Below are 57,455 nucleotides of genomic sequence, written 5' to 3' on the forward strand. Positions count from 1 at the left end.
CGGAGGGTGCGATCGGGGGACTCGCCGGGGCGGGGTAGCGCGACGCCCACGCTGATCGTGCGTCCGGTGCGACGGGCCGCCTCGGCCAGCCGTTCGGCGATCCGGACCGCCTCCTCCGGGCGGTTCACCTCGATCACCGCGACGAACTCGTCACCGCCGATCCGGTACAGCTCGTCCCCGTGCCGCAGCGCTCCCTCCAGCGCCCGGGCCAGCCCGACCAGCACCTGGTCGCCGGCCTGGTGGCCGTACGTGTCGTTAATCGTCTTGAAGCCGTCCACGTCGATCGCCAGCAGCGCCGTACGCCCCGGGGTGGCCGCCGCTATCCGCTGCCCGAACGGGCCGGTGTGCCCCAGCCCTGTCAGCGGGTCCGAGCTGGCCTGCTCCCGCAGCCGGGCCAGTGTGCGCAGTCGGTCCAGGCTGGTCCACACCTGCCCGGCGAGCAACTCCATCAGGCTGACCGTGGTCGGGTCCGGACGCAGTGCCCGCTCGTCGGCGACGAGGAGCGCCCCGCCCGCGTCCGACGGCCCGACCGGAACGGCGATCAGCGAGCGCACCCCGGCCCGGGTCAGCGGCCGGTAGTCCTCCGTCGGCGGGTGCCCCACCTCGCCCAGCGTGTACCCGGCCCCGTACCGGTGCGCTCGGTCCACCATCCGACCGAGCGCCTCCGGCCCCGCCACGGCCAACTCGGCACGGATGCGGATCTCCAGGTCCCCCGGGGCCAGCGGCGACGGCCCGAGCCGGGCACCACCCGGCCCGCCGATCAGCAACACCGCCGTGGAGAGGGTGGAGACCTCCCGGGCGGCGCAGGTCGCCGCGCTCATCACGTCCCCCTCGGTCGCGGCGGACGAGAGCGCGGCGGCGTGCCGGAGAAGCTTCTCGCTGCGGCTCTCCGCCGGAGGGCCGCCGAGCGCGGCGATCCGAGCGCCGAGCCGAGCCGCCACCCGCTGAGCGGTGTCCCGCCACGGCTCCAGGTCGACCGGCCCGCTCCACTGCACGTCAAGGACGCCGATCGCCCGGCCTGCCGGGTCCAGCACCGGCACGCACAGCTCTGCGGTCACGTCGGGGCGTACCGGCAGGTAGTCGGGGTCGACTGTGACATCCGGGACCACGGCCGCGGTGCCGGTGGCGAACACCCGGCCGACGATCCCGGTGCGTGCCGGCACCGTGGCGAAGACCTGCCAGGCGCCGGTCGCTGCCACGCAGCGCAGCCGGTCATGGACATCGAGAAGCACGGAGATGGTTGCCGAGGTGTGCTGGGACAGGGCGCTTACCGTCCACCGACAGGCCTCCGGCACGCTCGACGCCATCGTCAGGCGGGCGGTGACGTCACGGATGACTCGCTGATGATCCACTCGCACGTCGTTCCAGGTAGGGGAGGGGTCGGCCGGGTGCCGAGCCGCGCGATCAAGCGTACTCACGGCTGACCGGGCACCGATTTGCTTCGTACACATGTGCCATCCACAGGCTGTGGACGCAGCCTGTGGGTTCAGGCGGCGGCCGGCACTAGCGTGGGGACCCCCGGCGCCGAGGAGGCCAGCCCATGCCCGGTGACCCGCGTCCGACCGCCGCCGTGACCCGCGGCTCCGTCGGGGTCGCCGCCGAGGAACAACTCGTCTGGTACGTCGCGTACGGCTCGAACATGCACGCCGCCCGGCTGGCCTGGTACATCGGTGGCGGCTGCCCGCCCGGCGGCCGGCGGACGTACCCGGGCTGCCGGAACCCCCGCCCTCCGAGCCGGTCGATGCCGGTGTCGCTGCCCGGCGGGATCTACTTCGCTGGCGAGTCCGGTGCCTGGACCGGTGGGATGGCGTTCTACGACCCGCACCTGCCCGGGCTGGCCGCGGCTCGGGCCTACCTGGTCACCATCGAGCAGTTCACCGACATCGCCGCCCAGGAGATGTACCGCCCAGCGGGCGACAGCGCCGGCCTGCTCCCGACGACCGTCGAGGCGATCGACACCGCCGTCGCCGACGGACGCGCCACGCTCGGCCCCGGACGCTACGAGACGCTGGTCTGCCCGGGCCGCCGCGCCGGAGTCCCGATGCTCACCTTCACCGCTCCCGAGCCGGCATCCGCCGTCCGGTGCCGGCCACCCGCGCCGCTCTACCTCGGCATGATCGCCCGAGGGCTGCGCGAGTCGCACGGCTGGCCGGCCGAGCGGATCGCCGGCTACCTCGCGCAGCGTCCCGGTGTCGCGGACGGCTGGTCACCCGATGCTGTCACTGCCCTGGTCATCGATGCGCTCGCCGTCGACTGACCGCGCCGAACACACGGCTCGACCGGTCGGCGTTCGGATGAGAGGCTGTCCGAGGGCGGCGACCCCCAACCGCCGCCATCCACGATCGACACTTCCGACGGCGTCGGTCGGCGGCCCGGTCGACCCACAGTCCGGACGCCGCACACGCCGATTCTCACGAGGAGTCTCATGTCCATACCCGGGATGCGTCGGGCCGCTGTCGGCCTGACCGCGCTCGCGGTGGCAGCGCTCGGCGCCGTCGCCACCACCCCCGAGCAGGCGGATGCCCGACCGAAGCCGGTCGACGTCACCCTGCTGGCCCTCAACGACTTCCACGGCAACCTCGAACCGCCGAGCGGGTCCAGCGGCACCATCGCCGGGCAGACCGCTGGCGGCGTCGAATACCTCGCGACCCACCTGGCCGAGCTGCGTGCCGCCGCCAAGAAGAAGAACACCATCACCGTCGCCGCCGGTGACCTGATCGGTGCGTCCCCGCTGCTCTCCGCCGCGTTCCACGACGAGCCGACCATCGAGGCGCTGAGCATGGCCGGGCTGGACTACGCCAGCGTCGGCAACCACGAGTTCGACGAGGGCGCCGCCGAGCTGCTGCGGATCCAGAACGGCGGCTGCCACCCGGTGGACGGCTGCGGCGACGGCACCCCGTACCGGGGCGCCGGCTTCAAGTACCTGTCCGCCAACGCCTTCAAGACCGCCACCGGCAAGCCGCTGATGGCGCCGTACGCGATCCACAAGGTGCAGGGCGTCAAGGTCGGCTTCATCGGGATGACCCTGGAGGGCACCCCGGAGATCGTGAGCCAGCAGGGCGTCGCCGGCCTCACCTTCACCGACGAGGCCGACACCGCCAACCGGTACGCCCGCGAGCTGCGGCGCAAGGGCGTGGAAGCGATCGTCGTGCTGCTGCACGAGGGCGGCACCCAGGCCGCCACCGGTGGCATCAACGACTGCGTCGGCATGACCGGGCCCATCGTGGACATCGCCAACCGGATGGACCCGTCGATCGACGTGGTGGTCAGTGGCCACACCCACCAGGCGTACAACTGCGACATCAACGGCAAGCTGGTCACCAGTGCCAGCTCGTTCGGTCGCCTGGTCACCAACATCGACCTGAAGATCGATCGTCACTCCGGTGACATCATCTCCGCGGCCGCCGAGAACGTGGTGGTCAGCCGGGACGTCGCCAAGGACCCGAAGCAGACCGCGCTGATCAACCGCTACAAGACGGTGCTCGGCCCGGTCGCCGGCCGCCAGGTCGGCGAGACCACCCAGGCCATCACCCGGAGCCAGGAAACCCTCTTCGGTACGGCCATGGGCGAGTCCCCGCTGGGCAACCTGATCGCCGACGCGCAACTCGCCGCCACCGACGACGAACAGAATGCCGTCGCCGCCTTCATGAACCCGGGCGGCGTCCGGGCCGACCTCGACGCCGGCCCGGTCACCTACGAGGAGGCGTTCACGGTGCAGCCGTTCGCCAACAACCTGGTGACACTGGACCTGACCGGAGCACAGCTCTACTGCGTCCTGGAGCAGCAGTTCGTCACCGGCCGGACGCTGTACCCGTCGTCGACCGTCGGCTACGTGGTCGACCCGGCCGGCACCACCGGCACCGCCACCGACCCGTGCGCCGGCACCCGCGTCGTCCGGGGCAGCCTCACCCTCGGCGGCACCGCCGTCGACACCGCCGCCACCTACCGGGTGACGGTGAACAACTTCCTCGCCGGCGGCGGCGACGGGTTCAGCGCCCTCACCGGCGGCACGAACCTGGTCACCGGCCAGATCGACCTGGACGCGTTCGTGGCGTACCTGACCGCGCAGTCGCCGGTCTCCGCCCCGACGCTGGACCGTATCCGCACCACCGCCGAGGTCCCCGCCGCCTGACGGCCGACCCCGCGACGACCGGGCCCCGGAGCATCCGCTCCGGGGCCTTGCCGTTGCGCGGGCCTTGCCGTTGCGCGGGCCTTGCCGTTGCGCGGGCCTTGCCGCCTGTCGCGGGCCTTGCCGTTGCGTAGGCCTTGCGGCGTGCGCGGGTCTTGCCGCCTGTCCCGCGCAAGATCGTGCTCGAACATGGAAGTAGTGGCCTCCGGCGGGGAGGAAGGCCACTACAACCAGGATCGAGCACGATCTTGCGAGCGTCGAGGCGTCGAGGCGTCGAGGCGATGCGGTGTGGGGCGGGGCGGTGCGATGCGTCGCGGGGGGTGCGCGGCGGGGCTGGGTTGCGCAGCGTCAGGCGGAGGCCAGGGCTGGGTCGGGGGTGGTCGGGGTCGTCGTTGCGCGGCCGTCCTGATCGGCGGTGAGCAACCGGCGCAGGGAGAGCGCGATGACCGAGGCGACCAGGCAGCCGCCGACCACCACCGCCACCCAGACCATGCCGTTCGCCAGTTCGATGAGTGGGCCGGCGGTCACCGGGCCGATCACCCCACTGATGCCGAAGATCATCGAGCTCATGGCGTTGTACCGGCCGCGTAGCTCGTCGGTGGCCAGCGCGTTGGTCAGCGCCGGCATCACCGGCGACAGCATCGTCTCGCCGAAGCCGAAGATCGCCGAGCAGGCCACCACGCACAGGGCTGCCACCAGGGCATTGCCGGTGCTGACCACGCCGGCGACGCCGAGGACCAACCAGGCGGTGGCGAACACCGCGCCCACCAGGGCAAGTGCGCCGGTACGGCTGCGCCCCTCGATCCGGCGGATCACCAGGAGTTGGGCGAGCACGATCATCACGGTGTTGGCCGCGAGCGCCCAGGCCACCACCCGCGGGCTCACCTCGGCGACCCGTACGGCGAATGCGGCGAAGCCCACCTCGACCTGGGCGTACCCGCAGGTGGTCAGGACCAGGCCGAAGATCACGAGCCGGCGGAACGGGCGGTCGCGGAGCACGGTGAGGTAGCCGCCGCCCGACGACGGCCCCTCGCCGGTCGAACGGTGGACGAGTCGGTGGCCAACGCCCGGCAGGGTCAACAGGATCACTGCCGGCATCAGGTAGCTCACCGCGTCCAGCAGGTAGAGCGTCTGGAAGGTGACCGGTCGCGCCGTGTCGACGATCGCGCCGGAGGTCATGCCGCCGATGCCGATGCCGAGGTTGAGCAGGGCGAAGTTCAACCCGAAGACGCGTTGCCGCTCGTCGTCTTCGGTCAGCGAGGCGAGGATCGTGTTCTGCCCGGACCAGATCGCCGAGCTGCCGACGGCGATCACCGTCATCACCAGCAGGGCCGAGCCGGTCGAGTGGACCAGCGCGAGCGAGCCGGTGCCGACCGCCTCGATCAGCAGGCAGGGAATCACCACCCGGCGGGCGCCGAACCGGTCGATCAGCGTTCCGCCCAGCGGAGACAGGGCCAGGGTGACGACGCCGTACCAGCCGATCACCAGACCGGCGCGGGTGTCGGTGAGTCCGCGTACGTCGGTCAGGTAGATGAACAGGAACGGCAGGGTCATGCCCCGCCCGATCGCCGACAGCAGAGTGCCGATGAGGAGTCGGCGGGCTTCCGGACGGCGGGGCAGGGAGCGGCGCAGCATGTCCGGCATTCTGTGCGCTGGGTACGACGGAGTGCGAACCGTTTAACCGGCCTGCGTGGCCGAGCCCCCAGCGCCGGCACTGTCGTGCACAGGTCAGCGTCCTCCGTGGCCGGGGCGCGCGGCGGCTGTCGGTGTGCTCTGCCATGCTGGCCCGGTGAGCGTGACCTGGCGGCATCTGCCCGCATCGGCCCGTGAGATCGCCAACGCGGCCGGGGAGGCCGTCGCAGCCGTGCAGCAGCGCGACCCCACGGCGTACGAGGCGGCGGTTGCGCGGCTCACCGGCGCCGACCGGTCCGGCCTGGTGCTCGGCGTCGCGGTCCGGTTGCTGCTGGAGGAGACCCACCCGGACGGGCTGGACGGTGACGACGTCCGCCAGGTGCTGGAACGCTGCGTTCGTTCGGCCGCCGAATGGTGTTCCGACGTCGACCCGCATGTGGTGCTGGTGCTTCTCGCCGGGGCGCTCGGCGTGTACGACCCGGGCGACGACGACCATCCGCCCAGCCCGGCGGCGGTTGCCCGACACGCTCCGCTGCTCATCGCCGACCTGGTGTCGGCTGCGGGTCGGCCGCTCGACGACCATCTGGCTGCCGCGTTCGCCGAGATCGAGCGTACCGAACGGCACGACTGACCGGCCCGTGCCCCACAATGGCTCGGCGCATAGGGAACACTGGCCGGCATGGCTGACCTGGGCGATGCGAAAACCGCGTTACACGACTACCTCCAGGGGACTCGCGAAGACCTGATCTGGAAGCTTGACGGGCTGAGCGAACGCGAAGCCAGACTGCCCCGCACCGCGACCGGCAACAATCTGCTGGGCGTGATCAAGCACTGCCTCAATGTCGAAGCCGGGTACTTCGGGCCCACCTTCGGGCGCGAATTCCCCACGCCCGAGGAACTGGTTCCCGAGCAGGCGTTCGACGAGGACCCGCAGGCAGACTGGTACGCGCGGGAGGACGAGACGAAGGACGGGCTGATCGACCTGTATCGCCGTGTCGGGGCGTTCGCGGATCAGACGATCCGAGAGCTACCGCTCGACGCGCCGGGGCAGGTGACGTGGTGGCGGCCAGGTGCGCAGGCCGTGACGCTGCACAGGATCATCATGCACGTGACGTGCGATCTCGCCCGTCACGCCGGTCACGCCGACATCATGCGCGAGCAGCACGACACGGTGATCGGCCTGCGGCGGGAGAACACCAACATCCCCGACGGCTATGACTGGACGGCGTACGTCGCCAGGCTGACGAAGCTCGCCGACCGGTTCGAATAACCCTCTGAGCCCGAGGTGTTGGTCACTCGAGAGGCACACGAGGGCGCATCCATGAATCGGGTGTGCCCTCGTACCTCTGGTCGGGGTGGCCGGATTCGATCTGTTGGCTGAGCTGCGGAAAGGTCCACAAGCGCCACGGTCGTCCGGCGGTGTGTATCGGTCGTCAGCCGGTTAGCCACTGAGCCCGGGCCCTGCTTCTGGGAGGTAGACCGTGTCCTTCAAATCCATCCTTGCGGCGCTGGTGCCTATTGCGGGGTTGGCTGCAATAATCTGGGTCGCCAACTGGCCCTTCAACACCCCGTGGGAGAGCAAGCTCAGTCCCAAAGAACGTCGGATTAACGCCGAGCACAACCGGCGTCATCACCGCCGTGCGGCGCGCATGGTATTGCCCATCTTTGCCATCGGGTCAGGAATTGCATCGGTGGGTCTCTTGTCAGGCCCGAAAAGTGATCCGTTCGCGGCGGTGGTCATGGGCGTCTGCTCGGTTGTGTGCGCCGGCGTGTTCGGTGCTCTGATCAAGAGGGGGCGCGGGCGGCGGCCTACTCCTCATCGAAACCACCCGCACCATCAAGCAGATGGCCCGGTTCAAGGCCCGTAAGCCCGAGCCGCCACGCCGCTCGTCGCTCCCACCGAAGCAGGTCTGCGACCATCCCCGAATGGTCAACGTGGTGATCGACGACAACCGTGAGGACCCTGCTGTCGTGATGGTGATGCTGCAGGGGCCACCGTCATGGGAGTTCCACTTCTGGATCCACCTCAGTGAGCTCGCTCGCCTACGGTCTCTCCGCAAGGCCGACTGGAACGCACGGCGCTCGGTGCAGCTCGGCGAAGACGGTGCTGGCACGCCGGTGCACTGGTCAATCATCGACGACACCCTCACAGCTCTGATCGGCCCAGACGACGAAACCTGGCACCTCGCCATCTCCATGCCCCTCGACACGCTCGACCGCCTCACGACCGAAGCTACGAACCTCCTGCCCCCGCCAGAACCACCCACGCCGTGCCCTGGCCAACTAGAGATCTTCTAGCCGGACGGTGCCAGCCAAGTCCCCAGACCGGTCTGTCACGCACGGCCCGGCGGACCAGCGGTGCCAGTTGCCGGCCGAGGGTGGTGATTCCGCCGGTAGTGCGGTGACTCGGCGGGCGAGGCCCGCCAAGGCGGCGGCGGTGGCGTGTTCCGGTTGTGCAGCTGGGTCGGGTCGATGGTGAGGGCTTGCAGCGGTTGACCAGGACAGCCGCGCTGGGCTTGGTCAACTGCGCCCGCAACCTTTCGGGGGCGGCCGGTGCTGCTTTAGGGCGCGGCGGTCATGTTCGCGCCGGCTGCCGAGGCATAGTCATCCAGGAAGCACTAGAGGGCACATCCATGGATCGGATGTGCCCTCTGACCTGGTCGGGGTGGCCGGATTCGAACCGACGACCTCTTCGTCCCGAACGAAGCGCGCTACCAAGCTGCGCCACACCCCGAGGCGTGCCGACAAATAGTAGCCCACCCGCTCCGATGGTCAAACTCGGTACCCCCGCCGCCTGGAGCAGCCAAGATCCGCGCAACTTCAGGGATCTAGTGCCCGTGCTCAGCTGGTGGAAGCAATCTGGCTGGTCAGCAGCTCGGCGAAGACTTCTTTGGGTTTCTTGTAGGCGAGGATACGGCGGGGTCGGTTGTTGAGTCGGTCGGCGATGGCGTTGAGGTGCTGGTGGTCGTTGGGGATGACGGTGCCGCGGGGGAGGTATTCGCGGATCCAGCGGTTGGTGCTCTCGTTGGTGCCGCGTTCCCAGGGGCTGTGGGGGTGGGCGAAGTAGACGTCGATGTCAGCGGCGACGCTCAGGGCGGCGTGTTCGGCCATCTCGGTGCCGCAGTCCCAGGTCAGGGTGCGGCGCAGGGCGTCGGGTAAGCCGGCGATGCCGGTGGCCACGGCGCTGGTGACGGTGGGGCTGTCTCGGCCGGACAGCGGGATCAGGATCAAGAAGCGGGAGGTGCGCTCCACCAGCGTGGCGGTGGCACTGGCGCCGTTCTTGCCGATGATCAGGTCGCCTTCCCAGTGCCCGGGTATCCGCCGGTCCTCGGCCTGGGCGGGCCGCTGATCGATGAACGTCGGGTTGGGAATCTTCGGCGCCCGCGACGCGGCCGAACGCGCCGGACGACGGTTTCTGCGGCCACTGCGTAACCGCAGGTGCTGCCGGGCCAACTCCCCGACCGGCAACGCGTACATCCACGTGTAAATCGCCTCGTGTGACACCCGCATCGCCTCGTCGTCGGGATAGTCCAACCGCAACCGCCCAGCAACCTGATCCGGCGACCAGCCCTCACCCAACAACGCCACCACCACCTCCCGCAGCCGCGCGTCCAACTCCAGCTTGCACGGCTTCGGCCGACGCCGCGCCCGCTGCGCCTGCCGCTGCGAACGCCACGCCCGATAGAACCCCCGCCCACCACCCCGGCTGATCTCCCGCGACACCACACTCGGATCCCGACCGATCACCACCGCGATCTGCTGACCCGACAACCCCTCAGCGATACCCCGCGTGATCTCTTCCCGATCCGCCACCGTCAACGGTCTACGACCCGCCACGTGCCCACCGATCTCTCAGCGATTCGCCCCGCCAAGAGGACAACGAACGACAAGATCGATTGCTACGACCAGCTGAGCACGGGGTGGCCTCGCGGCGCCCGGAGGGCACTACATCCCGGAGCTTGTCTCATCCTGTTTGGGCTGGTCGGGTGGTGTTGACAGGATGGGTGATGGAGTCGGGACCCTGGTCAGGGCGTGGTGATCTTCGTCGGTGATCAGCTGCCCTCGTGGATGTTTGACCGTGTCCGGCGTTGCGCGTGGTTCATAGCGGGGCCCTCGGTGAGGGTTGCAGGTCGTGACACACGACAACACGCCCACCGAGGGCCACGCTCTGGTCTACCAGGTCCATCTGCCCTTGTCGACGAAGTCGCTGGCCTTGATCACCCAAGCGATCCATCAGTATCGCCGCGGTGTGGGCTCACGGTGGCGCAAGCTGCCCGATGAGCAGGTCGCCCTCATCGTGCTGGCCGTACTCCGCCATGATCAACGTCCCGCCGACCTCGCCGCCGCCTACGGGGTATCGCATCACAGCGTGCGTCGCTGGGTTCGGCAGAGCATCACCACCCTCGCCGCGATGGCCCCCCGCCTCGACCGGGTCCTCACCCGCGCCGCCCACACCAACGATGAGGACCCACTGCTGTTCGACGGCACCTGCCTACCCGTGCACCGACCGGCCGGTCACGCCGAACGACGCCTGTGGTGCGGCAAACACAAAGCCCACCACCTACGCGTACTCACCCTCACCAACCACCACGGCCGGCTGCTCTGGATCTCCGCCGCCACCGGCGCCCGCACCCACGAAGCCACCCAAGCCAAACGCCTGCGCCTACCCGCCCGACTCCGCCATCACGACCTCGCCATCATCTGCGACCGCATCCACACCCGCCTCGACGACCAACCCGACAACCCCACCGTCATCACCGGACACCGCGGCAACCGCCACCACCCACTCACCCCCGCCCAACACACCGTGAACACCCTGCTCAGCCGCGAACGCGCACCCAACGAACACGCCCACGCCCACCTCAAAAACTGGCGCATCCTCACCCGACTACGCCACGGCTGGCGCCACCACGCCACCACCCTGCTACGCGCCCTACTCGTCCTCACCAACGCCGAAATCAACCGCTAACCCAACAAATGATCACCACTAAAGATCCACACCTGCCCACCAGCACCCCAACCACACCACCAAACCTGTCAACCACCCCCCACCAGCCCAAACAGGATGAGACAAGCTCCCGGAAGTTGTGCGGATCTTGAAAGGCAGACGGACGAGAAGCCAGGGTCAGCGGGGGATCAGGGTGAGGATGCTCGCCTCCGGGGGGCAGGCGAAGCGGATCGGGGCGGTCGGGTGGGTGCCGAGGCCGGCGGAGACGTGCAGCCAGGAGTCCGAGCCGGGCCACCGGTGCAGCCCGCGCGCCATCGAGCGGGGCAGGCCGCAGTTGGTCACAAGCGCCCCGTACCCGGGCACGCAGACCTGTCCGCCGTGGGTATGCCCGGCCAGCAGGAGCCCGAAGCGGTCCGCGGCCATCTGGTCGAGCACCCGCGGCTCGGGGGAGTGCGTCAGCGCGATCGACAGGTCGGCCGAGGACGAGACCGCGCCGGCCACCGACGGGTAGTCGTCCCGGCCGATGTGGGGATCGTCCACGCCGACCAGGTCGAGCTGCCGACCGCCGGCCTTGAGGGTGGTCCGGGCGTTGTTGAGGTCCGCCCAGCCGGCGCCGGTGAACACCTGGCGCAGCTCCTCGTAGGGCAGCTCGACGCCCTCGGTGTACTCCCGGTCGGGCAGGAAGTAGCTGAACGGGTTCTTCAACACCGGGCCGGTGTAGTCGTTGGAGCCGAACACGAACGCGCCCGGATAATCCAGCAGCGGCTGCAGGGCCCGCAGCACACCCGGCACCGCCCCCGGGTGCGCCATGTTGTCGCCGGTCACCACCACCAGGTCGGGGTCGAGGGCGGCCAGTGACGCCACCCAGCGCTGTTTGCGTGCCTGGTCGGGCATCATGTGCAGGTCCGACAGGTGCAGCACGCGTAGCGGCTCCGCGTCGGCCGGCAGCACCGGCACGTCGTACCGTCGCAGGGTGAACATGTTGCGCTCGATGAGCGACGCGTAGGCGAGCGTGGCCGCGCCGAGCGTGGCGGTTCCGGCGGCGAGACGGAATAGTGTGCGCTTTCGCATGGCGTTCAGGGTAGTTTGACCGTCCATGAGCACGCTGAAGGACCGCCTCACCGCTGACATGCGTTCCGCGCTCAAGGCGCGCGACGAACTGACCACCTCCACGCTGCGGATGGCCCTGGCCGCCGTGGGCACCGCCGAGGTCGCCGGCAAGGCCAAGCGCGAGCTCACCGACGACGAGGTGCTCGCTGTTCTCACCAAGGAGGCCAAGAAGCGCCGGGAGGCGGCCACCGCCTTCGCCGACGCGGGCCGCGCCGAGCAGGCCGCGAAGGAGACCGCCGAGGGCGAGGTGCTGGACCGCTACCTGCCCAGGCAGCTCTCGGAGGCCGAGCTGACCGAGTTGGTGTCGGGGGCGCTCGCCGCGGGCGGCTTCACCGGCAAGGCCCAGATGGGCCCGGCGATGAAGGCGGCCCAGGCCGCGGTGGCGGGCCAGGCCGAGGGTGGTCGGGTTGCCGCCGAGGTACGTCGCCAGCTCGGCCTCTGACCGACCGGCGAATCGGGCCAGCGCGAGCCCGCCAGCTCGGCCTCAGACAGACCGGCGAATATTGCAGCGTGGCCGGGCGCGTCGGCGCGCAGCGATAGTCGAGAACAGGCGAACGGGCGGGCACCCTCCAGGGGTGTCCGCCCGTTTCGCGTGCTTTACCTAGCGACTCAGCCGCCCGGTCGGCCGCCGCCGGGTCGACCAGGCCCGTTGCCCGGCCCGTTACCGGGTTGCCCCGGCGTGGTGGTGCCGGGTGTGGTGCCGCCACCGTTGCTGACGTCGATGGAGACCACGCCGCCCTTGATCTGGCGGTTGTTCGGGCTGGTGCCGGCGGCGGTGCCCGCCGGGCAGGTCGAGGTCACCCGCCCGTCGGAGACGATCGGCACGAAGCCAGCGCCCTTGAGCCGGGACTTGGCGGTCTCGATCGACTGGCACTTCACATCGGGGATGCTGCGCTGGTCACCCTCGGAGATCTTCTGGCCCGGAGGCTCGAAGTTGATCCGAGGCTTGCCCTTCATGGCGTCCCGCAGCGTCTCGTACACCGGCGGGTTGATGCCGTCCCGCTCCTTGTGCTTCATCTTGACGTTGGTCTGCGGCCAGTCCGGGTCGGCCATGATGCCGGCCACCGCGTACTGCTTGGTCATCGCGACCAGGGCAGCGGTCTTCTCCGAGTCGGTGGTGCCCGACTTGCCGGCCACCGGCGCGTCGACGATGCCCTTCACCACGCCGGCGGTGCGGCTGCCGCCGCACTTGCTGGTCCTGGAGTTGTCGCCGACCGGGCAGCGGGCGGCGTCGACGGCGGCCCGGGCCACGTCGGTGCTGAACCGCTTCTCGCAGCGCGGGTTGGCGATGTCCAGCTTGTTGCCCTCCGGGTCGCGGATCTCCTGCACCGGGATCGGCTCGCAGTACTTGCCGTCCGCCGCGAGGGTCGCGTACGCGTTGGCCAGGTCCAGCGGAGTGGTCTGCGAGACACCAAGGGTGAAGGCGCCCCACTGGTGCGCGGCCTCCTTCGTGCCGCTGAGTCGGAGGTCTTCCGAGGTGCGGAACTGGATGCCGGCCCGCTTGGCGGCGTCGATCACGTTCTCCGCGCCGACCTGCTGCTGGAGCGGGACGAAGTAGGTGTTGACCGACTGCGCGAAGGCGCTCCACATGTTCTGGATGCCGCCGGCCTTCATGCCGGAGTTGGTCGGGCAGTACAGGTTGGTGCCGGGGCAGGCGGCCGGGCCGGGCTGAATCTTGTACTCCGACTTGAACTGCTGCGGCGCGTTGATCGGGTAGCTGAGCGGGACACCCTTCTCCAGCGCGGCCAGGATGGTGAAGATCTTGAAGGTCGAGCCGGCCTGGTAGCCGGTGATGCCGTCGCCGCCGGTGAGCAGCGGGTTGACGGTCGCCGGGTAGTTGCCCCGGATCTTCTTCTTGCTCTTCGCGGGATCGCTGGAGATCTTGTTCTTCGGGTTCTTCGGGTCGTCGAGCTTGAACTGCCGGTTGACCGCGAGCGCCCGGACCCGGCCGGTGCCGGGCTCGACCACCGCGACCATGGCGGCTTCCTTACTGTTCTCGCTCTTGGCCTTGCGGACCGCCTTGTCCGCGCCCTTCTGCGCCTGGACGTCGATCGACGTGATGATGGTGTAGCCGCCGCTCTTCAACCGGCGCTCACGGTCGTATGACGTCGAGCCGAACGTCTCCTGCTGCATCCACCAGCGGTAGAAGTAGTCGCAGAAGAAACCCCAGCTGTTGACGTTGGCGGCGACGCAGCCGTTCGGGGTGCGCCGGTCCTTTACGACCAGCTTGGTCGCCTTGGCCGCGTCGGCCTCCTGCTGCGTGATGGCGTTGGTCTTGACCATGTTGTCGATGACGTAGTTGCGCCGGTCCAACGCGAGCGGGTAGCCGCTCTTGGTGGTCGGGTCGTTCGTCGTCGGAGCCTTGACCATGCCGGCCAGCAGCGCCGCTTCCTCGATCTTGAGCTTGCTCGGCGGCTTACCGAAGTAGACCTGGCTGGCGGCGTAGATGCCGTACGCGCCGTTGCCGAACGAGGCGAGGTTGAGGTAGCGGGTCAGGATCTCGTCCTTGGAGAACTCCTTGTCGACCTGCAGGGCCAGTCGCATCTCGCGGAGCTTGCGGGCGCTGGTGTCCTCGGTCGCGGCGACCACGTCGGCCGGGTGGGTGGCCGAGTAGGCGATGGCCAGCCGGACGTACTGCATGGTCAGCGTCGAGGCGCCCTGGCGCCCGGCGCTCTCGTTCTGGTTGTTGACGAACGCGCGGGCGACACCGTTGATGTCGACGCCGTTGTGCTTGTAGAAGTCGTGGTCCTCGGCCGCGATGATGGCCTTCTGCATGGGCTCGGAGATGTCGGCGAGCTTCACGTCGCGCCGGTTCTCGTCGTACATCGTCGCGAGCGGCGTCTTGCCGTCCGAGGCCAGCAGGTAGCTGATCTGCGGCGCGCGGGCCACCGTCAGCTCCGTGGGCAAATTACCGAAGGTCTCGGCACCGGCCTTGGCGGCCAAGCCGGACATCGCCACCGCGGGGAAGGCCGCCGCAGCGACCACCACGCCAGCCAACAGGCCACAGATGAGCAGCGATGCGGCGTTGGTCAGCACATTGTGGTCACGTTTCCGCATCCAGGTCACCTCGACAGGGTACGCGAGTAGGGAACGAGGGGCGCTGGGGCGTTCTTTCCCCATTTCCTGCGTGCGCTGCCCTCGTTGTGCTAAACGCATGACCCCCCGTACGAGGTTGCGTGTGACCTGGCGTGAGTCTCCTCCGATCGGAGGGAACGGCGCAGCGTTTTCACGGACCTCGGCGGGGTAACCGGCGGTCGAAAGCCCGGGAAGCCGGGAGTGTCCGGAATGATGGATTTCGTCGACAACGTTGCGTAATCGGTCGACTACAGAGCATGATGATGGCGGCGACAGCGCCACATGTCGTTCGTGCCGCCTTGGGGAAGGCAGGCCGAACGATCGGGGGGAATTGCCGGCTGCCGTGCAACGAGGTCGGTAGGTACTGCAAGGGGGGACGTGTACACATGGGCATGATCACTGACTGGCCGTCGCTGGCGGCGTGTCAGAACGGGGACCCGGACGCGTTGTTCGTACAGGGCGCCGAACAGAATGTGGCGAAGCGGATCTGCCGGAGTTGCCCAGTTCGGTACGAGTGCCTGGCCGACGCGCTGGACAACCGGATCGAGTTCGGTGTGTGGGGCGGCATGACCGAACGCGAACGCCGAGCGTTGCTGCGTCGTCACCCGCAGGTGACGAGCTGGCGCAAGATGTTCGAGGCGGCGATGAAGAAGAACAGCAAGGACAAGGCCGGCAAGGACAAAATCCTCGTCAGCGCGGCCAACTGACGCCCGTCACGGCCGGCTGATCGCCGCGCCGATCGTCCGTAGCCCGTCGACGTCGTGCACGTCGGCGGGCTGCGCCGTCACCGACACCGCCGGCACGCCCGGGAACGCCTCGGTGAACCGCGCGGCGACCTGCTGCTCGCGTACCGCCTGACGAGCCAGCGCGGCGTGCGCGCGAAGCACCTCGGCGGTGGCCTCGTGCCCACCCAGCTCGGTCAGCCGCTCCGCGGCGGCCCGGCTCTGCTCCGCGTCCAACTCCGGAACCGCCGGTCGGTGCACCCGGTTGAGCACCAGGCCGGCCAGCGGCATCTTCTCGTCCCGCAGCCGACCGGCGAAGTACGCGGCCTCCCGGACCGCGTCCGGCTCCGGTGCCGCGACCAGCACGAAGGCCGTCTCCCGTGCCTGGAGGATGCGGTACGTCTGCTCGGCCCGCTGCCGGAAGCCCCCGAACATCGAGTCCAGTGCGGCCACGAAGCCGGACAGGTCGGTGAGCAGTTGCGCGCCGAGAACCTTCTGCACCACCTTCGAGAACATCCCGAAGGAGGCCGTGACCAGGCTGAACATGCTCCGCCCACCGCTGCGCGCCGGTGCCAGCAGCAGTCGCAGCATCCGGCCGTCGAGGAAGCGGGAGAGCCGTGCCGGCGCGTCCAGGAAATCCAACGCCGAGCGGGACGGCGGAGTGTCCACCACGATCAGGTCCCACTCGCCCCGGGCGTGCAGCTGGCCCAGCTTCTCCATCGCCATGTATTCCTGTGTGCCGGCGAACGTCGAGCTCATGGCCTGGTAGAACGGGTTCGCGAAGATCTCCGCGGCCCTGGTCGGATCGGTGTGTTGCAGCACCACGTCGTCGAAGGTGCGCTTCATGTCCAGCATCATGGCGTGCAGCTCACCGCCGCTGGCCTCGACGTCGATCCCCTTGACCTGACGGGGTGTGTTGTCCAGCTCGGTCAGGCCCAGCGACTGGGCCAGCCGGCGGGCCGGGTCGATGGTGAGCACCACCGTCCGCCGCCCGTGGTGCTCGGCGGCCCGCAGCGCCAGCGCCGCGGCCGTGGTCGTCTTTCCCACCCCGCCGGCACCGCAGCACACGATGATCCGCACGCCCGGGTCGGCGAGGATCTGGTCGACGTCCAGCTGCGGCGCCGCGTCTTCGGAAGGCACCAATCGAGCGTATCGGGCCGGCTGGTTCCGTGCGCCTGTGCCGACATCAGGTGTGAGTCAATCGGCCCGCACGAGGGCCCGTGCCAGGGTGGTGAGTCCGGCCCGGTCGACCCCCTCGGGCAACAGCGGCAACTCGACCATCGGCAGCCCCAGCTCCACCAGTTCGGCCCGCAGCGAATCCTCCAGCTCGCGCCGGATGACCTGGTCACGTGCCTCGCCGTGCAGGCCGGCGACGATCTCCCGGTCGGCCGGCAGCCCGGCGGCGACCAGCCCACGCCTCAGCTCCGCCGGGCTGACCGCCTGGCCGGCAGGCAGCGGCGGGCGGGTGGCGTTGACGATCACCTTGCCGACCCCGAAGCCGAGGGAGGTCAGGTCGGCGATGGCGTCCACCGTCTCCTGCACCGGCATCTCCTCCAGCAGCGTGACCACGTGCACCGCGGTGATCGGGGAGCGCAGCAGCGCGGAGACCCCCTCGCTCTGGGTCTTGATCGGGCCGACCTTGGCCAGCCGGGCCGTCTCAGCCGTGACGTTGAGGAAGCGACCGATCCGCCCGGTCGGCGGTGCGTCAAGCACCACCGCGTCGTACACGCGTCGCTGCCCCGACGTGCGGGTGGTGGCCTCCTTCACCTTGCCGGTGAGCAGCACGTCCCGCAGACCCGGGGCGATCGTGGTGGCGAAGTCGATGGCGCCGAGCTTGCGCAGGGCCCGTCCCGCCGCACCCAGCTTGTAGAACATGTCGAGGTATTCGAGCAGGGCCTCCTCGGCGTCCACCGCGAGCGCCCGCACCTCACCGCCGCCCGGGGCGTCGGTGAGGTGCCGCTCCTCGTACGGCAGCGGGTCGATGCCGAAGAGTTGGGCGATGCCCTGCCGCCCCTCGACCTCCACCAGCAGGGTGCGCCGGCCGCCGGCGGCCAGCGCCATGGCAAGCGCCGCCGCCACGCTGGTCTTGCCGGTGCCACCCTTGCCGGTCACGACGTGGAGGCGGGCCGACCATCCGGTACCGGCCGGGTCGGACGGCCGCTCAGCTGCTCGCACCCGTCGAGCCTATCCAGGGTCGCGGGTCACGCGACCTCGCAGACCCACCAACCCGTCTTCTGCACCACCGTGAAGCGCAGGTCCTGGTCGGCCACCTTCTCGTCGGCGGTGGTCATGGTGACGCGGGTGGAGACCGTCGCCCGGTCCCCGGTCTGGTTGTCGACCTTGGGGGTGGTCCACTTGAAGCGCGGGTTCTGGTACTCGGCCGCGTACTTCTGCACCTCAGCCACCTTCGCGGCGATCTTGTCGTCGTCGCGGGAGGCGGCACAGACGTGGCTGGCCGCCTTGTCGGCGTTGCGATCCTTGTAGACCGCGGTGAGGAACTCGTCGACGGCGACCGCCGGCTCCTTGGCGCCCTCACCGGACTCGGCGTTGCGCAGGGTCAGGAACGCCACCACGCCGCCACCCACGCAGAGCACCATGATCACGACGAGCGCGATGGCCGCGATCAGCAGGCCACGCTTCTTCTTCGGCTCGGCGGTGCCCTGGTACGGCGGGTAGCCGGGCGGGGCTGGCGGGATCGCACCCGGCTCGGAGGTGGCCGGAGCCGGGGTCGTGCCGGCCCCGAGTGCCTGGGCCGCCGGGTCGCTCGCCGGAGCCCCGGAGTATGGGTCGCCGGCCGGAACTCCGGAGTATGGGTCGCTCGCCGGAGCCCCGGGGTGCGGGTGCGGGGCGTCGCCGGGTGCGCCGGGCTGGGTGGGAGGACCCGCCTGCGCGGGGAGCGTGGGCGGGGTGGGCTGGGCCGGAAGAGCGAGCGGGCCGGGCTGCGCGGCCGTCCCCGACTGCGCGGCGATGGCCGGCTGACCGGGAACGGCCGGTGCGTCGGGCTGCGGGGGGACGGTGGGATCGCCGGGTTGACCGGCGGGATCCGGGTGGGCCGCCGGGAGGGCGCGCGGGCCGGTCTGGTCGCCGCTGGGCGGTTGGGTCATCTCGTTCCCCCGAGGGTGCGATGCCCGGCCGCCATCCCGGGCGCCGAGCGTGATCGAGCGGGCGGCCGGGCGCTGCTCGCGACCGTCCGACGGGAAGGGTAGCGGTCGATCGCCCGGTTGGTATGGCCCATATCGCGCCGCGCGGGTCACGGATCCGGTCGACGGGACTGCCGCTTCGGACACCGCTGGCTCCCCGCATGCGATCTGTCGCATATGTGACTTTAGGGCGTTGATGTGCGCGTCCTGTTGGCGGGACTGCCCCCGCAGACCTACCTTCGTCCCGGTGCGGGGGCCGGACGCTGGATGGCCCGGCCGGAGGCGTGACCCGAGAGGTTCGACCGGAGGAAGTGCATGCGCGACGCGGACAACATCCCTCGCACCCAGTTTCCGACAAACGACCGGCTGCGCCGGCCCGGGTCGGTGGGCGAGGCAGCCGGTGGGTCGCTCGGCAACCTGCCGATCAACGAGCGGTCGTACCGCCGGGTTCCGGAGCCGCCGGAGGTGGTCCGCGAGCCGAGTCGATCCGTCGAGCGGCGGGACGACGACGAGCCGGGCTTCGTCATCCACCTGCCGATCCGAGTCCCCGACCTGGCGGCGGCGACCGCGCTGGCCGGTCGGGTCGCGGTGTCCCTGGGGTTCCTGCCGGAGCTGGACGCCGGCGAGACCACCGTGTCGGACGCCGACGACCAGAACAACCGGTACCGGGTCTTCTGCGACCTGCTGCTGCCCGACCGGTCGCGCTGCCCCCAGGGGTACGGACACGAGGGGCCCTGTGGGGAGCTGCCAGCCACGCCGGAGCAGCGTCCCGCGCCTCGCTCGGCAAGCGGACCGTAGGCTGTGCCTCGACGAAGTCCGTACCGAGAGGGAGCCTTCCAGCGATGCAGAAGTGGGAATACTCCACGGTCCCGCTGCTGGTCCACGCGACCAAGCAGATCCTCGACAACTGGGGTGAGGACGGGTGGGAGCTCGTCGCCGTGGTCCCCGGCCCGAACCCGGACCAGCTGGTGGCGTACCTGAAGCGGCCCAAGGCGTGAGCGTGAGGAGTGCAGCGCAGCGGAGCCCCGCAGTCGCGAGCAAAGGGGTGACGGCATGAGCAACGGTCCGCACGCGAAGCTCGCCGAGCTGGGCCTCGAACTGCCCGAGGTGGTGCCGCCGGTGGCCAGCTACGTGCCGGCCGTGCAGTCCGGGCAGCACGTGTACGTCTCCGGCCAGCTGCCGATCGCCGACGGCAAGCTGCTGGCGACCGGCAAGGTCGGTGCCGGGGTCTCGGCCGAGCAGGCAAAGGACCTGGCCCAGCGATGCGCGCTCAACGCGCTGGCCGCGATCGACTCGCTGGTCGGCCTGGAGAACGTGGTCAAGGTGGTCAAGGTGACCGGTTTCGTGGCCTCCGCGCCCGGCTTCACCGGCCAGCCCGGCGTGATCAACGGCGCCTCTGACCTCTTCGGCACCGTCTTCGGCGAGGCCGGCCGCCACGCCCGCAGCGCCGTAGGGGTGGCTGAGCTCCCCCTCGACGCCCCGGTAGAGGTCGAACTGATCGTCGAGGTCGCCTGACACGACCCCAGCACCCCGCGATCTTGCACTTTGCGCCCGGATCAAAGCCCTGAACAGGGACGAATCAGGGGCCGAAAGCGCAAGATCGCGGGGGGTGGCGGGCGGGGTCGTACGATCGCAGCCATGAGTGGTCACGTGACGGCGCCGGCGGCGACACTCGCCGCTGAGCTGCCAGGCTGGGTGACGCTGCTGCGTGCGCCGAATCCAGGCCCGATGACCCTCGACGGCACCAACACCTGGGTGCTGCGCGCGGCCCCGGGCGAGCCGGCAGTGGTGATCGACCCCGGGCCGGCCGACGAGGGGCACCTGGCGGCGATCGCCGCGCACGGGCCGATCGGGCTCGTGCTGATCACCCACGGCCACCCGGACCACACCGACGGCTCGGCCCGGCTCAGCGAACTGCTCGGTGGGGCACACGTCCTGGCCGCCGACCCGAGGCACACCATCGGTGGTGAGCCCCTCACCGAGCCGGCCGAGCACCTCGGCGGCTTCGGCCTCGACATTCGCCTGCTGAGCACCCCCGGGCACACCGCCGACTCGATCTGTTTCCTGGTGGAGCACGCCGACGAGCGGGTGGTGCTCACCGGCGACACCATCCTCGGCCGGGGCACCACCGTGGTGGCGCACCCGGACGGGCACCTCGGCGACTACCTGGGCAGCCTGGAGTTGCTGTCGACGTACCAGGGGATCACGGCGCTGCCCGGGCACGGCCCGGCGCTGGCCGACTGCGGCGCCGCGGCCGACTTCTACCTCGCCCACCGGCGTGCCCGGCTCGACCAGGTCCGGGCGGCGGTCGCCGCCGGCGCCCGCACGCCCGACGCCGTGGTCGCCGTGGTCTACGCGGACGTGGACCGCTCGCTCTGGTGGGCAGCCGGTTGGTCGGTCCGCGCCCAACTGGAGTACCTGGGTGTCGACACCGGGGAATCCGCACCCGGGGTCAGTGGGTTGGAGCACATGTGACCTGCCCCGTGTGCGGAACCGTCGCCGTGCCCGGCGCGCGGTTCTGCCACAACTGCGGTGCCGCGCTGCCGGCCGCCGCCACGTTGCCGGCGGCCGAGCGCCGGGTGGTCACCGTGCTCTTCGGCGACCTGTCCGAATTCACCTCCTGGTCGGAGGATCTCGACCCGGAACGCGTCGGAGCGGTCACCGACCGGGTGCTCGCCTCCCTCGCGGGAGCGGTGAAGACCTTCGGCGGGCACGTCGACAAGTTGACCGGCGACGGGATCATGGCGGTCTTCGGGGCTCCGGTGGCGCATGAGGACGACGCCGAGCGGGCCGTCCGGGCCGCACTGTCCATGCAGCGGGCCGTCCGCCGGGTGCTCGACGACGAGCGGGGTGGCGGCGCGCCGCTCGGGCTGCGGGTCGGGCTGAACACCGGCGACGTCATCGCGGGCATCCAGGCCGCCATCGAGTACACGGTCATCGGCGACACGGTGAACACCGCCGCCCGACTGGCCGACGCCGCCGCGGTCGGCGCCGTCTACGCCGGTGGTCGCACCGCCGCCGCCACCCGGCACGTCGCCTCCTGGCGGGCGCTGCGCCCGCTGCGGCTCAAGGGCAAGCGTGAGCCGGTCGAGGCGTACGAGCTGCTGGGGCTGCTGGACGCGCCGGGCACCCGGTCGGGTCTCGGCGACGAGGCGCCCTACGTGGGCCGGGAGACCGAGATCGGCCGGGTCGCCGGCCGGCTCGCCGAGGTGATCGACCAGGGTGACCCTCGGGTGCTGCTGATGACCGCCGAGGCGGGCATCGGCAAGTCCCGGTTCGCCGCCGAGGTCGAGCGCCTCGCCGCCGGATACGACGTGGGCGCCGGCCGGTACGCGGCGCACACCGGTGCCCGGGTGCTCTCGGTGCGCTGCGCCGCCTTCGGTGAGCGACGCCGGCTCGCTCCGCTGGCCGACCTGGTCCGCGCCGCCGTCGGCCTGCCCAGTGACGCGGCCACCGCGTTGACCCGGCCGGCGGTCGAGGAGCGGCTGCGCCGGCTCGGCCAGCGGCTCGCCCGGGCCGGCGCCGAGCAACCGCCGATCGTCACCGACCAACTGCTCGCTCTGCTCGGCTATGCCGAACTCCCCGCGCACGCCGGCACCGACAACGGCGAGTGGGGCAGCACGGGCACGTCGGCCGCCGACGCCGAGGCGGTGCCGAACGCGGTCGCCGACCTGCTCAGCGGGCTCGCCTCGGAGGCGCCGCTGGTGATCGTGGTGGACGACCTGCACGACGCCACCGCCGAGACGATCGGCGCTCTCGGGCTGGCCCTGTCCCGACTCACCGGCCCGGTCCTCGTGCTGCTGCTCGGCCGCCCCGAGCTGGTCCGTACCGCCGGTGCGCTGACCCGCGTCGCGGACGCCGAGGTGCACTCCCTGCCGCCGCTGCGCGGCGCCGACGCGGCCCGGCTGCTCACCAGCTACCTCGGCGGCGGAAAACTGCCGCCGGCCGACGCCGACCGGCTGCTCGCCACCGCCCAGGGCAACCCGTTCTACCTGGCCGAGCTGGTCACCCTACTTATCGAACGCGGCGCGCTCACGACTGTCGAGCCCGCTCGAGGTGCCCGGCCCGGCCTCGGCGAGCGGGATCAGGGCAACCCGGCGACCTGGCGGCTGGTGCCCGGCTCGCTTGGCAGCCGACTGCTCTCCCGTGACCTCGCGGCCGTGCTCGCCGCCCGGATCGACGCGCTGCCGCCGGGTGCCCGTTCGGTCCTGCGGGACGCCGCGGTGGTCGGTGACACCGTGCCGGACGGCGCTCTGGAGGCGCTGCGTGACCAGCGCGCCGGCCGCGACGGGCGGCCCTCGGCCGTGGTCGCGGTGGAGCTCGACCGGGCCGTGGAGGAGTTGCTGCAACGCCGGATGCTGCACCGCACCCGCACCGGCTACGCGTTCGCCACCCCGCTCATGCGGGAGGCCGCGTACGCGGGGGTGAGCAAGGCGGAGCTGGCTGATCGGCACGCCGCGCTGGCCCGTTGGGCGGCACCGGGCGGCGACGCCGGTGCGCCCACCCCCGGTGGCTTCACCGACGAGGCCCGGGACGACTTCGTCGCGACGCACGTCGAGCGGGCCGCACGGCTCGCCGACGCGGTGAAGCTGCGACCGGACGCCCCGGCCCGCGCCGTGGTCCCGCTCGGGGTCGCCGCGCTCGGCCGGGCCGCCCGCCGTTCGCTGTCCGCCGGTGAGCCGGCGCTCGCCGTGGAGTACGCCGAACGCGCCAACGATCTGGCCCGCGACGGGGTGCCGGCGATCGACCGGGTGGTGCACGCCCGGGCGCTGCTCCAGATCGGTCGGGTCGTCGACGCGCTCGCCTACGCCGAGAAGATCGCCGCGAACGCCGGCGACGAGGCCACCCGGGCCAGCGCCCTGCTGCTCACCGGGCAGGCCCAGCAGACCCTCGGTGACCAAGGCCGAGCGGTGACCGCCTGGCAGGAGGCGTTGCAGGTGGCCACGGACGGCGGGCTGCCCACGCTGCGCGCGTCCGCGATGCGTCGGCTCGGCATGGCCGACTTCGTGGGTGGGCGGTTGGGTCAGGCGAGCAGCCGGTTGGCCGCCGCGTACCAGGTCAGCCTCGGTGCGCAGGACCGCCGTGGGCAGGCCTGGTCGTTGCAGAACTTGGCCTGGGTGACCACCACCCGAGGTGACTTCGCCGGCACCGACGCGGTGCTCGGCCGGGCCGCCCGGCTGTTCGCCGAGCTGAAGGACCCGTACGGGCGGGCCTGGCTGCGGGGCACTACCGCGTTCGCCCGGCTGCTCGCCGGCCGGCTGGGGGAGGCGTGTCGGTTGGCGCAGGCGTTCCTGCCCTTCGGCGAGCGGGTCGGCGAGGCGTGGGCGGTCGGCACCTTGCGCGCGGTCGCGGCGTACGCCACGGCCGAGTTGGGTGAGCTGGCCGAGGCGGACCAGGAGGCACGCCGGGCGTACCGCGAGTTCGCTGCCGCGTCCGACGACTGGGGGCTCGGGTTCGCGCTGGTGGTCCGGGCCGTGGTGGCGCGTGGGCTGGGGGAGCCGGAACACGCGGCCGACCTGCTGACCGATGCCCTGGCGGGCGCGCAGCGCACCTCGCACCCGCTGCTCACCGGCATGGCCGGCACGTTGCGCGGCTTCGTGGCGCTGGACATGGGCGACTGGGAGACCGCCGAGCAGGCGGCGCGCGGGGTGCTCACGGCTGTCGAGCCGCACAACCCGCAGGCGCCGGCGCAGGTCGCGCCGCGGGTCCTGCTGGCCACCGCCCGACTGGCGGCCGGTGACCCGGCGACCGCGGTCGGGCTGCTCGCTCCGGTAGCGACAACCGCCGCGAACGCGCCCTCGCTGCTCTTCTCCCGTCGACAGACGATGGCCCGGTACGCGTCGGCGCTGCTCGCCCACGGTCAGCGGGAGCAGGCGCTGGACTGGGCCCGACGGGCGGTCACCGTGCCCGCCGAGGACGTGCGCAGCCAGGTGATCGCGGCCAGCGTGCTGGCGGAGGCGCTGGCCGCCTGCGGCCGACCGGCGGAGGCGTTGTCCTGCGCGGACGAGGCGGTTCGCCTGGCGTACGCCACCGAGCAGCGCAGTGAACGCGCCGACGCCGACGCCCTGCGAGCCCGGATCGCCGCCCAGGCATAGCGTTTCATCGGGTTTTGGCGGTTCTGGGGATGTGGTTTGTCGGGGGGACCGGCTAGCGTGTCACCACCGTGTGCCGGTCCACAGTGGTGACCGTCGCCGTGCCTGGGAGGCCCCTCATGAAGCTGCCGCGTTCCGTCGCGGGCTGGACCATCGCGGTCTTCGGTGTGCTGGCCCTGCTGATGGGCGCGCTCGGGCTGCTCTGGCCGGAGGCGCAGCTGCGGATGCTCGGGTTCGAGACGCCGGAGACGCGGGCTGTCGGTGACTACACCGGCACGTTCCTGCTGGCGTCCTCGATGGCGGCGTTCAACATGGGCGTTTACTACCTGCTCGCCACGGTCACCGAGTGGCGGGCGTTCTACCGCTTCACAGTGGTCTTCCGGTTGGTCACCTTCACCGTGTTCACCATCGCGGTGCTCGCCGACATCGCTCCCGACCGGTTCTTCGGCGTGGCCGCCTGGGAGGGCCTGGGCGCGTTGGCCACCGCGGTTGGCCTGCGCCTGGACGCGCGCCGGGGTGCGCCGGCGGCCACGGACACGCCGGCCGCCGTCGACGCGACCTCGACCGCCGCAGAGGTGGCGCCGGGCGACGCCGGGGAGGCTCCCGGCGCGGCCGGTGCCGCTCCGGCGGACGCGGTGCGCTGAGCCTCCGGTCGGGTTGGGTATTTTCGAGCAGTGACCGACACCCCGACCGGCGGCTTGCGGGTGCCGATCGTGCCCGGCCTGACCGATTTGCGCATTTTTGCCCGAGGCGGATATGCGACGGTCTACCGGGCCACCCAGATCTCGGTGGGGCGTGAGGTCGCCGTCAAGGTAGAGAACCGCACGCTGGACAGCGAGCGGGACCAGGCCCGCTTTCTGCGCGAGGCGCGGGCGGCCGGGCGGATGTCGTCCCACCCGCACGTGGTGGACCTCTTCGATGTCGGGGTCACCGTCGACCAGCACCCCTACCTGATCATGGAACTCTGCGACGGGTCGTACGCCGAGCGGATGCGTACCTCGCCGCTCGGCCCGGTGGAGACCCGCGATCTCGGCATCAAGATCGCTGACGCGTTGGCCCACTCGCACGCGGCCGGGGTGCTGCACCGGGACGTGAAGCCCGCGAACATCCTCTACTCGCACTTCAACTCGGCGGTGCTCGCCGACTTCGGGCTGGCCGTGCTCGCGGAGCACCGCGACCCCTCGGTCACCCTGGAGGTGCTCACCCCGGCGTACGCGCCACCGGAGATGTTCAGCCACAGCCCGCCGTCGCCGGCCGTCGACGTGTACGCGCTCTGCGCCACCCTCTACGCGGTGATGAACGGCCGTCCGCCACGCTGGCAGTCCGAGCGCAACCCCAGCCTGGTCACCGTGCTGGAGATGTTCAACCAGCAGGTCCCGGGCCTGCCCGGCGTGCCGGACGAGTTGATCGAGGTGCTGCGCGCCGGCATGGCCAACGATCCGGCCGAGCGGCCCTCCGCCCTCGAACTGCACGACCTGCTCACCAGCCTGCCGTTCGGCTCGCCGCCGACGCCGGTCAGTGGCGCCCCGATCAGCGGCGCGCCGAGCAGCGGTGGCCCGTACGTCGCCGGCCAGCCGGCACCCCGGCCCCCGGTCGAGGACGCCCATCCGACCGCCCCCGACGCTCGGCGCTGGCGGCGACGCTGGTTCCTCGGCGGCGCAGGGGTGCTCGCGCTCGCCGCCTCAGCGACCGCCGGGGCCTGGGTCGCCAGCAGTGGGCCGCCGCCCGGCCCGTCTCCCTGGGTCAGTCAGGTCGGGGCGCCACCGACCGGCCCACTGCCCGGCTGCTCAACCGGCGCCGGCGCGCCAACAGCCCTGCCCAGCGGTGCCCGGTGCCTGCCCGAGTTGGAGTGCTTCGGGCCGATGCGGATCCGCGGCAACCGTGCCGAGGCGGTCCGGGTCCCCTGCGACGCCCGGCACACCTGGGAGACGTACGCCGAGGGCATCCTGCCGGTGTCGCTCGTCGGCGCAGCCTACGACGAGGTGGCCTCCGCCGCGCCGGTCCGGCAGGTGTGTGGCACGACGACGTTCCGCGTGACCACCGGCATCAGCGACCCGGTCGGTTGGCACCTGGAGGTGCTGCCGCCGGTGGACGGCAGTGTCGACCGGTCCTACCGGTGCCTGGCCGGGCGGGGCGTCGACGCGCTCACCGGCCCGACCCTCACCGGTCGCTGAGGCTGCCGGGCGTCCCACGCCGGTCACGCACCGCACGCAGGGCGGCCCGGCTGTCCAGGGCGTCGAGAGTGTCGGCGTCGATCCCGTACGGCATCAACTCCGGCGGCCCGGCAGCGATCCGGTCCGTCGGCTCCGGCCCGTCGTCCTGCCGGGCGGCGGACACCGCCACGCCGGTGACCATGGTCAGCAGCACGAAGAGCAGCGCGAGAACCACGCCGAGAAGGTCCTGACGGCGCCACACGACCAACAGGACCAGGAGCGTGAGTGCTCCCAGGGCGGCGACCGCCGCCACCATCCGCGGGTCGGGCCTGACCAGTCGATTCACCCCTCAAGCATGCCGTGACCTGGCCGGCTGTCAACCGGAGAGACGACTCGCCGCGTAAATCGGCCCGGATCGACCGGTTGGTCCGACATGGCCGATCCAGTTCGACACGCATTGGACTCGGTTCGTCACCCTCCGTGTTTCCCGGGCGGCTCAACCCCTCCAGCTCTAGTAGGACTTGTCCTGGCCCAGGACGTGCTGGGCCACGAAGTTGAGGATCATCTCGCGGCTGACCGGGGCGATCCGACCCGCCCGGACGGCGCCGAGCAGGGTCGCGATCCCGTACTCGGTGGTCATGCCGGCCCCACCGAGAGCCTGGACGGCGGTGTCCACGGCGAGCGCGGCGGCCTCCCCGGCGGCGTACTTGGCCATGTTGCCGGAAACGCCCGCCTCCAGGTCGCGGCCGGCGTCGTACAGGGTGGCCGCCTTCTGGATCATCAGGCGGGCCAGCTCCACCTGCACCGCCGCGTGCGCCAGCGGGTGCGCGACGCCCTGGTGGGAGCCGATGGTCCGGCCACCCCAGACCTTGCGGGTGGCGGTGTAGTCGGTGGCCCGCTCGATGGCGTACCGGCCGGTGCCGGCACCCATCGCGGCCACCGTGATCCGCTCCGGGTTGAGCCCGGCGAAGAGTGCCGGCAGGCCGGAGTCCAACGATCCGCCGAGCAGCGCGTCGGCGGGCAGTCGCACGTCGTCCAGGTAGAGCAGGAACTGGTTCTCCGGCGACAGGATCTCCATGTCCAGTTTGGAGCGGGTCAGCCCGGCCGCGTCGGTCGGCACGAGGAACAGCGCCGGCTTCAGCTTGCCGGTGGACGAGTCTTCGGTGCGAGCCACCACCAGGACGTGGTCCGCCTCGTCCACGCCGGAGATGTAGCACTTGCGGCCGGAGAGCAGCCAGTCGTCGCCGTCGCGGCGGGCCACCGTGCCGAGCCGGTGGAAGTTGGAGCCGGCCTCCGGCTCGGTGATCGCGAAGACGATCTTCTGGGAGCCGTCGGCGAGGCCGGGCAGGTGCCGCTTGCGCTGCTCCTCGGTGCCGTGCCGGTTGATCACCGTGGCCGCGATGGCGGGGGACACCACCAGCAGCAGCAGCGGGCAACCGGCCGCCGCCAGCTCCTCGCAGACGATGGCCAGCTCGGTGATGCCGCCGCCCCCGCCGCCGTACTCGGTGGGGATGTTGACGCCCAGGTAGCCGAGTTGGCCCGCCTCGGCCCACAGCTCGGTGGTGTGCTCGCCGGACTTGGCCTTCTCGACGAAGTAGCTGTGGCCGTACCGGCGGCCCAACGCCCGCACGGCGTCGCGCAACTGGTCCTGCTCGGGGGTGAGGTCGAAGGTCATCGGGGGTCCTCCTCGGGGTTCGACGGCGCAGGGTCTGGGGTGGATGCGCCGTCGATGACGGCCAGCACGGCGCCGGTACGCACCTGACCGCCAGCGGGAACCGGCAGTTCGGCGACGACGCCGTCGGTGGGGGCGAGCACGGGGTGTTCCAGCTTCATCGCTTCCAGCGTGAGCAGCAGGTCGCCGGCCGCGACCCGCTGACCGACCTCGACGTGCACCCGGGTCACCGCGCCGGGCAGCGGCGCGAGCAGCGACCCGGCGGCTAGCTCCGCGGTGGGCAGCGGGAAACGCGGCAGCTCGACCAGGCTCGCCGCCCCGTCCGGGCCGTCCACGAAGACCTCCGACCCCACCCGGTGTACGCGCACAGCCCGCCGAACCCCGTCGACGTCCAGGACCACCCGGTCGGGGGTGGCCTCGACCAACTCCACCGTGGGCGGTGCCCCGGCAGCGCGGTCGTCGTCGTCGGCGGGGTCGTCGGTGTCGCGTGCGGCGGACCACTCTGCGAGCCGGCCGGAGCGGTCCAGCCGGTACCGGACCTCGATCTCGCCGTCCGGGCCGGCGAAGCGGGTGACCTGCGGGACGGCCGGCACGTTGCGCCAGCCCGACGGCAGCCCGGTCAGTACCTTCGCGTCCGCGCGACGGCCGGCGGCCGACGCCAGCGCTGCGGCCAGCGCGGCCACCGGAAGGCGGTCGGCGGGAAGCAGCGGGGCGAACACCTCCGGGTGCCGGTCCAGGAAGCCGGTGTCGATCTCCACCGCACCGAACTCGGGGCTGCGCAGCACGCGGACCAGCAGATCCCGGTTCGTCGCCACCCCGTGCAACTCGGCCCGGGCCAGCGCGCCCGCGAGAGCGCGAGCCGCCTCGGCGCGGGTGGGCGCCCAGGCGACCAGCTTCGCCAGCATGGAGTCGTAGTGGACGCCGACCACCGAGCCGTCCACGACGCCCGAGTCCAGCCGCAGGCCCGCCCGCTGAAGGTCGCCGAACTCGCGGTCCACCCCGGGGACGGCGAAGCGGTGCAGGACTCCGGTGGCCGGGCGGAAACTCTGGGCCGGGTCCTCCGCGCACAGCCGCACCTCGATCGCGCAGCCGTCGGCGGCCGGGTGCTGCGCCAGCTCAGGCAGGGCCGCGCCCTCGGCGACCAGCAGTTGCAGCCGGACCAGGTCCAACCCGCCCACGGCGGTCAGCTCGGTCACCGGGTGCTCCACCTGGAGCCGGGTGTTCATCTCCAGGAAGTAGATCGCCCCGTCGGGCGCCAGCAGGAACTCGACCGTGCCCGCGCCCACGTAGTCGACCGCTCGGCCCGCCGCCACCGCCGCCTCGTGCAGGCGCTCCCGCACGTCCGCCGGGATGACGCCGGGCGCCTCCTCAATGATCTTCTGGTGTCGGCGCTGGATCGAGCACTCCCGCACACCCAGCGCGTTCACCGTGCCGTGGGTGTCGCCGAAGATCTGCACCTCGACGTGCCGGCCACGCTCGACGTACCGCTCGATGAAGACCGTGCCGTCGCCGAACGCCGCAGCCGCCTCGCGGCGCGCGGACGCCACGGCCTCGGCCAACTCCCCGGCTTCCCGGACGATCCGCATGCCCCGGCCGCCGCCACCGGCGGACGCCTTCACCAGCACCGGGAAGTCGGTGACCGCTTCGGTGTCGGTCCAGCTCGGCAGCATCGGCACGCCCGCCTCGGCGAGCAGCGACTTCGCCGCCAGCTTGTCGCCCATCGCCGCGATCACCTTGGCCGGTGGGCCGACCCAGGTCAGCCCGGCGTCGGTCACCGCCGCGGCGAATTCGGCGTTCTCGGCCAGGAACCCGTAGCCCGGGTGGACGGCGTCCGCGCCGCTGCGCCGGGCCGCGTCCAGGATCAGGTCCACCCGCAGGTACGTCTCGGCCGGCGTGTCACCCGGCAGCCGGACCGCCTGGTCGGCTTCCGCGACGAACGGCGCGTCGGAGTCGGCGTCCGAGTGCACGGCGACCGTCTCCACGCCGAGCGCCCGGCAGGTCGCGAAGACCCGGCGGGCGATCTCCCCCCGGTTGGCGACGAGCAATCGGTTGATCATGTTGGCTGAGCCTGCCTCTCGTTCGCCACTGCGGGGTTGCGGTTCGCTGCGTTCCTCGTGCTCACGGGCTACATCCGGAAGACGCCGAAACCGTCGGCGCCCTTCACCGGGCCACTGTGGATCGCCGAGAGGCAGAGCCCGAGGACGGTCCGGGTGTCGCGCGGGTCGATCACCCCGTCGTCGTAGAGCCGGCCGGAGAGGAACAGCGCGCCGGACTGCGACTCGATCTGCTGCTCGACCATCATTCGCATCGCCGCGTCGGAGTCCTCGTCGTAGTCGCGCCCCCGCGCGGCGGCGGCCTGCCGGGCCACGATGGAAAGCACACCGGCGAGCTGTGCCGGACCCATCACCGCCGACTTCGCGTTCGGCCAGGTGAACAGGAACCTCGGGTCGTACGCCCGGCCGCACATGCCGTAGTTGCCGGCCCCGTACGAGGCGCCCAGGTTCACCGTCAGGTGCGGCACCGTCGAGTTGGACACCGCGTTGATCATCAGTGCGCCGTGCTTGATGATGCCGCGCTGCTCGTACTCGGTGCCCACCATGTAGCCGGTGGTGTTCTGGAGGAAGATCAACGGGGTGTTCGAGGCGTTCGCGAGCTGGATGAACTGCGCCGCCTTCTGCGCCTCCTCGCTGAACAGCACACCCCGCGCGTTGGCCAGCACACCCACCGGGTAGCCGTGCAGCTCGCCCCAGCCGGTGACCAGCGCGTCCCCGTACGCCGGCTTGAACTCGTCGAAGTCGCTGCCGTCCAGGATCCGGGCCAGCACCTCGCGGGGATCGAACGGCACCTTCAGGTCGCCGCTGACGATGCCGAGCAGCTCCTCCGGGTCGTACTTCGGCGGCTGCGGCACGGCCGTACGCGGCGACGGGCCCACCTTGTGCCAGTTGAGGCGGCGGATGCACTGCCGAGCCAGCCGGATGCCGTCGCGCTCGTCCTCGGCCAAGTGATCGGCCAGTCCAGACGTGCCGGCGTGCATAGCCGCGCCGCCCAGCGACTCGTCGTCGGTGACCTCGCCGGTGGCCATCTTCACCAGCGGCGGCCCGGCCAGGTAGACCTGCGACCGGTCCCGAATCATGATCACGTGGTCGGACATCCCCGGCACGTACGCGCCACCCGCTGTGGCGTTACCGAAAACCACGCTGACCGTGGGGATCTTCGCGGCGGAGAGCCGGGTCAGGTCCCGGAACACCCGACCGCCCGGAATGAAGATCTCCGCCTGGGTGGGCAGGTCCGCGCCCGCCGACTCGACCAGGTTGACCATCGGCAGCCGGTTGGCCAGGGCGATCTCGCCGGCCCGCCGGGTCTTGGCGAGGGACCACGGGTTGACCGCGCCGCCGCGTACCGTCGGGTCGTTGGCGACGATCAGGCACTCCACGCCCTCGACCACGCCGATGCCGGTGACCACGCTGGCGCCCACCGGGAAGTCGGTGCCGTACGCCGCCACCGGCGACAGCTCCAGGAACGGGCTGTCGGCGTCCACCAGCAGCTCGATCCGCTCCCGGGCCAGCAGCTTGCCCCGCTTGTGGTGCCGGGTCACGTACTTCTCGCCGCCGCCCGCGCGGGCCTGGTCCAGCGCCGCGTCCAACTCGGCGAGTCGGTCCAGCAGCGCCGCCCGGTTCGCCACGAAGCCGGGCGCGGACGGGTCGGCAGCGGTGTCCAGTGTGGTCACAGGCCCATCCCCTTCACGATGATCTCGTTCATGATCTCGGTGGCGCCGCCGCCGATGCCGAGGATCCGGGCGTCGCGGTAGTGCCGCTCCACCTCGGCGTCACGCATGTAGCCGAACCCGCCGTGCAGTTGCAACGCCTGGTCGACGACCTGATCGCAGGCGGCCACCGCCACGTTCTTGGCCATCGCCACCTCGGTTACCACCGGCTCACCGGCCGCCACCCGAACCGCGACCTCGTGCACGTACGCCCGGGCCGCCTCGGCGCGGGTGTGCATCTCGGCGAGTCGGTGCCGGACCACCTGCCTGCTGACCAGCGGACGCCCGAAGGTCTCCCGGTCCCGGCACCAGCGCACTGTCAGCTCGACGCAGCGCTGCGCGGTGGCGTACGCCTGGGTGGCCAGCGAGAGCCGCTCGGCGGCGAAGTTCTGCATGATCGCCAGGAAGCCGGTGTCCTCCGCGCCGATCCGGTTTGCCACCGGCACCCGCACGTCGACGAACGACAGCTCGGCGGTGTCCGAGCAGTGCCAGCCCAGCTTCTCCAGCCGACGTCCCACGGTGAACCCGGGGCTGTCCTTGTCGATGACCAGCAGGCTGACCGAGCCGCTGCCAGGGAAACCGGTGCAGACCGCCGTGGTCACGAAGTCGGCCCGATGCCCGCTGGTGATGTACGTCTTCGACCCGTTCACCACGTAGTGGTCGCCGTCGCGGCGGGCGGTGGTGCGGATGCCGGCCACGTCCGAACCGCCGTCCGGCTCGGTGATCGCCAGCGCCCCGATCATCGTGCCGGCCAGGGTCGGCCGGACGTACCGCTGGATCAGGTCGTCGTCGCCGGGCGTCGAGGTGCCGCCGAGCCGGCCGACCAGCGAACCGCCGATGCCCACGCCCGCCGCCGCGACCATGTGCGGCAGCGCGATGCCGTGCGTGAACAGGGCCGCGATCAGGCCGGACGAGCCGCCGGAGCGGATCACCTCCTCCGTCACGATGATCGAGTCGAGCAGGTCGCCGCCGCTGCCGCCGACAGACTCGGGGAAGCCGACGCCGAGCAGGCCGAGCTTCGCGGCGGTGGCGTGCAGGGCTCTCGGCACCTCGCCGGCCCGCTCCCAGTCGTCCAGGTGTGGCAGCACCTCCCGGGTCACGAAGGCCCTGGTCAGCTCGCGCAACTGCCGCCGCTCCGGAGTGTCCACGATGCTCATGCCACCTCCCCATCGTTGGCCGCAGGGTCGATCGACAGGTCGGCCGGCAGGTCGACGAGCCGGGAGCGCAGCAGCTCGCCGAGCGCCTTGGCCTGCGGATCGAACCGGGTGGACGCGGCCACTCCCGCCCCGAGCAGGCCCTCGATCACGAAGTTGACCGCACGGAGGTTCGGCAGCTCGTAGCGCCGCACCACCAGCGGCGCGGTCTCCGGCAGCAGCTCGGCCAGCCGCTCGACGGTCAGCCAGCCGCGCAGCCACGCGTACCCGGCATCGGAGCGCGCCCAGACACCGAGGTTGGCGTCGCCGCCCTTGTCCCCGGAGCGAGCGCCGACCAGTTCGCCGAGCGCCCCGCGTCGGGTCGGGCCGTCGACCGCGGTCGCGTCGCCCGGTGCCGCCTCGGTGTCCGGGACGGGCGTGGGCGCGGTGTGGCTCGGGGGAGCGATCGGTACCCGTGCGCCGCCGGGCAGCACCGCCACGTGCGCCACCGCGTCCTGCGGCACGGCGTCGGAGGTGAAGACGCCGTACGGTGTCGCGTCGCCCGGCAGGGTGGTCAGCGTGCAACCCGGGTACGAGGCCAGGGCCAGCTCCACCGCAGCGGCCGAGAAGGCCCGGCCGGCCCGCGTCCGGTCGGTGTCGCGCAGGTGGACGTGGAGCAGGGCGCTGGCCGCCTCCGTGTCGGTGGCGTCCGGGTGGTCGGTCCGGGCCAGCGTGAACTCCAGCCCCTCCTTGCCGACCGCCTCCTCCATCTGCCCCCGCACCAGGGCCGCCTTCGCCTCGATGTCCAGCCCGCAGAGGACGAAGGTCATCGAGTTGCGGAAGCCGCCGAGGTTGTTGACGCCTACCTTCAACGTGGCGGGCGGCGGAGTGCCCCGGACGCCGGAGACCCGGACGCGGTCCGGCCCATCGGCGTGAAGCGTTACCGAGTCCAGCCGGGTGACCACGTCCGGCCCCAGGTACGCGGGCGAGCCGACCTCGTAGAGCAGTTGGGCGGTGACCGTCTCCACCGTGACCGCACCGCCGGTGCCCGCATGCTTCGTGAGCACCGCGGAGCCGTCCGGGTGCACCTCGGCGATCGGGAAACCCGGCCGGCGCCCTCCGTCGGGCAACTCGGTGAAGAAGCTGAAGTTGCCGCCGGTGACCTGCGCGCCGCACTCGAGGAGGTGCCCCGCGACAGTCGCGCCGGCCAGCTTGTCGAGGTCGTCACGACCCCACCCGTACCGGGCGATCGCCGGACCGACGACCAGCGACGCGTCGGTCACCCGGCCGGTCACCACGACGTCCGCCCCGGCGTCGAGGCAGGCGGCGATCCCGAACGCGCCGAGGTAGGCGTTCGCGGTCAGCGCGTCGGGCCGCTGGAGCGCGTCGCCCTCGACGTACCCGACCCGCACCGGCACGCCCAGCCGACCGGCGAGGGCTTCGATGGCGACGGCCAGGCCGGCCGGGTTCAGCCCGCCGGCGTTGGTCACGATCCGCACGCCACGGTCGAGGGCCGTGCCGAGGCAGGTCTCCAACTGGCGCAGGAAGGTCTTCGCGTACCCCAGGTCGGGGTCGCGCAGCCGATCGCGGCCGAGAATCAGCATCGTCAGCTCGGCCAGGTAGTCACCGGTCAGCACGTCCAGCTCGCCGCCGTCGATCATCTCCCGCCAGGCGGTGAACCGGTCGCCGTAGAAGCCGGAGGCGTTGCCGATGCGGATCACGCCAGGGCTCCGTTCCGGCTGGCCGGCTCGCGGCCGGCGCCCGGCGGGCCGGCGAAGGCCTGTGCCACGTCGAGCCACTCGTCGGCGACCGGGCCGCTTGCCAGCAGGGCGAGGTCCGCGCGGTGCCGGCGCTGGGTGACCAGCAGGCAGAAGTCCCGAGCCGGGCCGGTCAGTCGGTCGGCGGCGTCCGCCGGACCCCAGGCCCACGTGTCGCCGCTCGGCGCGGCCAGCTCGACCCGGACCGGCGCCGTCGGAACCGGTCGGCCGTGGGCGGCAAAACCGTGCCCGAGGGTACGCACGCCCAAATGCGCCACGTGCCGGAGCCGGTCCGAGGCAGGGCGGACGACACCGAGCGTGTCGGCCACGTCCTCGCCGTGTGCCCAGGTCTCCATGATCCGGGCGGTCGCCATGGAGGTGGCTGACATCCGGGTGCCGTACCAGGGCAGTTTCTCGCCGGCCGGAACCACCGCGAGCGCGTCGTTGAGGGCTGCCCGGCCGGCCCGCCAGCGGGCGAGCAACTCTGCGGGCGGGGCGAGGAACTCTTCAGCGCCAGCGTCGACCAGCCGGGACGGGTCCGGCGCGGCCAGCACCGTCGCGTAGAACGCCTCCGCGTCGGTGGCGGCCAGCACCGCCACGTGGTCGGTCCAGGCGAGGTGGGCGATCTGGTGGCCGATGCTCCAGCCCGGTGCGGGGGTCGGCCGCGCCCAGTCGCCCGCCGACAGGGGTGCCACCAGAGCGTCCAGTTCAGCGGACTCAGCGGCGAGGTCCGCGAGTAGGTCGGTGAGGTCGACCATGGTGCCTCCGGTCGGTGCGGGCCGGTGCGGCCGGTGGTCAGGGGGTGAGCAGGGTGGCGAGTTGGCGCTTCCAGGTGACGAGCAGGGCGGTGCGACGGGCCGAGTCGTCGCTGAGCAGGTTGGCCACGCCGAGTCCGCGGAGCAGGTCGAGGGTGGCCTGCACTGCCTCCCGGACGCCGGGTCGGCGCTCGTCGACGCCGAGCAGCGAGAGGGTGAGCCGGTGCATCTCCCGACCGACCATCGCCTCCAGCGGCATAAGGGCGTCGCGAAGCTCGCGGTCGGTGCGGGCTGCGACCCAGAGTTCGAGTGCGGCGACGAAGAGCGGCCCGGTGAACGCGGCGGCGAGCAGATCGATCACCCGGTCCAACCGCTGCGGGCCGGCCGGCAACATCTCCGCCTCGGTGCGCAGCTCGTCGGCCCGGCGCTCGGCCAGATGGGCGACGGCGGCCGTGACCAACGCGGCCTTCGTGGGGTAGTGGTGCAGCTGCGCACCACGCGAGACACCGGCCCGGGCGGCGACGACGGTGGTCGTGGTGCCGGACCAGCCGTGCTCGATCAGGCAGTCGACGGTCGCCTCCAGCAGGCGGGCCTGGGTGAGGCGACTGCGCTCCTGCTGCGGGACACGGGTCGATGCGGCGGCCATGCGGGACAGCCTGCCGGCTCAGAAACAAACAGTCAAGACTGACTTTTTCTGGGTGCTCGCGTTACGGGGTGGGGCGGTGGAACGGTGGGGCCGGTGCGTGGTCGCGGCGTGGCACCGCCCCAAGGGTTGGGTGCAGTGTGGTGGCGCCCTTTGGAGCTGATGTCACAAACGAGTCATCGGCCGGTGTGGTCCGCGCGGACTCATCTACTGGTCGCGTCGGAGCGGTTGCGTCGGCGTGGCCGACAGCGCGTCGCACGAGCGTGGCGGTGTCGGGTTGGTCGCGTCGACCTGGTCGCGTCCCTCAACTCCGTTACGACCCGGGTCACCGCACCGACCGTTGGGCAGCCAGGCCTGGCAGTGTCGGCCCGGTCGGGTCGGCCTGGTCGGGTCGGCCTGGTCGGGTCGGCCTGGTCGGGTCGGCCTGGTCGGGTCGGCCTGGTCGGGTCGGCCTGGTCGGGTCGGCCTGGTCGCGTCGGCCTGGTCGCGTCGGATTGATGTCGCCCGCTGATGTCGCAAGCGATTCAGCTCCAAAGGCCCCCAGCATGGACCCCACCCGCTGCCTCGGCGGCGGTCGCGACGGCTGCCGTCGCGGGGACGGCCGTCGAGGACTGCTGCTTTGACGGCCGTTGCGGGGGTCACTGCTCAGCGGCCGTCGCGGGGGCCGAAGGCGGCCAGCGCGTCGGCGTCGCTGTGCTGGGAGCGCAGGTACTCGTCGACCCAGGCAGCGGCGTCGGGGAAGGTCGACTCGGCTGCTACCCGGGCGCAGGCCGCGTCCACGTCGAAGACGGTACGGCGTAGCTGCACACCTGGCCCGAGCAGTGCCCACCACGCACCCGTACCTCCGTACGGTATGCCGATGCTTCCAGGGTTGACCACCAGGCGTCGGTCGACCAGCCGGGTGAAGGGCATGTGGGTGTGACCGCAGACCACCGTCGAAATCTCGGCCGGAAGGTCGGCGAAGACCTCCGACCAGCGCTCCATCCGGGAGTCGACGAGCACGACCTCCTCGTCGTCGCGGGGTGTGGCGTGGCAGAACAGCGTCTGGCCGAGACCATTGATCTCGAACGTGGCGGTTGTCGGCAGCCCGGCGAGGCGGGTGAGTTGGTCGTCGCGGAGTTGCCCGGCGGCCCAGTTCGACACCTCGATCGAGGCGGGCCGGCCGGCTCGTGCCTCGACCAGTTCGCGGTCGGCGTTGCCTCCCACCCAGCATGCGCGATCACCGAGGCCGGCGAGCACGTCCAGCACCTCGACCGGCTGTGGGCCGGCCGCGATGTCGCCGGTGAGCACGATCAGGTCAGCGGTGGCGACGTCCGGCTCGGCCAGCACGGCCTCCAGCGCGGGCAGCACTCCATGGATGTCGGAGAGCACGGCAACCCGGTTCAGCATCCCCCCACCCTCACCGCCGCGCCGGCCGGACGCCAGCGATTCTGCGCCGGGCAGACCGCCGGGCAGAGCACCGACACGCCGACCGGCCCGGACCGCCGAGGGCGATCCGGGCCGGGGAGATACGGCGGTCAGGGGTCAGACGCGGGCGCGACGGGCCAGGCGCTCCGGGTCGAGGATGATGATGCTCTTGCCGTCCAGCCGCAGCCAGCCGCGCGAGGCGAAGTCCGCCAGCGCCTTGTTGACCGTCTCCCGGGAGGCGCCGACGAGCTGGGCGATCTCCTCCTGGGTGAGGTCGTGGGTCACCCGCAGGACGCCGCCGTCGCGCGTGCCGAACCGGCCGGCCATCTGGAGCAGGTTCTTGGCGACCCGGCCCGGCACGTCCGTGAAGATCAGGTCGGCGAGCGAGTCGTTGGTCCGGCGCAGTCGCCGCGCCAGCACCCGGAGGAGCTGCTCGGCGATCTCCGGGCGGTTGTTCAGCCACGGCCGCAGGGCCTGCTTGCGCAGCCGTACCAGCCGGGTGTCGGTCACCGCGGTGGCGGTCGCCGTACGCGGACCCGGGTCGAAGAGCGACAGCTCACCGACCATGTCCGACGGCCCCATCACCGCGATCAGGTTTTGCCGGCCGTCGGCCGCCCGGCGGCCAACCTTGATCTTTCCGGACAGCAGGATATAGAGGCTGTCGCCGGGCTCGCCCTCGTTGAAGACGATCTCGCCCTTGCGGACCTCGATCGTCTCCATCTCCTTAGCGAGCGCCTCGGCAGCTTCCGGGTCGACACCCTGGAAGATCCCGCTGCGTGCCAGTACCTCATCCATCACGCACCTCCGGTTGCGCGTGCCGTCCGTCGGCCCGGGGCCGCCGTCCGCTGATCCCCTCGCGCGCCGCCAAGTCTAGGCGCACGTGAGCATGAATCAGAGGTCGCCCCTGGAATCCTGATCGGTGGGCGTAACCTGCCCGACGTGCTGAGCGATCCGAGTCTGACCAGCCGCGTCGAGGACGGGCGGCGTATCCCGCTGCTCGTCTGGCGCGCCGACGGGCCGCTGCGGGCGGTCAGCAGTGGCCCGCTCGGCGGTGGCATCGGCGTCCGGCGCTGGGTGTTGAACGCGACGGTGCCCATGTCGTACGACCGGGACGACCCCGCCGCCCACCTGGCCGCGCTCGCCACGGACCTGGCCCTCGACGGGCCCGGGGTCGGCCTGCTGACCGGCGTCGACGTGGCCGAGGTGGTGGCCCGGACCGACACCGGCGTGCGGGCCTGGGCGACGGTCGGGCTCGGCACCCCGGTGCTCGCCGCCGCGCCGGCCGCCGACGCGCTCACCCAGCGCGTCGGCACGGTCAACATCGTGGTGTACGTGCCGGCGCGGCTCGCCGACTCCGCTCTGGTCAACGCCGTGGCCACCGCCACCGAGGCGAAGACCCAGGCGATCAGCGAGCTGGGGCTGCCGGGGACCGGCACCCCCACCGACGCGGTCACGGTGCTCTGCCCGGTGGACGGGCCGGAGGCCACGTACGGCGGGCCGCGCTCCACCTGGGGCGCCCCGCTGGCCCGAGCGGTCCACGCTGCGGTGCTCGCCGGCGGTGACCGGCCGGTCGTGCCCTGGTCAGACCAGCTGACCGGCTGAAGTTCCGACCGATCGGCCCTCGTCGGCGCGTTTACGGGCCGGTAGGGTCGCGGGCGATGTACGCTACCGCCCCCCTCGCGTCCCGCCCGCGTCGCCGCGTCGCCCTCGGCCTCGCCGCGCTGCTGGCCGCCCTTCTCGTCACCGGTTGCGCCGAGGCCGCTGAGGCTCCGGTGTGGCAGCCGGGCGTCGGTGGCGGTGGCACCGGAGCGCCGGTGGCCACGGCCGGCCCGAAGGCCAGCGGTGACGCCTCGGCCGCCAGCGGGGGTGACGCCATCTCGTTGTCCGCGACCGGCGACATCATCATGGGCAACGCACCGAACCGGCTGCCCGCCGGCGGCGGTAAGGGTTTCTTCGACTCGGTCACCCAGGCACTCAAGGCCGACCTGGTCATGGGCAACCTGGAGGAGCCGCTGACGGTGGACACCGGCACCGGCAAGTGCGGGGCCAACTCGACGCGCTGCTTCCAGTTCCGGGCTCCACCGGAGTACGCCGCCCACCTGCGTGACGCCGGCTTCGACCTGCTCAACCAGGCGAACAACCACGGCTACGACTACGGCCCCAAGGGCTACGAGAACACCCAGCAGGCGCTGGAGAAGTACGACCTGCAGCACACCGGGGCGCCGAACCAGATCACCGTGGTCGACGTCAAGGGTGTCAAGGTGGCCGTGGCCGGCTTCTCGTCGTACGTCTGGTCGAACAGCCTCGTCGACATCGCCAAGGCGAAGGCGGTGGTCGCCAAGGCCGCCACGATGGCAGACCTGGTCGTGGTGCAGGTGCACATGGGCGGCGAGGGGGCGGACAAGACCCGCGTGAAGCCGGGCACCGAGATGTTCCTGGGCGAGAACCGGGGCGACCCGGTGAAGTTCTCGCACGCCATGATCGACGCTGGCGCGGATCTGATCGTCGGGCACGGGCCGCACGTGCTGCGCGGGGTGGAGTTCTACCAGGGGCGCCTGATCGCCTACAGCCTGGGCAACTTCGCCGGTGGCGGCAACTCGCTGAGCAACGCCGGGCGGCTCGGCTGGGGCGGGGTGCTGAAGGTGTCGCTCAAGCCCGACGGCAGTTGGGCCGGCGGCTCGTTCACCTCGACGTACATGAACTCCGCCGGCAAGCCGACGATGGACCCGAACGACCGGGGTCTGGGCCTGGTCACCGAACTGAGCCGCACCGACTTCCCGAAGACCGGCGCCCGGTTCGACACCGACGGCAAGATCTCCGCGCCGACGGCCGGTTGACCCGAGCAGGAACGTCCGGGGGGCGACGTAGGCTGGCCGTCGTGACCAGTAGCCCTCCCGGTGCCAGCGAGACCGACCTCGGGCGCAAACGCCGTGCCCGCAAGATCGGCCGGGTGCTGGCCGAGACGCACCCCGACGCGCACTGTGAGCTGGACCACTCCAATGCCCTGGAGCTGGCCGTCGCCACCATCCTCTCCGCGCAGTGCACGGACAAGAAGGTCAACGAGGTCACCCCGAAGCTCTTCGCCCGCTACCCGAGTGCCGCCGCTTACGCCGGTGCCGACCGGGGCGAGATGGAGGAGCTGATCCGGCCCACCGGCTTCTACCGCAACAAGACCGACTCGCTGCTCAAGCTCGGGCAGGCGCTCGTCGAGCGGTACGACGGCGAGGTCCCCGGCCGGCTCGCCGACCTGGTGACGCTCCCCGGGATCGGCCGCAAGACCGCCAACGTCATCCTCGGCAACGCCTTCGACGTCCCCGGGATCACCGTCGACACGCACTTCCAGCGGCTGGTGCACCGGTGGCAGCTGACCACCGAGACCGACCCGGTCAAGATCGAGCACGCGATCGGCGCGCTGTACGACAAGCGTGACTGGACGATGCTGTCGCACCGAATCATCTTCCACGGGCGACGGGTCTGCCACGCCCGCAAGCCGGCCTGCGGCGCGTGCACGCTCGTGAAGCTCTGCCCCTCCTACGGCACCGGCCCGACCGAGCCGGCCGCCGCCGCCAAGCTGCTCAAGGGCCCTCGGGCACGGGACCTGGCGGTGGCCGCCGGGGTCGACCCGGAGCTGGTGCCCGCCCAGGCGGTCGCCGCGGAGGTGCCGTGAACCGGCGTCTCGCCCTGCTCGCCCTGCCGCTGCTGTTGGCCGTCGCCGGCTGCACCGGAGGCACGGCCGACGACGACCCCGCGCCGAGGCGGGCCGCCGCCGAGCGCCCGTCGCCGTTCCGGGACTGCGCCGCGCTGGGCACGTCGCCCACCGCCGCGCCGTCGACCCCCGCGTCGCCCGGTGCCGGCACGGCGGCCCCCGCCACACCCGGCTCGGGCACGTCGACGGCACCTGGCGGGGTGGCGCTGCCGGAGCTGACCCTGACCTGCTTCACCGGCGGTGCGCCAGTCGCGCTGCGCGACGTGGCGGGGCCGGCCGTGATCAACGTGTGGGCCTCCTGGTGCCCGCCGTGCCGCAAGGAGCTGCCCGCCTTCCAGCGGCTCAGCGAGCGGGCTGCCGGCCAGCTCCAGGTGGTCGGCGTGAACAGCCGGGACAGCCGCGGCGGCGCGCAGTCCATCGGTGAGGACTTCGGCGTACGGTTCCCGATCCTGGTCGACCAGGGCGAGGCGCTGCAACGGGGACTGAACCGCAACGCCATCCCACTGACCCTCTTCGTCGACACGCAGGGCCGGATCCGGCACATCGATGCCACCGGGGCCCTCGACGACGCCCAGCTCACCACGCTGGTCCGCCAGCACCTCGGCCTGGCGGTGCCGGCGTGACCGGCCGACCGCCGGGCTGGTTCGAGCCTCTGCTGGCCCGGCTGGGCACTGCCCGTGCCGAGGACTTCACCCGCCTGACCACCCCCGCCGAGGGTGGCCGGGAGAGCGCCGTGCTGGTGCTGCTCGGCGAGCAGCCCGGCGTGGGGCCCGACGTGCTGGTTCTGCAACGGGCCGCCAACCTGCGCAACCACGCCGGCCAGCCCGCCTTTCCCGGCGGTGCCGCCGATCCCGAGGACGCCGACGTGCGCGCCACCGCGCTGCGCGAGGCGAACGAGGAGGTCGGCCTCGACCCGGGCAGTGTGACAGTGCTGGCCGAGCTGCCGAAGCTGTGGATTCCGGTCAGCGACTTCGTGGTCACCCCGGTGCTGGCCTGGTGGCACGACCCGCACCCGGTGCACCCCCGGGAGCCCGCCGAGGTGGCGCACGTGGCCCGACTGCCGGTCAGTGAGCTGGTCGATCCGGCCAACCGGATGCTTGTCCGCCACCCCAGCGGTTGGATCGGGCCGGCGTTTTCGGCGCGCGGCATGCTCGTCTGGGGTTTCACCGCCGGGGTGCTGGCCACCCTGCTGGAGATGGGTGGCTGGGCCCGCCCGTGGTCGCGGAAACGGGTGGTCGAGTTGCCGCCCAGCGGGGCGACCCCGGCGCCGTCGGCCGGCACCGACGAGGTCGACGAAACCGCCCTGCGCTGACCACGCGGTCACCTTCCGCAAGCGATGGTCATCTGGCGGGCGCGCTGCCCGTACGCTTGACCCGTGTCCGTCGTGGATCTCGTCCTCCTGCTGCTCATGCTCGTGTTCGCGATCAGCGGATACCGTCAGGGTTTCGTCATCGGCATCACGTCGCTGTCCGGGTTTTTCCTGGGTCTGCTGCTCGGCCTCCAGGTCGGGCCGCTGTTCGCCCGGCAGTTCGTGGATGCCGGCACCCGCGTGCTGATCTCCCTGGTGGCGATCTTCGGGCTGGCGGTGGTCGGGCAGGCGCTCGCCGGCTGGCTCGGCTCGCACCTGCGCAAGACGATCACCAGCGACGTGGGCAGACGGATCGACGACGTCGGTGGGGCCTTCGTCTCACTGTTCGCGGTGCTCCTGCTCGCCTGGCTGGTCGCCGTGCCGCTCGGCTCGTCCTCGGTCCCCTGGCTCGCGTCCGCGGTGCGCAACAGCGCGCTGATCACGGTGGTGAACGGTGTCCTGCCCGAGCAGGCCCACCGGCTCTCCACCGCGCTGGAGGACACCGTCGACACCGACGGCTTCCCGGACGTCTTCGGCGACCTCGCGCCCACCCGGGCCCGGCAGGTCGACCCGCCCGACCCGGCGTTGGCCGGCTCCCAGGTGGTGGTCAACGGCCAGCGGTCGGTGGTCAAGGTGCTCGGTTCCGCGCCGAGCTGCTCGCGCCGCATCGAGGGCTCCGGCTTCGTCTACGCCGACGACCGGGTCATGACCAACGCGCACGTGGTCGCCGGCACCCGATCGGTGGCCGTGGAGCTGGGCGGCGAGCGGTACGACGGTCAGGTGGTGGTCTACGACCCCAACCGGGACCTGGCCGTGCTGCTGGTGCCGGGGCTGCCCGGCCCGTCGCTACGGTTCGCCGCCGGCAACGCGGGCAGCGGATCGGACGCCATCGTGCTCGGCTTCCCGCTCGACGGCCCGTACAACGCGCAGTCGGCGCGGATCCGCGACGTCGACAAGATCAAGGGGCCGGACATCTACTCCTCCGGCGACGTCACCCGAGAGGTCTACACGATCCGGGCGCTGGTGCGCAGCGGCAACTCCGGCGGCCCGCTGCTCTCCGCCAACGGCCTGGTGCTCGGCGTGATCTTCGCGGCGGCGGCGGACGACCCCAACACCGGCTTCGCGGTGACCGCCGCCGAGGCCCGCCCGGTGGCGCTGGCCGGTGCCGAGCGCAACCGTGCCGTCGCCACCGGCGAGTGCACCTGAGCGTCGAGCGACGTCAGCTCGGGCCACCCGCGGCTTCGCCGGGTGCCGCCCGCCAACTCGTGAACGCGGCAGTGGTCGCCGCGAGCACCGCCACACCGAGCATCCAGCCGCCGATCACGTCACTGGTGAAGTGCACGCCGAGCGCCACCCTGCTCAGCCCGGTAACCACGGTGACCAGCACGGCGGCGACCCAGAGCGCGACCCGCGAGACTCCCCGCCCGGCGTACGGCAGGAACACCAGCAGGAGCACCCCGGCGGCCAGGGTGGCGTTCAGCGCGTGCCCGGAGGGGAACGAGTAGCCGGCGGCCCGTGCCACCGGGTCGAGCAGTTCCGGCCGGTCCCGGCCGACGAGCAGTTTGAGCAGCGGACCGAGCGACCCACCGACCACCATGGTGGTCGTCACCCAGAGGGCCAGCCGGCGGGCACCCCGGCGCAGCAGCCAGATCACCACGAGCAGGGCGGCGGCCCGCAGCGGCATGGGCGCGAACACCTCGGTCCAGACCCGCATCAGCGTGACCCAGGCCGGGTGGTCGAGCGCATAGTCGTGCAGCGCCTCGGTGACCGTCGTGTCCAGCCGGTGCAGCGGCGCCCAGACCCCCAGCACCAGGAGGGCGAGCAGGGCGAACGGCACCAGCACCAGGAACGCCGCCGTCGCCGCCAGGGTCAGCCGCAGGCCCAGTGCCTGGTCCGGGTCCAGACGGCGGCGCCGCCAGGACGGATGCCGGGCGGTGTCGAGGGTACGAGTGCCGGACGTACTCATGGGAGGGGTTCTACCCCGCTCGGCCGGTGATCAGCCCTGCCGATCAGCGGGCGCGCTGACGGAACCGGCGCACCATCAGGGCCGCGCCGGTGATCAGGGCGGCCAGCAGCACAGCCCCCGTCCACAGGTGCTCGGGCGCCGAATCGTCCGGTACGCCCGCAGCCCGGGCCGTCCACCCCGTCTGCTGCCGTGGGGCGGTGAAACCGAGCGGGTCGCTGCCGGCACCCTCCACCGGGTCGTCGTCGGCGGAACCGGGGGCCGGGCCGAAGCCGACCACACCGGGCGAAGTCTGATCGTCCAGCGGGTTGGCGGTCACCGACGGCACCTGAGCGGTCAGCGCGGCCACCGGGTCGACCACCCCGTACCCGAAGCGGTCGTCGCGGCCGGTCGGGCCGAGGTCCCGGGCGGTGGCCAGCAACCGGTTGACCACCTCGCCCGCGGACATCTGCGGATAGTGGGACCGGACCAGCGCGGCGGTGGCTGCCACCAGCGGCGCGGCGAAACTGGTGCCCTGCACCCGCCAGTACCCGGTGGGAGGTCGGGCGCCGACCAGGCCGGTGGCGGGGGCGGTGAGTACCGTGGCCCGGCCGGTGATCGACCCGGACCACAGGTTGTCGCTGCTGCCCTCCAGGCCGGCGACCGCGATCACGCCCGGCTCGCGGGCCGGGTACCACACCTTCGAGTTGGTGGAGGTGGCCAGGTTGCCGGTGCAGGCGACCACCACCACGTCCCGGGCGAACGCGTAGTCAAGAGCCGCCGCCAGAGCCGGGCTGTCGCCGCTGCCGCCGAGCGACAGGTTGATCACGCGGGCACCGTTGTCGACCGCCCAGCGAACCCCCTTGGCGACGATCAGGGCGTCGTCGTAGCGGTTCTCCTCGTCGAGCACCCGGACCGGCAGGATCCGGGCGTCCGGCGCCAGGCCGACCACACCCCGCTTGTCGTCCTTGCGGCCGGCGATCAGGCCGGCGACTGTCGTGCCGTGCCCCACCGGATCCGGGCCGGCGCCGCCGGCGGGACCAACGAGGTCCACGCCGCTCAGCACCTGGCCGACCAGGTCGGGATGGGTGCCGTCCACTCCGGAGTCGACCACCGCGACTGTCACGCCCCGGCCGGTCGAGGTGCGCCAGGCCGTCTCGGCTCGCAGCTCGTCGAGCTGCCACTGCTCGTCGCGGACCTGGTCGGTGCGGGCCACGGTGTCGCCGGGGGCGAACGCCATCGGTGCGCCGGCGAGCTGTCCGCCAGTGGTGGGCGCCGTGACGGGTGCGGCGGCCGGGGCCGTGACGGCGAGCGTCGCCACCACACCGAGCAGCGCCCGGCCGGCGACCCTGCGGGCCGCTGCCGGACAGCTGTGCCGAACCCCAGTCACATCCCCAGCCATTCACCCCGACGGAACCATGACGATCGGAGATTACCGGTTTCCCCACCCGTCTCGGGAGGAACTACGAAGACAGGTCATGGCGGCGGCAGTTGGGCGAGCTGAACGAGGCGTACGCCCTCCCGCCGGGTGACCAGCCGGCCACGGCCCGGTGGCAGCGGCCCGGGCCGCACCGGCCCGACGAGAGCGCCCTCGTCGGGGCTGCCCGCCATCACCAGACCGGCGGTCGACAGTTCCCGCAGCCGCTGCACGATCGGCTCGTACTGGGCCCGGGCCGCCCCACCTGTTCGGCGGGCCAGCACCAGGTGCAGCCCGACGTCCCGGGCGTGCGGCAGGTGCTCCTCCAGCGCCCGCAACGGGTTCGCCGGACCGGCCGCCACCAGGTCATAGTCGTCGACCAGCACGAACAGCTCCGGCCCCGACCACCAGGACCGGTCGCGCAGCTGCTGCCCGGTGACCTCCGGACCGGGTGCCCGCCGCTCCAGGTACCCGGCGGCCGACTCGACCAGGTCGGCGGTGTGCGCCGCTGCCGTGCCGTACCCGATCAGGTGCGGCGTCTCGATGGCGTCGAGCAGACTGCGCCGGTAGTCGACCAGGATCACCCGGGCCTCCTCGGGCGTGAACCGGGTGATGATCGAGGTGGCCAACGCCCGCAGGAACGAGGACTTGCCGCACTCCGCGTCGCCGAAGACCACGAAGTGCGGTTCGGTCGCGAAGTCGAGCAGCACCGGGCTCAGGTCCGCCTCGGCGATCCCGATCGGCAGCCGCAGGCCGGTCGTCGCGGTGAGGTCCAGTTCGGCGTACGGGAGCACCGGCGGCAGGAGCCGGACCCGGGGCGCACGCGGGCCTGTCCAACTGTCGGCGACCCGCTTGACCAGGTCGGCGGTGTCCCCGCTGTCGGTGCCGAGCTGCGGCAGCGCGGTGAGGAAGTGCAGGCCCTCCGCCGTCACCCCCCGACCGGGTTGCTCCGGCACGTTCGCCGCCGCTCTGCGCGCCACCAGCGAATCCGCCGGGTCACCGAGTCGCAGCTCCAGCCGGGAGCCGAACAGGTCCCGGATCGCCGGGCGGAAATCCAGCCAGCGCAGCGCAGTGGCGACGACGTGCAGCCCGTACGACAGACCCCGGGTGGCCAGGTCGGTGACCAGGGGCTCCAGGTCGTCGTACTCGCCACGGACGGTGCTCCAACCGTCGATCACCAGGAACACGTCGCCGAACGGGTCGGCCCCCGGCTGGCTGGCCGCGCCCACCGCAGCCCGACGCTGCCGGTACGCTGCCATCGACTCCACGCCCAACTCGCCGAAGCGACGCTCCCGCTCGGCCAGCAGGGTGGTCATCTCGCCGACGGTTCGCCGAACGGCGGTCGGGTCGGCGCGGCCCGTCACCCCGCCCACGTGCGGCAGGTCCCGCAGTGCGGCCAGGCCGCCGCCGCCGAAGTCGAGGCAGTAGACCTGCACCTCGGCGGGGGTGTGGGTGAGCGTCAGCGCGCAGATCAACGTACGCAACACGGTGGACTTGCCGCTCTGCGGCGCCCCGATCACCGCGATATGCCCGGCCGCACCGTCCAGCGCCAGCCAGAGCAGGTCCCGGCGCTGCTCCAACGGCCGGTCCACCACGGCCACCGGCACGCCGAGCGCGCCGTGCAACTCGGGGTTGCCCACGGTGAGCCCGCGCGTCGCGTCCACCTCGACCGTGCCGAGCAGTTCGTCCAGGGCCGGCGGCGGGCCGAGCGGCGGGAGCCAGACCTGGTGCGCGGGCGGACCCTGCCCGGCGAGCCGGTCGACCAGCAGGTCGAGCAGTGTCTTCCGGCCGCTCTCGTCCTCGGCCACCATCGGTAGGGCCGGGGTGGCCGGCTCGGGCAGCGGCACGGTGTGGGTGGTGAAGGTGAGCAGGCGGACGCCTCCGTCGGCTGCCGTGCCCGCCGACGCGGCCCGGCGGCGGACCGCGCCGGAGACGTACGCGGCCTTGAACCGGGCCAGCGGATCGGTGCCGGCGCGCAGAAAGCCGTGGCCCGGTGAGCGGGGCAGCTCGTGCGCGTCGGGCACGCCGAGGACCGTGCGGGACTCCAGCGCGGAGAAGGTGCGCAACCCGATCCGGTACGACAGGTGGGTGTCGAGCCCACGCAGCCGGCCCTCTTCCAGTCGCTGGCTGGCGAGCAGCAGGTGCACGCCGAGCGACCGGCCCAGCCGGCCGATCTGCACGAACAGGTCGATGAAGTCGGGCTTGGCGGAGAGCAGCTCGGAGAACTCGTCGCAGATCAGCAGCAGCGACGGCAGTGGGGCGAGGGGGGTGCCGGCCGCCCGGGCACGCTCGTAGTCGCGCACGCTGGCGAAGTTGCCGGCCCGGCGCAGCAGCTCCTGCCGGCGGACCAGCTCGCCGTTGATCGCGTCGACCATCCGATCCACCAGGGGCAGCGCGTCGGCCAGGTTGGTGATCACCGCGGCGGTGTGCGGCAGCCGGTCGAACGGCGCGAAAGTGGCACCACCCTTGAAGTCGACCAGGACGAAGTTGAGCTGCTCGGAGCTGTGCGTGGCGGCCAGCCCCAGCACCAGCGTGCGGAGCAACTCGGACTTGCCGGAGCCGGTGGCGCCGATGAGCAGGCCGTGCGGGCCCATCCCGTCCTGGGCCGATTCCTTGAGGTCCAGCTCGATGGCACCGCCGTCGGCGCCCACCCCGATCGGCACCCGCAGCCGGTCCCGGGCCGAGCGCGGCGCCCAGCCCTGCTCGGCGGTGAAGCTCTCCGGGTCGCCGACGCCGAGCAGTTCCGGAAGGCCCAGCTCGGCCTGGAGCGGCGCGTCCGGGCCACGGGCCGTGCCGGCCAGTCGGAGCGGCGCCAACCGTCGGGCGACCGCCTCGGCGTCGGTCAGGTCGAGCTGGTCGGCGGTGCCCACCTCGGCGTGCCCTTCGATCGACCAGGAGTGCAGTCGCCGGCCGCGCAGCTCCAGCAGCAGCGCGTACCGGTCGAGCAGGCGGGGCGGTGGGGTGTCCAGGTCCAGGACGGTGACCGCGTCGATGCCGCCGTCACCGGTCAGATCGCTGGCGCCGGTCAGGTCGCCGCCGTCGAGGACCACCACCACGTGCGGGCCGTCGGTGGCCGGGCCGGACGGACTGAACCGGGAGCGGCTGGCCAGCACGTCGCCGAGCAGCCGTTCCAGTTCGGCGGCCGAGGTGGTGACCAGCCGCACCGGGCCGAGCGCGTCGGTGCGGCCGGGGTGGTGCGCGTGCGGGAGCCACTTCACCCACTCCCAACTGGCTCGGCGTTCCGGCCCCGCGCAGATCGCGATCAGCAACTCGTCGGAGGCGTGGAAGACGGCCAGTTGGGTCAACACGGCCCGGACCAGGGCCTGCGCCGCCGGGTCGCCGTCGGGCGGCCGGCCGGTGCCCGACCCGCCGCCGGTGCCGCTGCGCACGTGCACCCGGGCGAAGCTGCGCAACGACAGGGCCACCGGCAGTTCCGGCACCACGGAGTACGCGTCCAGGAAGCGGCGCAGCGCGCCCGCGGTCATCGGCTCCAGCTCCTCCAGGGGCCGGGTGACCGGTGGGACCAGCGGGGTGGCAAGCGTCTGCGGCCCGACGGCGACCCGCACGACCGCGAAATCCGGGTCGGCGGGACGCCGCTCCCAGACCCGGTGACTGTCCACCGTCGACCAGAGGCGGCCCGGATCCGGGTGTCGGTAGTAGAGCCCGGCCCGCTGCTGCCCGGCGGTCTGCCGTACCCGGCGGCGCAGGGTGGCCAGGTGACGCAGGTACTCCCGGCGGGCCGCCATCATCTCCGACTTCTTCGGGGTGCCCGAGGCGCTGCCCCAGGAGGTCACCAGCATCGCCAGCGAGGAGAGCCCGAACATCCCGCCGACCACGTACGAGTAGGCGCCGCCGCCCCGGCCGAACATCATCGCCATCGCCACCGTGCCCCCGAGCATCGGCAGCAGCATGAGCATCTGCTGCCACCGCCCGCCGGTCACCGCGGGGATCTCCGGGGGCGCCTCGACCGGCAGTTCACCGACGGGTATCTCCGGTGCCGGCCGGCGGGGCGGGCGCTTGATGATGACGGTGGACACTCGGCCTCCTGACAGCGCTGGGTAACCCGAGCCTGGCTCATGGTAGGTAAAGTCCTGTCGTCCGCGCAGCCTCCGATCCCCCTCGATATGGAGACCAGTCGATGACAACCGGGCTGGCCCGCGTCACCATCAGCGCGCCGCAACGGCGGGTGGACGTCGCCCTGCCGGAGCAGACACCCCTGGCAGAGCTGCTGCCCGACGTGCTCCGACACGCCGGTGAGGGCCTGGCCGACGACGGTGAACGGCACGGCGGCTGGGTGCTGCGCCGCACCGACGGCGCGCTGCTGGCGACCGCCCAGGCACTGCTGCCGCAGGGCGTCCGCGACGGTGAGGTGCTGCACCTGGTGCCGGCCCGCGCGCACTGGCCCGAGTTGGAGTACGACGACGTGGTGGAGGCGATCGCCGACGGGGCCCGGCGTCGCGGCGGTGCCTGGTCGCCCACCGCCACCCGCGTGGCCGGTCTGGCCGGTGCCGCCGTGCCGCTCGCCGTCGGGCTGCTCGCCCTGCTCGCCGTCGGACCGACGCACCGCAGCGGTTGGCTCGTGGCGACGGTGGTGGCTCTGCTGCTCACCGTGGCCGGCGCGGTCGCCTCCCGGGCCAACGGCGACGGCACGGCCGGGGCGACGCTCGGCGGCTACGCCCTGCCGTACGCGTTCGTGGCCGGCGCCCTCGCGGTCGGCTCCGGCGATCCGGTCGGGCCGCTCGGGCTGGCGCGCTGGGTCGGCGCGCCCGAGTTGCTGGCCGGCTCGGTGGCGCTGCTGTTGGTGGCTCTGCTCGGGCTGCTCGGGGTGGCCAGCCGACTGCGGGTCTTCGTGGCCGGCGTGACGGTCGGCCTGATCGGCGCCGGCGCGGCGCTCGGCGCGCTTCTGCTGACGCCGGCCGGCACGGCGGCGGTGCTGCTCAGCGCGCTGGTCTTCGCCGTAGGGGTGATCCCGTTGCTGGCGATCCGGCTGGGCAAGCTGCCGCTGCCACCGATCACCCTGCCGGCCGCCGCGTCCGCCGACGAGCCGGAGCGGGCCCGGGACCTGCCGGACCGGGGTCGGGTGCACGCGGCGGTCAGCCGCACGGAGGAGGTGCTGACCGGGATGCTGCTCGGGCACGCCCTGCTGGCGGTGGCCGCGGCCACCGTGCTCGGGGCGACCGGGGGTACGGCCGGGCGGGTGCTGGTGGCGGTGGTCTCGGCGGTGCTGCTGCTGCGGTCGCGGCTGTTCGTGGCCCTGCGGCACCGGGTGCCGACGGTGCTCGCCGGGCTGGCCGGCTACGCGGTGCTGGGTGCCGTGCTGGTCGATCGGGCCGACGACACCGGGCGGCTGGCGCTGGTCCTCGGCGGGGCGGCGCTGGGCCTGGTGGCCGTGGCCGCCGGCACCGGGTACGCGCGTCGGCCGGTCTCGCCGTACCTCGGAAGGGTCGCGGACCTCACCGACACGGCGCTGGTGGTCGCCGTGGTGCCGGTCGCCTGCGCGGTGCTCGACCTGTACGACCGGGCCCGGGGGCTGCTCGGTTGAGCGGCCCCCGGGCCCGGTGCGTCAGGGTGCGTCAGTGCAGGGTCTCGCCGCGCGCCTCGGCGTCGCGGGCCCGCTGGTACGAGGCGTGGATCTCGGCCTCGGCCTCGATGCGGCCGACCCAGGTCGCGCCCTCCACCGACTTGCCGGGCTCCAGGTCCTTGTAGACCTCGAAGAAGTGCTGGATCTCCAGCCGGTCGAACTCGCCCACGTGGTGGATGTCGCGCAGGTGCTCCTGGCGGGGGTCCTCGTAGGGTACGCAGAGGACCTTGTCGTCCCCGCCCTTCTCGTCGGTCATCCGGAACATGCCGATGGCGCGGCACCGGATCAGGCAGCCCGGGAAGGTCGGCTCCGGGACCAGCACCAGGGCGTCGAGCGGGTCGCCGTCCTCACCCAGGGTGCCCTCGATGAACCCGTAGTCGGCCGGGTACTGGGTGGACGTGAAGAGGGTGCGGTCCAGCCGGATCCGGCCGGTCGCGTGGTCCACCTCGTACTTGTTCCGGTGACCCTTGGGGATCTCAACCGTAACGTCGAAATCCATCTGCACGCTCCCTCGTCTGCCCATGCTGGCTAACGGATATCACTGACGGCTCCCCGGACAGGCGAATGCCCACCCGCCGACTCCGGCCGCCGCATAGTCTTCGGACCGAAGTAGTGTCACCCAAGCCGATTTTCGCTGGGGGAGGAGGGGGTCGTGGGGAGGGAAGATTCACACTACCGCCCGGACGGGGGCGCCGCGCGCGGTACCGGACGATCCGGCTCCGGTGGTGCCACCGGACGGGTTCCGGTGCCCGACGCCCACCTCCCTCGGGCTCCCGAGCCGACGTCTCCGGCGAGCCCGACGTCTCCGGCAAGCCCGACACCGGCGCCGGAGTCGGTTTCCGAGCGGCCTCCGCCGCTGCCGTGGCGTCCGCCCGGTTCGGCTCCCGCCGGGCCGAACACCGGCCGCTTCCCGGTCCTCGGCGGTGACCGGCCCACGAGCGCCCCGGCGGCGGGCCGCGCCACGGTGCCGACCAGCCCAGCCCCGGGTGGTGCTGCTCCGGCCAGCCCAGTTTCGGTCAGCCCGGCCCCCGCCAGCCCGGCCCCGGTCAGCCCTGCTCCGGTCAGCCCTGCTCCGGTCAGCCCTGCTCCGGGCGGACCGACGACACCCGGGGGCGTTCCACCGCTGGGCCCGCCGATCTCCGCGCTGCCGGCTCCGGCCGCTGTCGACCCGCCGCCCGCCGCGCCGGCCAGCCCGCGCCGCCGGGGGCGGCTCCTGGCCGTACTCGCCACGGTGCTGCTGCTGGTGCTCGCCGGCGTCGGCGTGGTCGTGGTCCGACCCGGGCCGGTTGCCGGCTGGCTGGGCGAGGACGTCGCGTCCGCGCCGACCGCAGCCGGCGCCACCCCGGAACCCGACCCGTCGGACGTGCTGGCCGGGCCGGACGCGAATGCTCCGCTGCCCACCCCCGATGGGGTACGAGCCGCGCTGGACCCGCTGGTCGGTGCGGCCGCCCTGGGTGACCGGGTGAACGTCTCGGTGGCCGACGTGACCTCCGGCCAGACACTGTTCGCCAAGGGGGCGGACGACGGGACGGTGCCCGCCTCGGTGACCAAGCTGGCGACCGCGGTGACCGTGCTGGCTGCCCGTGGCCCCGGCTACCAGATCCCCACCCGGGTGGTGGCCGGCACGAAGCCCGGCGAGGTGGTGCTCGTCGGTGGTGGTGACCCCACCCTCGCCGTGGACAAGAAGGGCTACTACCCGGGCGCGGCCCGCCTGGACGACCTGGCCGCGCAGGTGCGTACCGCGCTCGGTGGCACCGCCCCGACCAGCGTCACCGTCGACGGTTCGATCTACTCCGGCCCGGTGTACGGCCCCGGCTGGGATTCCGACATCCCCACCGGCGGCTACGGCGGCGCGGTGACCGCGCTGATGACCGACGGCGCTCGCAGGGACCCGGGAGCCGAGCCCGGCGGCGCCGAACGCGTCGCCGAGCCGGACCTCGCCGCGGGCCGGTCGTTCGCCCGGCTGCTCGGCGTACCGACCAGCACCGTCAAGCGGGGCACCGCCCCGGCCCTGTCGACCGCCGCCGGCGGCACCCCGCCGTCCGGCACTGAGCTGGGCACGGTGCAGTCCCCGCCGTTGATCCGGCTGGTGGACATCATGATCAGCGAGAGCGACAACCTGCTGGCCGAGGCGCTCGCCCGCCAGGTGGCGCTGGCCCGCAGCCAACCGGCCTCGTTCGACGGCGCCGCCGCCGCGATGGACGCGGAGGTGGCCACGCTGGGCCTGCCCGCCGAGGAGATCACCCTCTCCGACGGCAGCGGCCTGTCCCGCCGTAACCGGATCAGCCCGTCACTGCTGACCGACCTGATCCGGCTCGCCGCCAGCCCGGACCACCCGGAGCTGGCCGGCGTCTTCGGTGGCCTGCCGGTGGGCGGCTGGTCCGGCACTCTCGGCGACCGCTATCGAGGCGCTCCGGGCACCGCCGCCGGGGCGGGCGCCGTACGGGCCAAGACCGGCACGCTGACCGGGGTGCACGCCATCGCCGGCCTGGTCACCACGGCTGACGGCCGGCTGCTCACCTTCGCGGTGCTCACCGACAAGGTGCCCGGCGGCACGGACACCGCCCAGCCGGCGCTGGACCGGATCGCCGCGGCGCTGGCCGGCTGCGGCTGCCACTGACCCCGCCTCCGGCGTGGGTTCCGGCAGCCGCGACCGGCGTCGATCGCCGACGCGAGCCCGGGCCGGGGTGTCGCGGCGCGGGTACGGTGGGTCCATGGCGCAGTTCGTGGACTGGGATCTGGCCGCCGCCACCGCGGGGGCGTTGAGCAAGTCGGGCCCTCGGGTGTCGTACTCCGAGGCCACCGACGTGGTCGGCGACCTGCGTCGGCTGACCGACGAGGCGGCCGGGCACGTGGCCGACTACACGGGGTTGCGGGCGCAGGTAGCGCATCCGCCGGTCCGGGTGGTCGACCGCCGGGACTGGGCGGCCACCAACATCGCCGGGCTGCGTGAGGTGATCACTCCGCTGGTCGGCCGGCTCTCCGGTGACAAGCAGCCGGGCGTGCTGACCGAGGCGATCGGGTCCCGGCTGACCGGGGTGCAGGCCGGCACCGTGCTGGCCTACCTGTCCGGCCGGGTGCTCGGCCAGTACGAGGTCTTCTCCGCCGACCCGGGCCAACTGCTGCTGGTCGCACCGAACATCGTCGAGGTGGAGCGCAAGCTCGGCGCCGACCCACGGGACTTCCGGCTCTGGGTGTGCCTGCACGAGGTCACCCACCGCACCCAGTTCACCGCCGTGCCGTGGATGCGGGCGTACTTCCTCAGCGAGGTGCAGGCGTTCGTGGACGCCTCGTCCAGCGGCGGTGAGCACCTGGTCGAGCGGCTGCGGCGTGGCGTGGCGACGCTGTCCGACGCGGTCCGCGACCCGGAGAGCCGCACCAGCGTGCTGGACATCGTGCAGACCCCGGCGCAGCGGGCCGTTCTGGACCGGCTCACCGCGCTGATGACCCTGCTGGAGGGGCACGCCGAGTTCGTGATGGACGGCGTCGGCCCAACGGTGATCCCGAGCGTGGATCGGATCCGGGCGTCGTTCAACAGGCGTCGCGAGGCGGGCAATCCGCTGGAGAAGGCGATCCGCCGGCTGCTCGGGGTGGAGGTCAAGATGCGCCAGTACGCCGAGGGCCGCAAGTTCGTGCACGGCGTGGTCGAGCGGGTCGGCATGGAGGGCTTCAACTCGATCTTCAACTCACCGCTGACCCTGCCCCGGCTGTCCGAGTTGGGCGACCCGGACGCGTGGGTGGCCCGGGTGCACGGCCCGGCGGGCACCATCCCGGCTGCCGGCTGACCGTCCGTCGGTGGCCGCGCTCGCTCCGCCGGTGGCCGCGATCCGGGTGGCGGTCCGCCGCGCGCTGATCGGCCTGCCGTCCGACGGCGGCCCGGTGCTGGTGGCCTGCTCCGGTGGTGCTGACTCGCTCGCCCTGGCGGCGGCGACCGTGTTCGTGGTGCCCCGCCTGGGCCGGCCGGCGGGCCTGGTGACAGTCGACCACGGCCTGCAGGCGGGCTCGGCGCAGCGGGCGGAGGCGGTGGCCGCCTGGGCACGCGAGGCGGGGTTCGCCCCGGTGGCGGTGGCCCGGGTGGAGGTGGCCGGGCGTCCGGGTGGCCCCGAGGCGGCGGCCCGGGAGGCCCGCTACCAGGCGTTGACCGAGGTAGCCCGCCAGCACGGGGCGGTCGCGGTGCTCACCGGGCACACCCGTGACGACCAGGCGGAGACCGTGCTGCTCGCGTTGGCGCGGGGGGCCGGCCCGCGCGGGCTCGCCGGAATGCCCGTCCGGCGGGAGTTGGACGGCGTACCGCTGCTGCGCCCGCTGCTCGATATCGGCCGGGAACAGACCCGCGCCGCCTGCGCGGTGCTCGGTCTGAGCCCATGGGAGGACCCCCACAACACCGACCCGTCGTACGCCCGCTCCCGGGTGCGGGCCGACGTGCTGCCGGCGCTGGTGCGGGCGCTCGGGCCGGGTGTGGTGGGCAACCTGGCGCGTACCGCCCGGTTGGTGGCGGCCGACAATGCCGCCCTCGACGAGGTGGCGGCGGCGGCGCTGGCGGCGGCCCGGTGTTCCGACGGCGGGCTCTCCGTGCCGGCGCTGGCCGGCCTGGTGCCCGCCGTGCGTGGCCGGGTGCTGCACACCTGGGCGCGGGAGTTGGGCGCACTGCCGGGTGCGCTGTCGTACCGGCACGTGAACGCGCTGGACGCCTTGGTCACCGAGTGGCACGGTCAGGGCCCGGCCGACCTGCCCGGAGGGATCCGGGTGCTCCGCCGCGCCGACCGACTGGCGCTGGTGGACCCCACCTGACTGAGTTCCCTCGGTCGGCCTGTCAGACGGTGTGTGCGCGGTCCCGGAAGGTGGTCCGGTAGCTGTGCGGGGTGGCACCGACGCGGCGGCTGAAGTGGTGGCGCAGCGCCGCCGCGTCGCCGAAGCCGGCTTGGTCGGCCACGGCCTCCACGCTCAGCGGGGTCTCCTCCAGCAGCCGCCGGGCGAGCAGCACCCGCTGGTTGGTGAGCCAGTCGTGCGGGGTGGTGCCGGTCTCGGCGCGGAACCGGCGGGCGAACGTGCGCGGCGCCATGCCGGCGCGGGCCGCCAACTCCTCCACGGTGATCGGCCGGTCCAGGTGTCCCATCAGCCACTCCAGTACCGGCTCCAGGGTCGGCGCCTCGGGCACCTTCGGGATGGGCGCCTCGACGTACTGTGACTGCCCGCCGTCGCGGTGCGGCGGGACCACCATCCGCCGGGCCAGGCGGGTCGCGGTGGCCGAGCCGTGCGCCTGGCGGATGAGGTGCAGGCAGGCGTCGATGCCGGCCGCCGTGCCGGCGCTGGTCAGCAGCCGACCGTCC

General features: G+C 72.4%; 48 protein-coding genes, 1 tRNA gene and 1 pseudogene (2 of these 50 only partly in view). 26 read left to right on the plus strand and 24 right to left on the minus strand.

All coding sequences use genetic code 11. The features are described from left to right. Positions 1-1,352, minus strand: partial view of a diguanylate cyclase gene (locus ABZ808_RS22435; RefSeq protein WP_357009713.1) — the 5' portion only. The gene continues 70 nt to the left of window position 1, outside the view; the window shows 1,352 of its 1,422 coding nt (coding positions 1-1,352); it begins with the start codon at positions 1,350-1,352; its stop codon lies beyond the left edge, outside the window. A 188-nt stretch (positions 1,353-1,540) separates the two neighbouring features. Between ABZ808_RS22435 and ABZ808_RS22440 the strand changes: the two genes are divergently transcribed. Both ABZ808_RS22440 and ABZ808_RS22445 read left to right on the plus strand, forming a co-directional pair. Then, on the plus strand, positions 1,541-2,257 hold the full coding sequence (locus tag ABZ808_RS22440; RefSeq protein WP_357009716.1) for a histone deacetylase: 717 nt from the start codon (positions 1,541-1,543) through the stop codon (positions 2,255-2,257). A 168-nt stretch (positions 2,258-2,425) separates the two neighbouring features. Further along, a complete protein-coding gene (locus ABZ808_RS22445) occupies positions 2,426-4,132 on the plus strand; it encodes a bifunctional metallophosphatase/5'-nucleotidase (RefSeq protein WP_357009719.1) in 1,707 nt (568 codons plus the stop codon). A gap of 345 nt (positions 4,133-4,477) precedes the next feature. Here ABZ808_RS22445 and ABZ808_RS22450 read toward each other — a convergent pair whose 3' ends face one another. After that, entirely contained in the window at positions 4,478-5,764 is a 1,287-nt protein-coding gene (locus ABZ808_RS22450) for an MFS transporter (RefSeq protein WP_357009721.1), read from the minus strand. Positions 5,765-5,918: 154 nt separating this feature from the next. Here ABZ808_RS22450 and ABZ808_RS22455 point away from each other — a divergent pair, with 154 nt between their 5' ends. From ABZ808_RS22455 to ABZ808_RS22470, 4 genes are all read left to right on the plus strand, one after another. Then, positions 5,919-6,392 carry a hypothetical protein gene (locus ABZ808_RS22455; RefSeq protein ID WP_357009724.1) on the plus strand — a complete coding sequence of 158 codons (474 nt, stop codon included), beginning with the start codon at positions 5,919-5,921 and terminating at the stop codon, positions 6,390-6,392. 48 nt (positions 6,393-6,440) lie between these two features. Then, positions 6,441-7,031: a DinB family protein gene (locus ABZ808_RS22460; protein ID WP_357009728.1), complete on the plus strand. Its 591-nt coding sequence runs from the start codon at positions 6,441-6,443 to the stop codon at positions 7,029-7,031. Positions 7,032-7,242: 211 nt separating this feature from the next. Beyond that, the gene (locus ABZ808_RS22465; RefSeq protein ID WP_357009731.1) at positions 7,243-7,629 is read left to right on the plus strand and encodes a hypothetical protein; all 387 of its coding nucleotides are present in this window, start codon (positions 7,243-7,245) and stop codon (positions 7,627-7,629) included. Continuing rightward, on the plus strand, positions 7,607-8,059 hold the full coding sequence (locus tag ABZ808_RS22470; RefSeq protein WP_357009733.1) for a hypothetical protein: 453 nt from the start codon (positions 7,607-7,609) through the stop codon (positions 8,057-8,059). Before ABZ808_RS22465 ends, ABZ808_RS22470 begins: the two co-directional genes overlap by 23 nt. A gap of 359 nt (positions 8,060-8,418) precedes the next feature. On the opposite strand, the gene ABZ808_RS22475 is transcribed toward ABZ808_RS22470, so the two are convergent. Then, positions 8,419-8,495 (minus strand) — tRNA-Pro (locus ABZ808_RS22475). 107 nt (positions 8,496-8,602) lie between these two features. After that, positions 8,603-9,574 (minus strand): IS30 family transposase, encoded by a 972-nt coding sequence (locus ABZ808_RS22480; RefSeq protein ID WP_357009735.1) that lies wholly within the window; start codon positions 9,572-9,574, stop codon positions 8,603-8,605. A 319-nt stretch (positions 9,575-9,893) separates the two neighbouring features. Between ABZ808_RS22480 and ABZ808_RS22485 the strand changes: the two genes are divergently transcribed. After that, complete coding sequence (locus ABZ808_RS22485; RefSeq protein ID WP_357009737.1) at positions 9,894-10,730, plus strand: transposase family protein; 837 nt, start codon at positions 9,894-9,896, stop codon at positions 10,728-10,730. A gap of 156 nt (positions 10,731-10,886) precedes the next feature. Here the strand turns inward: ABZ808_RS22485 and ABZ808_RS22490 are convergent, their stop codons facing one another. Further along, a complete protein-coding gene (locus tag ABZ808_RS22490; protein ID WP_357009739.1) occupies positions 10,887-11,780 on the minus strand; it encodes a metallophosphoesterase in 894 nt (297 codons plus the stop codon). A gap of 25 nt (positions 11,781-11,805) precedes the next feature. Between ABZ808_RS22490 and ABZ808_RS22495 the strand changes: the two genes are divergently transcribed. After that, positions 11,806-12,261: a GatB/YqeY domain-containing protein gene (locus ABZ808_RS22495; protein WP_357009741.1), complete on the plus strand. Its 456-nt coding sequence runs from the start codon at positions 11,806-11,808 to the stop codon at positions 12,259-12,261. 167 nt (positions 12,262-12,428) lie between these two features. Here ABZ808_RS22495 and ABZ808_RS22500 read toward each other — a convergent pair whose 3' ends face one another. After that, entirely contained in the window at positions 12,429-14,876 is a 2,448-nt protein-coding gene (locus tag ABZ808_RS22500) for a transglycosylase domain-containing protein (protein WP_357009743.1), read from the minus strand. Between the two features lie 404 nt (positions 14,877-15,280). On the opposite strand from ABZ808_RS22500, the gene ABZ808_RS22505 reads away from it, so the two are divergent. Beyond that, the gene (locus tag ABZ808_RS22505) at positions 15,281-15,601 is read left to right on the plus strand and encodes a WhiB family transcriptional regulator (protein WP_030328078.1); all 321 of its coding nucleotides are present in this window, start codon (positions 15,281-15,283) and stop codon (positions 15,599-15,601) included. Positions 15,602-15,607: 6 nt separating this feature from the next. On the opposite strand, the gene ABZ808_RS22510 is transcribed toward ABZ808_RS22505, so the two are convergent. The 3 genes and pseudogenes from ABZ808_RS22510 to ABZ808_RS22520 all read right to left on the minus strand — a co-directional run. Then, the gene (locus ABZ808_RS22510; protein WP_357009746.1) at positions 15,608-16,759 is read right to left on the minus strand and encodes an ArsA-related P-loop ATPase; all 1,152 of its coding nucleotides are present in this window, start codon (positions 16,757-16,759) and stop codon (positions 15,608-15,610) included. A gap of 54 nt (positions 16,760-16,813) precedes the next feature. Further along, complete coding sequence (locus tag ABZ808_RS22515) at positions 16,814-17,791, minus strand: ArsA-related P-loop ATPase (RefSeq protein ID WP_357009749.1); 978 nt, start codon at positions 17,789-17,791, stop codon at positions 16,814-16,816. A gap of 26 nt (positions 17,792-17,817) precedes the next feature. After that, positions 17,818-18,435: pseudogene (locus ABZ808_RS22520) on the minus strand (hypothetical protein); the annotation flags it as partial. Between the two features lie 636 nt (positions 18,436-19,071). On the opposite strand from ABZ808_RS22520, the gene ABZ808_RS22525 reads away from it, so the two are divergent. The 7 genes from ABZ808_RS22525 to ABZ808_RS22555 all read left to right on the plus strand — a co-directional run bounded on the left by ABZ808_RS22525 (position 19,072) and on the right by ABZ808_RS22555 (position 27,022). After that, positions 19,072-19,554: a hypothetical protein gene (locus ABZ808_RS22525; RefSeq protein ID WP_357009752.1), complete on the plus strand. Its 483-nt coding sequence runs from the start codon at positions 19,072-19,074 to the stop codon at positions 19,552-19,554. 44 nt (positions 19,555-19,598) lie between these two features. Further along, positions 19,599-19,754, plus strand: coding sequence for a DUF4177 domain-containing protein (locus tag ABZ808_RS22530; protein WP_007466198.1), 156 nt, complete (start codon positions 19,599-19,601; stop codon positions 19,752-19,754). A gap of 55 nt (positions 19,755-19,809) precedes the next feature. Beyond that, positions 19,810-20,271 (plus strand): RidA family protein, encoded by a 462-nt coding sequence (locus tag ABZ808_RS22535; protein WP_357009754.1) that lies wholly within the window; start codon positions 19,810-19,812, stop codon positions 20,269-20,271. Between the two features lie 123 nt (positions 20,272-20,394). After that, positions 20,395-21,231, plus strand: coding sequence for an MBL fold metallo-hydrolase (locus ABZ808_RS22540; protein WP_357009757.1), 837 nt, complete (start codon positions 20,395-20,397; stop codon positions 21,229-21,231). Further along, positions 21,228-24,851: an adenylate/guanylate cyclase domain-containing protein gene (locus tag ABZ808_RS22545; protein ID WP_357009760.1), complete on the plus strand. Its 3,624-nt coding sequence runs from the start codon at positions 21,228-21,230 to the stop codon at positions 24,849-24,851. The genes ABZ808_RS22540 and ABZ808_RS22545 overlap by 4 nt, the downstream gene beginning before the upstream one ends. Before the next feature lie 116 nt (positions 24,852-24,967). Further along, entirely contained in the window at positions 24,968-25,492 is a 525-nt protein-coding gene (locus ABZ808_RS22550) for a hypothetical protein (RefSeq protein WP_357009762.1), read from the plus strand. Between the two features lie 30 nt (positions 25,493-25,522). Beyond that, positions 25,523-27,022 (plus strand): protein kinase, encoded by a 1,500-nt coding sequence (locus ABZ808_RS22555; RefSeq protein ID WP_357009765.1) that lies wholly within the window; start codon positions 25,523-25,525, stop codon positions 27,020-27,022. Here the strand turns inward: ABZ808_RS22555 and ABZ808_RS22560 are convergent. The 10 genes from ABZ808_RS22560 to ABZ808_RS22605 all read right to left on the minus strand — a co-directional run bounded on the left by ABZ808_RS22560 (position 27,009) and on the right by ABZ808_RS22605 (position 38,926). Next, positions 27,009-27,347 (minus strand): hypothetical protein, encoded by a 339-nt coding sequence (locus tag ABZ808_RS22560; RefSeq protein WP_357009767.1) that lies wholly within the window; start codon positions 27,345-27,347, stop codon positions 27,009-27,011. The genes ABZ808_RS22555 and ABZ808_RS22560 overlap by 14 nt on opposite strands. Before the next feature lie 165 nt (positions 27,348-27,512). Next, positions 27,513-28,676, minus strand: a complete 1,164-nt coding sequence (locus ABZ808_RS22565) for an acyl-CoA dehydrogenase (protein ID WP_357009769.1) — start codon at positions 28,674-28,676, stop codon at positions 27,513-27,515. Further along, positions 28,673-30,730 (minus strand): biotin carboxylase N-terminal domain-containing protein, encoded by a 2,058-nt coding sequence (locus ABZ808_RS22570; RefSeq protein WP_357009771.1) that lies wholly within the window; start codon positions 30,728-30,730, stop codon positions 28,673-28,675. Before ABZ808_RS22570 ends, ABZ808_RS22565 begins: the two co-directional genes overlap by 4 nt. Before the next feature lie 68 nt (positions 30,731-30,798). Continuing rightward, positions 30,799-32,400 (minus strand): carboxyl transferase domain-containing protein, encoded by a 1,602-nt coding sequence (locus ABZ808_RS22575; protein WP_357009773.1) that lies wholly within the window; start codon positions 32,398-32,400, stop codon positions 30,799-30,801. After that, on the minus strand, positions 32,397-33,593 hold the full coding sequence (locus ABZ808_RS22580; RefSeq protein ID WP_357009776.1) for an acyl-CoA dehydrogenase family protein: 1,197 nt from the start codon (positions 33,591-33,593) through the stop codon (positions 32,397-32,399). The genes ABZ808_RS22575 and ABZ808_RS22580 overlap by 4 nt, the downstream gene beginning before the upstream one ends. Beyond that, complete coding sequence (locus ABZ808_RS22585) at positions 33,590-35,290, minus strand: acyclic terpene utilization AtuA family protein (protein WP_357009779.1); 1,701 nt, start codon at positions 35,288-35,290, stop codon at positions 33,590-33,592. Before ABZ808_RS22585 ends, ABZ808_RS22580 begins: the two co-directional genes overlap by 4 nt. Beyond that, positions 35,287-36,084: a TIGR03084 family metal-binding protein gene (locus ABZ808_RS22590; protein ID WP_357009782.1), complete on the minus strand. Its 798-nt coding sequence runs from the start codon at positions 36,082-36,084 to the stop codon at positions 35,287-35,289. The genes ABZ808_RS22585 and ABZ808_RS22590 overlap by 4 nt, the downstream gene beginning before the upstream one ends. A 37-nt stretch (positions 36,085-36,121) precedes the next feature. Next, complete coding sequence (locus tag ABZ808_RS22595) at positions 36,122-36,727, minus strand: helix-turn-helix domain-containing protein (RefSeq protein WP_357009785.1); 606 nt, start codon at positions 36,725-36,727, stop codon at positions 36,122-36,124. A gap of 642 nt (positions 36,728-37,369) precedes the next feature. Next, positions 37,370-38,113: a metallophosphoesterase family protein gene (locus ABZ808_RS22600; protein ID WP_357009787.1), complete on the minus strand. Its 744-nt coding sequence runs from the start codon at positions 38,111-38,113 to the stop codon at positions 37,370-37,372. 135 nt (positions 38,114-38,248) lie between these two features. After that, positions 38,249-38,926 carry a Crp/Fnr family transcriptional regulator gene (locus ABZ808_RS22605; protein ID WP_007466162.1) on the minus strand — a complete coding sequence of 226 codons (678 nt, stop codon included), beginning with the start codon at positions 38,924-38,926 and terminating at the stop codon, positions 38,249-38,251. Positions 38,927-39,070: 144 nt separating this feature from the next. On the opposite strand from ABZ808_RS22605, the gene ABZ808_RS22610 reads away from it, so the two are divergent. The 6 genes from ABZ808_RS22610 to ABZ808_RS22635 all read left to right on the plus strand — a co-directional run bounded on the left by ABZ808_RS22610 (position 39,071) and on the right by ABZ808_RS22635 (position 44,391). Further along, complete coding sequence (locus tag ABZ808_RS22610) at positions 39,071-39,733, plus strand: adenosylcobinamide amidohydrolase (RefSeq protein ID WP_357009789.1); 663 nt, start codon at positions 39,071-39,073, stop codon at positions 39,731-39,733. 56 nt (positions 39,734-39,789) lie between these two features. Further along, the gene (locus ABZ808_RS22615) at positions 39,790-40,968 is read left to right on the plus strand and encodes a CapA family protein (RefSeq protein WP_357009792.1); all 1,179 of its coding nucleotides are present in this window, start codon (positions 39,790-39,792) and stop codon (positions 40,966-40,968) included. A gap of 41 nt (positions 40,969-41,009) precedes the next feature. Beyond that, complete coding sequence (gene nth / locus ABZ808_RS22620) at positions 41,010-41,798, plus strand: endonuclease III (protein ID WP_357009794.1); 789 nt, start codon at positions 41,010-41,012, stop codon at positions 41,796-41,798. Continuing rightward, positions 41,795-42,460: a TlpA disulfide reductase family protein gene (locus ABZ808_RS22625; protein WP_357009797.1), complete on the plus strand. Its 666-nt coding sequence runs from the start codon at positions 41,795-41,797 to the stop codon at positions 42,458-42,460. Before nth ends, ABZ808_RS22625 begins: the two co-directional genes overlap by 4 nt. Next, on the plus strand, positions 42,457-43,149 hold the full coding sequence (locus ABZ808_RS22630) for a CoA pyrophosphatase (protein ID WP_357009800.1): 693 nt from the start codon (positions 42,457-42,459) through the stop codon (positions 43,147-43,149). The genes ABZ808_RS22625 and ABZ808_RS22630 overlap by 4 nt, the downstream gene beginning before the upstream one ends. A 63-nt stretch (positions 43,150-43,212) precedes the next feature. After that, positions 43,213-44,391, plus strand: coding sequence for a MarP family serine protease (locus tag ABZ808_RS22635; protein ID WP_357009803.1), 1,179 nt, complete (start codon positions 43,213-43,215; stop codon positions 44,389-44,391). A gap of 13 nt (positions 44,392-44,404) precedes the next feature. On the opposite strand, the gene ABZ808_RS22640 is transcribed toward ABZ808_RS22635, so the two are convergent. From ABZ808_RS22640 to eccCa, 3 genes are all read right to left on the minus strand, one after another. Beyond that, positions 44,405-45,151: a phosphatase PAP2 family protein gene (locus tag ABZ808_RS22640; RefSeq protein ID WP_357009806.1), complete on the minus strand. Its 747-nt coding sequence runs from the start codon at positions 45,149-45,151 to the stop codon at positions 44,405-44,407. Positions 45,152-45,194: 43 nt separating this feature from the next. After that, the gene (mycP, locus tag ABZ808_RS22645; protein ID WP_357009809.1) at positions 45,195-46,529 is read right to left on the minus strand and encodes a type VII secretion-associated serine protease mycosin; all 1,335 of its coding nucleotides are present in this window, start codon (positions 46,527-46,529) and stop codon (positions 45,195-45,197) included. A 74-nt stretch (positions 46,530-46,603) separates the two neighbouring features. Then, entirely contained in the window at positions 46,604-50,581 is a 3,978-nt protein-coding gene (gene eccCa, locus ABZ808_RS22650) for a type VII secretion protein EccCa (protein WP_357009812.1), read from the minus strand. A gap of 101 nt (positions 50,582-50,682) precedes the next feature. Here eccCa and eccD point away from each other — a divergent pair, with 101 nt between their 5' ends. Continuing rightward, the gene (gene eccD / locus ABZ808_RS22655) at positions 50,683-52,086 is read left to right on the plus strand and encodes a type VII secretion integral membrane protein EccD (RefSeq protein WP_357009815.1); all 1,404 of its coding nucleotides are present in this window, start codon (positions 50,683-50,685) and stop codon (positions 52,084-52,086) included. 31 nt (positions 52,087-52,117) lie between these two features. Here the strand turns inward: eccD and ABZ808_RS22660 are convergent, their stop codons facing one another. Beyond that, entirely contained in the window at positions 52,118-52,624 is a 507-nt protein-coding gene (locus ABZ808_RS22660; protein WP_357009818.1) for an inorganic diphosphatase, read from the minus strand. A 714-nt stretch (positions 52,625-53,338) separates the two neighbouring features. On the opposite strand from ABZ808_RS22660, the gene dacB reads away from it, so the two are divergent. From dacB to tilS, 3 genes are all read left to right on the plus strand, one after another. Beyond that, a complete protein-coding gene (dacB, locus tag ABZ808_RS22665) occupies positions 53,339-54,745 on the plus strand; it encodes a D-alanyl-D-alanine carboxypeptidase/D-alanyl-D-alanine-endopeptidase (protein WP_357010710.1) in 1,407 nt (468 codons plus the stop codon). A 94-nt stretch (positions 54,746-54,839) separates the two neighbouring features. After that, complete coding sequence (locus ABZ808_RS22670; protein WP_357009821.1) at positions 54,840-55,910, plus strand: zinc-dependent metalloprotease; 1,071 nt, start codon at positions 54,840-54,842, stop codon at positions 55,908-55,910. 10 nt (positions 55,911-55,920) lie between these two features. After that, positions 55,921-56,916: a tRNA lysidine(34) synthetase TilS gene (gene tilS / locus ABZ808_RS22675; protein ID WP_357009824.1), complete on the plus strand. Its 996-nt coding sequence runs from the start codon at positions 55,921-55,923 to the stop codon at positions 56,914-56,916. Positions 56,917-56,938: 22 nt separating this feature from the next. On the opposite strand, the gene ABZ808_RS22680 is transcribed toward tilS, so the two are convergent. Then, positions 56,939-57,455: the 3' portion of a helix-turn-helix domain-containing protein gene (locus tag ABZ808_RS22680; protein WP_357009827.1), read on the minus strand. The gene runs 446 nt beyond the window's last position; 517 of the gene's 963 nt are visible here — the last part of the coding sequence; its start codon lies off the right edge, out of view; its stop codon occupies positions 56,939-56,941.

Origin of the sequence: Micromonospora sp. NPDC047527, from assembly GCF_040643015.1 — a bacterium.
Taxonomy (GTDB): Bacteria; Actinomycetota; Actinomycetes; order Mycobacteriales; family Micromonosporaceae; genus Micromonospora.

What these genes read in the sequence shown, in the direction of transcription:
- ABZ808_RS22550 (WP_357009762.1), top strand. Translation starts at nt 24,968, where the DNA reads ATGAAGCTGCCGCGTTCCGTCGCGGGCTGGACCATCGCGGTCTTCGGT.
- ABZ808_RS22615 (WP_357009792.1), top strand. Translation starts at nt 39,790, where the DNA reads ATGTACGCTACCGCCCCCCTCGCGTCCCGCCCGCGTCGCCGCGTCGCC.
- ABZ808_RS22500 (WP_357009743.1), bottom strand. Translation starts at nt 14,876, where the DNA reads ATGCGGAAACGTGACCACAATGTGCTGACCAACGCCGCATCGCTGCTC.
- ABZ808_RS22565 (WP_357009769.1), bottom strand. Translation starts at nt 28,676, where the DNA reads ATGACCTTCGACCTCACCCCCGAGCAGGACCAGTTGCGCGACGCCGTG.
- mycP (WP_357009809.1), bottom strand. Translation starts at nt 46,529, where the DNA reads ATGGCTGGGGATGTGACTGGGGTTCGGCACAGCTGTCCGGCAGCGGCC.
- ABZ808_RS22525 (WP_357009752.1), top strand. Translation starts at nt 19,072, where the DNA reads ATGCGCGACGCGGACAACATCCCTCGCACCCAGTTTCCGACAAACGAC.
- ABZ808_RS22660 (WP_357009818.1), bottom strand. Translation starts at nt 52,624, where the DNA reads ATGGATTTCGACGTTACGGTTGAGATCCCCAAGGGTCACCGGAACAAG.
- ABZ808_RS22470 (WP_357009733.1), top strand. Translation starts at nt 7,607, where the DNA reads ATGGCCCGGTTCAAGGCCCGTAAGCCCGAGCCGCCACGCCGCTCGTCG.
- ABZ808_RS22590 (WP_357009782.1), bottom strand. Translation starts at nt 36,084, where the DNA reads ATGGTCGACCTCACCGACCTACTCGCGGACCTCGCCGCTGAGTCCGCT.
- ABZ808_RS22570 (WP_357009771.1), bottom strand. Translation starts at nt 30,730, where the DNA reads ATGATCAACCGATTGCTCGTCGCCAACCGGGGGGAGATCGCCCGCCGG.
- ABZ808_RS22535 (WP_357009754.1), top strand. Translation starts at nt 19,810, where the DNA reads ATGAGCAACGGTCCGCACGCGAAGCTCGCCGAGCTGGGCCTCGAACTG.
- ABZ808_RS22495 (WP_357009741.1), top strand. Translation starts at nt 11,806, where the DNA reads ATGAGCACGCTGAAGGACCGCCTCACCGCTGACATGCGTTCCGCGCTC.
- ABZ808_RS22580 (WP_357009776.1), bottom strand. Translation starts at nt 33,593, where the DNA reads ATGAGCATCGTGGACACTCCGGAGCGGCGGCAGTTGCGCGAGCTGACC.
- ABZ808_RS22505 (WP_030328078.1), top strand. Translation starts at nt 15,281, where the DNA reads ATGGGCATGATCACTGACTGGCCGTCGCTGGCGGCGTGTCAGAACGGG.
- eccD (WP_357009815.1), top strand. Translation starts at nt 50,683, where the DNA reads ATGACAACCGGGCTGGCCCGCGTCACCATCAGCGCGCCGCAACGGCGG.
- ABZ808_RS22640 (WP_357009806.1), bottom strand. Translation starts at nt 45,151, where the DNA reads ATGAGTACGTCCGGCACTCGTACCCTCGACACCGCCCGGCATCCGTCC.
- ABZ808_RS22670 (WP_357009821.1), top strand. Translation starts at nt 54,840, where the DNA reads ATGGCGCAGTTCGTGGACTGGGATCTGGCCGCCGCCACCGCGGGGGCG.
- ABZ808_RS22440 (WP_357009716.1), top strand. Translation starts at nt 1,541, where the DNA reads ATGCCCGGTGACCCGCGTCCGACCGCCGCCGTGACCCGCGGCTCCGTC.
- ABZ808_RS22595 (WP_357009785.1), bottom strand. Translation starts at nt 36,727, where the DNA reads ATGGCCGCCGCATCGACCCGTGTCCCGCAGCAGGAGCGCAGTCGCCTC.
- ABZ808_RS22530 (WP_007466198.1), top strand. Translation starts at nt 19,599, where the DNA reads ATGCAGAAGTGGGAATACTCCACGGTCCCGCTGCTGGTCCACGCGACC.
- ABZ808_RS22605 (WP_007466162.1), bottom strand. Translation starts at nt 38,926, where the DNA reads ATGGATGAGGTACTGGCACGCAGCGGGATCTTCCAGGGTGTCGACCCG.
- ABZ808_RS22460 (WP_357009728.1), top strand. Translation starts at nt 6,441, where the DNA reads ATGGCTGACCTGGGCGATGCGAAAACCGCGTTACACGACTACCTCCAG.
- ABZ808_RS22490 (WP_357009739.1), bottom strand. Translation starts at nt 11,780, where the DNA reads ATGCGAAAGCGCACACTATTCCGTCTCGCCGCCGGAACCGCCACGCTC.
- ABZ808_RS22445 (WP_357009719.1), top strand. Translation starts at nt 2,426, where the DNA reads ATGTCCATACCCGGGATGCGTCGGGCCGCTGTCGGCCTGACCGCGCTC.
- ABZ808_RS22540 (WP_357009757.1), top strand. Translation starts at nt 20,395, where the DNA reads ATGAGTGGTCACGTGACGGCGCCGGCGGCGACACTCGCCGCTGAGCTG.
- ABZ808_RS22600 (WP_357009787.1), bottom strand. Translation starts at nt 38,113, where the DNA reads ATGCTGAACCGGGTTGCCGTGCTCTCCGACATCCATGGAGTGCTGCCC.
- ABZ808_RS22450 (WP_357009721.1), bottom strand. Translation starts at nt 5,764, where the DNA reads ATGCTGCGCCGCTCCCTGCCCCGCCGTCCGGAAGCCCGCCGACTCCTC.